The organism is Allobosea sp. P4_E12 (genome assembly GCF_056401655.1).
Genome location: NZ_JBFUIY010000012.1, coordinates 1 through 54976 on the forward strand (window position 1 = coordinate 1; position 54976 = coordinate 54976).

The following is a 54976-nucleotide window of genomic DNA, read 5'->3' on the forward strand; positions in this document are numbered from 1 at the left end:
ATCGCGCGCTCGCTCTGCATGAGCCCGAAGATCATGCTGTTCGACGAGCCGACCTCGGCGCTCGACCCCGAGATGGTCAAGGAGGTGCTCGACACCATGGTGAGCCTGGCCGAGGAGGGCATGACCATGCTCTGCGTCACCCATGAGATGGGCTTTGCGCGCCAGGTCGCCGACCGCGTCATCTTCATGGATGCCGGCCAGGTCGTTGAGATGAACGAGCCCAACGAGTTCTTCAAGAACCCGCAGCACGAACGCACCAAGCTCTTCCTCAGCCAGATCCTGCACTGAGGCCGGGCAAGACTTGAACCATGYGGCGCGCCGAACCCTCGGCGCGCCGCAACTGCGTCAAGGTTAGAGCGAGGACCGAGCGTCGTCTGCCATAGTGGACGCTGCCATGGCGATTGATCCAACAGGCATAGATAGAGATAGCCCCCCGTATCTCTCCACTATCGGCGCGATCAAATTCCGGAACAATTCGGGATGTACCCCGTTCTTGCCTGCAGAATGGAGGAACGCATCATGAGATTCATCATTCCGACGATGACTGCTGTCCTGCTTGCGACGAGCGGCGCCTATGCCCAGTCGATCAACATTGGACCGGGCGGCGTCTCGGTCGATCCACGCTCGCCGCGCGAGCGCGCCATCGACCGCGAAATCCGCCGCGAAGAGCGCATGCGCGATCGCGCCCGCTGGGAGCGCAGCAGCTGGCGCGGCGATTGCCGCACCGTGAGGACCATCGAGGAAACGCCGCGTGGCGAGATCAGGCGGACGACGCGGGTCTGCGATTGATCTCCCGCTGAAATGTGCAAGAGAAAGCCCGCCCTGGTGATCCGGGGCGGGCTGCTGATCGTTGGGGCTGGCTTATTTGGCGTCGCGGGCCTTCACGGCGGCATCGGGGAAGTCCGAGAACAGCCCGTCGATGCCGAGATCGAAGAAGGCCTTGTACTCGGCAGCGGGATCGCTCTTGAAATTCGAGGTTAGCCGCTTCGGCTCGCTGCGGAACGTCCAGGTATGGACGAAGAGTCCGGCCGCATGCGCGTCCTTGACGACATTGGTCGGCGCGATCAGCACCCGATCCTGCTCGTCGATCTTGCCGTCGCCGTTCAGATCCTTCGGCTTGCCGTCCTCGCCGATCGTCTGCTTGCCGGCGAGGATATAGGGCTTCCACGGTCCGACGCCGTCGGCATAGGTCTTGATCTCCTTCAGCCCGTCGGCCGTGACCAGGTCCTTGAAGGTGCGCTTGTCGCCGGTGACGACGAAATCGTAGGGCTTGTCGAAGGGCGCGGCCAGCACGATGCCGCCATCCTTGTCGACGTCATCGGCATCGACGAGCTGGACGAGGCGCAGTTGCGTCTTGCCGCGCAGATATTTGAGATTGGCCGTCTCGAAGCTCTGGATGATCACGGGCGAGGACTTTTCGGTCCAGCCGGCCGCCTTCAACTGATCGAGCAGGCGGTCCTCGAGCGGCAGCCCGATCGCGGCATGAAAGATCGGGTGCTTGGTCTCGGGATAGATGCCGATGGTGCGGCCGGTCCGGGTGCTTTCGGCCTTGGCGAGATCGATGATCTCCTGCAGCGTCGGGATCGGGAACTTGCCATTATGCGACTGGTCGCGATCGGGCATCGCCTGCTTGGCGCGCAGCGTCTTGATCTCCGCGAGGGTGAAATCCCCGGCGAACCAGTCATTGGTGTCGACACCGTCGACCTTCCTGACAGTCTTGCGAGCAGCGAATTCCGGTCGCTCCGAAACGTCCGTGGTGCCGCTCAGCATCGGCTCGTGCCGTGCGACGAGTACGCCGTCCTTGGTCGCGACAAGATCCGGCTCGATGAAATCGGCGCCCTGTTCGATCGCCAGCTTGTAGGATTCGAGCGTGTGCTCGGGCCTGTGGCCGCTGGCGCCGCGGTGACCGACGATGAGGGGCTTCTTCCCATCGAGGGTCGGCACGGGTTGGGCGAAGGCGGGCGATGTGGCAGCAACGCCGCCGCAGGCAAGGGCGGCCAGCAACGTGGCCGAAAGTAGCGTCTGTTTCATCGGATCTGTTCCCTGATCGCGGCAAGAGCGCGCGACCATGATCAGACGATATGACAGCTCCGTGAAGTGGTCTTGTGCCGCAAGGACAACTTTGTGGCGAGGCGCGGGGGCGCTGCCCGTCCGGTCTGTATCGTGGCGCGTCCTGACGGACGACGATCGAGAGGCCCGGCAGAAGCGTCGCCCGGCCAAGCCAGAGCGACGCTTGTGATCGGCTGCGGGCTCAGCGCTTGTTTTCGAGCGTCGTCTTGGCGTCGAGGCGCTTCTGCGGGGGCGGCGTCAGGTCTGGCGGCGGTGTTGTGGCGCAGGCCGTGAGGGCCAGGGCAAGAAGACCGGCAAGCGTGATTCGGCAAAAGCGCTGCATGGCGTGGTTTCCACTTGATCGGAGCGATCGCCCCCGGTGTGCCGCTGACGACGACGCTTCGTCAAGCAGACGGCTTCACATGGTAATACGTCGATTTTCAAGCTGGACGCAGCAAGCGCAACCAGCCTCGGTTGCCGGATCATCCTGCGATGAGGACCGTAAGCCCGGGAAGCCCGGCTCGCCATGCGGATTGCGGCATTCGGGGAGAGTGCCGCAAGATCGGCCGGAGTGGTGGCCCGGTCATGAGCGCCCGTGAGCGGCGGAGCAGAACGTCTGCTCAACCGGGACGGAATGTCCGGGACATGCCTTCGCCTCAAGTATCCGGTCGAGACGTTGTTGCCCCTGCCTCGTCTATATGACACCACAGCGCCGAGATTATGCCGCACACGCCGGCACCAGACGGAACGACGCAATGACCCCTGCCGCCCGCATCAGCGCCGCCATCGAGGTGCTGGACGATATCATACAGCGTCGCCGGCCGGCATCCGACGCCCTGAAGGATTGGGGTCTGTCGCGGCGCTTTGCCGGGTCGAAGGATCGTGCCGCAATTGCGACCCTGGTCTATGACGCGCTCCGCCGCCGCTCCTCCTCGGCCTTCGCCATGGGCGAGGAGACCTCGCGCGCGATGGTTCTCGGCATGCTCGCCGGCCTGCGCGAACTCCGGATGGAAGAGATCGCCGAACTGTGCTCGGGCGAGAACCACGCGCCCGCGCCGCTGACGCGCGAGGAGGCGACCCGGCTGATCACCTTCGATCTCGACGACGCACCGGGCTGGGTCCGCGCCGATGTGCCTGAGTGGCTTTGGCCTGCTTTCTCAGCGAGCTTTGGCGAGCAGGCCGTGTCGGAAGGCGCCGCACTGGCCGATCGTGCGCCGATCGATATCCGCGTCAATCGCCTTAAGTCGAATCAGGCCAAAGTGTTGGCGGAACTCGCTCATCTTGGAGCGGAGGCGGGGGCATGGTCCCCTGATGCGATCCGCTTCCTGCCGGGGGCGGATGGGCGCGGCCCTTCGCTGCAGAGCGAGCCGAGCTTCTTCGAGGGCGCCTTCGAGATCCAGGACGAGGGCTCGCAGCTCGTCTCGCTACTGGCCGGCGCCAAGCACGGCGAGACCGTGGTCGACCTCTGCGCCGGCGCCGGAGGCAAGACGTTGGCTCTCGCTGCCCAGATGCAGAATCAGGGTCGCCTGTTCGCGACCGATCTCGATAGCCGTCGTCTGGCGCCACTGCATGAGCGTCTGGCGCGCTCGGGCGCCAGTATCGTCCAGATCCGCGTCCCGCGCAGCCGCGGCCATGAATCCCTCAGCGAAGTCATTGGCGAGGCCGATCTCGTCCTGGTCGATGCGCCCTGCACCGGTTCCGGCACCTGGCGGCGTAATCCCGACGCAAAATGGCGCGTCAGACCGGGCGCGCTCGCCGAGCGGATCAAGGACCAGGCCGAGGTGCTGGCGCGCGCAGCCCGCCTGGTGAAACCCGGCGGTCGTATTGCCTATGTCACCTGCTCGGTGCTTCCGGATGAGAATGACGGGGCCGTTTCAGGGTTCCTGCAGCGCCACCCCGGCTTCACCCTCGTGCCGAGCCAGGAGATCCTGTCGTCGAGGGAAGGCGACTTTGCTTTGCTCGCGCGGTTCTCGACCGCGCTTGGCCTGCAATTGTCGCCGCAGCGCACCGGGACGGACGGATTCTATCTGGCTTGCGTCAGGCGCGAGGCCTGAGGCGCGCTTGCGCCGTTGCGCCTGCGCGCGTGATGGCGTAACCGGGCGCGATGACGAGCAAGCCCCACGACTCCATCCTCATCATCGATTTCGGTAGCCAGGTCACGCAGCTGATCGCGCGTCGCGTACGCGAGATCGGCGTCTATTGCGAGATCGCGCCGTTCCAGTCGGCCTCCGAGGCCTTTCAGCGGATGAAGCCGAAGGGTGTCATCTTTTCCGGCGGGCCGGCCTCGGTGCCGGATGAAAATTCGCCGCGTGCGCCCCAGGAAGTCTTCTCGGCGGGCCTGCCGCTTCTCGGCATCTGCTATGGTCAGCAGACCATGGCGCATCAGCTCGGCGGCAAGGTCGAGGGCGGGCATGCGGCCGAGTTCGGCCGCGCCGATGTCGAGATCGTCGCGCCCTCGGCACTGTTCAGGGAGGTCTGGAACCAGGGCGGCCGCTTTCCGGTGTGGATGAGCCATGGCGACCGCGTCACGCAGTTGCCGGCTGGTTTTTCGGTCAAGGCGACCTCGGAGAACGCGCCCTTTGCGGTGGCGAGCGACGAGGAGCGGCGTTTCTATTCGACCATGTTCCATCCGGAGGTGGTGCATACGCCGGACGGCGCCAAGCTGCTGCGCAACTTCGTCGTCGATATCTGCGGCTGCGTCCCGGATTGGAGCATGTCCGCCTATCGCTCCGAGACCATCGCCAAGATCCGTGCGCAGGTCGGCAAGGGCAGGGTGATCTGCGGGCTTTCCGGCGGCGTCGATTCCGCCGTTGCCGCCGTGCTGATCCACGAGGCCATCGGTGACCAGCTCACCTGCGTCTTCGTCGATCACGGCCTGATGCGGATGAACGAGGCGGAAGAGGTCGTGCGCCTGTTCCGCGACAGCTACAATATCCCGCTCGTGCATGTGGAGGCTGAGGAACTCTTCCTCGCCGAGCTCGCCAAATGCGGCTCCGATCCGGAGGCCAAGCGCAAGACCATCGGCCGCCTCTTCATCGAGGTCTTCGACGAGGAAGCGCGCAAGCTCGGCGGTGCCGATTTCCTGGCGCAGGGCACGCTCTATCCCGACGTGATCGAGAGCGTCTCCTTCTCCGGCGGGCCCTCGGTGACGATCAAGTCGCACCACAATGTCGGCGGATTGCCCGAGCGCATGAAGATGAAGCTCGTCGAGCCGCTGCGCGAGCTGTTCAAGGACGAGGTCCGCGTGCTGGGCCGGGAGCTTGGCCTGCCCGAGGCCTTCGTCGGCCGCCATCCCTTCCCGGGGCCGGGCCTCGCCATTCGCTGCCCCGGCGAGATCACCAAGGAAAAGCTCGACATCCTGCGCAAGGCCGACGCGATCTACCTCGAGGAGATCCGCAAGGCCGGTCTCTACGACGTGATCTGGCAGGCTTTTGCCGTGCTGCTGCCGGTGCGCACCGTCGGCGTGATGGGTGACCACCGAACCTACGACCATGTCTGCGCGTTGCGTGCCGTCACCTCGGTGGACGGCATGACGGCCGATTTCTATCCCTACGACATGGCCTTCCTCGGCCGCACCGCGACTCGTATCATCAACGAGGTCAAGGGCATCAACCGGGTCGTCTACGACGTGACGTCGAAGCCGCCCGGTACGATCGAGTGGGAGTGATTCAGACCCGCTCGAATGTCGCGCTGAGGGTCTTTCCCGGCCTCGAACATCACAATCTGCGCCGGCTCTTCCATGCCGGCATCTGCGTTCCGGTCAACTCCGGTGATCCAACGTATTTTAGAGGTCACGTAAGCGAAAATCTCATCCCCTCGGCCGAGGGATTGGGCCGGACCGCAGAGGAGCAATTGACCCTGGCAGACAACGGCCTCAGGGCCGCGTTCGTCGATGAGGACAGGCGTAAAACGAACCGGAAGGTCATCAAGGGCAGGAGTCCACTGGGTCTTGCAGCGGTCTCCTACAATGAGACCTGAAAATACAGATTCTCCGCTCCGCATCTGGCTTGCGGTAATCGTGCTCGGCATCGCCTCGTTCACAATGGTCACGACCGAGTTCGCGCCGATCGGGCTGCTGTCCCAGATCGCCCTGGATCTGGGGCGAGATCAGGCCTCGGTCGGGCTCACGGTGACGCTCTATGCCTGGATCGGCGCCGCGAGCGGCCTGTTGTCGGTCGTTCTGCTCCAGAAGTTTCCTCGCAAGCCATTGCTCATCGTCTTGATGCTCATTCTTTCCGCGACCAATCTTGCGGCGATGATTTCCCACAGCTTCGACGGGTTGTTGCTGGCACGCGCGGTGGGCGCTGTCGTTCACGGTTTCTTCTGGGCCATGGCTGCTGCGGTCGCGTCACAGATTGCACCGTCCCACCGTATGGGTGTTGCAACCGCAATCATATTCGGCGGGATCTCGATGGCGACCGTTGTCGGCGTGCCGCTCGCGGACCTCGTCGGTCAGGCGAGTGGATGGCGTGCAGCGTTTGGCTCAATTGGCGCAGTCGGGCTGCTTACCTCGGTCCTGATGATCGCAGTTCTTCCCAAAATGCAGCCCGGATCGCCGGCAGGATGGAGAGAGCTTGGATCGGTGTTCCGCAGACATGACCTGCTGGGGATCTATGCTGTAACGGCATTCATGGCGGCGGCGAATTTCGCAGCGTACACTTTTATCGAACCATTCCTCGGAGAAATTCCGGATCTTCCCCAGGTCATGATCGGTGTGTTGCTGTTCGGCTTTGGGGGAGCAGGATTCCTTGGGAACATCCTGACCGGCTTTCTCATCGACCGCTTCATGAAGTCCATCATCACTGCAGGGCTGTTTGCCTTGTGCCTGGCGCTTGTTGGCCTTGGATGGTTCGGTCCTCAGCTGGGAACAGGTTGGGTCTTCGTCTTGCTCGTCATCTGGGGCGCCGCCATCGCGGCGCTGTTCGCGGGCCTGCAGACCTGGATCCTGCGCGCGGCCGGTTCGACAGTCATGTCCGCTGCCGCGATACACTCGGCGGTCATCAATTCGGCCATCGGCTTCGGAGCCATCCTCGGCGCCCGGATATTGACTGTATCCGGCGTATCCGGAGTGATGCTGGCCGCCGGAATGGTCGTCATTGTCCCGCTTCTGATCATCCTGTTGCAAGCGGCTCCCCAGGCTGGCCCGAAGGAAAGGGGGAGCGTTGCTTGATGGTTGAGGCTGCAGTCAGACGCCGGCAGGCTTCTCAAGAATACTGAGACGGGTTCGGCAACGGTCCGGTGATCTTGCCTTTGAAATCAGGACCCCAACTTTTTGACAGTCCTGATGTCGGAGTTTTTGCGGTTACAGATTAGATTTGCGAGAAATGTCCATTGGTTATTCGTTGTTCAAACAATCGAGTGGAGTGAGGGCGAGCGGCGGCAGCAGGCCAGCACCCACCGCTCGCGGGTATGCGAGTATGTGCATGCGACAACGACCTTTGATCGCCGATAGCGCTCCTCAGATTGTCGAGGCCATGGCTTTGACCAACTCCTGAGGGGCTCCTTCACCGCCGGATTTGGGATCAGATTGACCGCCAGTGCGGTCCCTAAGATGTCTCTGCCGCGTGCCGGGCGACCTGATCCCGGCGGCACCTGAGAAAGACCGCGTCCGATGGACTGGACGCAAGGCCGATGGCGCGATCAAAGGCCGCAAGCGCGGCGTCGGTCGGGCCCGAGCGGGACAGCAATTCGGCACGTGCCGCATGAAACGGCTGATAGGCCGAGAGCGCTGAGGCAAGCAACTCAAGAGCGTGCAAGCCTGCTTGGAGTGCGCCAGCTTCCGCCAATGCCACGGCGCGGTTCAACCGGACGACCGGCGTCGGTTCGATCCGCAACAGGCTATCATAGAGCAGGACGATCTGCGGCCAGTCGGGCGGCTCCGCCTGGACATGCAAGGCGGCAATCGCCGCCTTGATCTGAAAGGCCCCCGGCGCGCGTCGCGCCACTGCACGATCGAGCAAGGCCAGCCCTTCGGCAATCCGGGCGCCATCCCAAAGCCTACGGTCCTGCACTGCAAGTGGGACGCTGGTTCCGCCGGCATCGAGCCGTGCCGCGCGGCGGGCTTCGGTGATCAGCATCAGCGCCAGCAGTCCCTCGATTTCGGCCTGGTCCGGACGCAGGCCATTCAACATGCGCGCAAGATAGATGGCCTCTTCACCCAAAGGACTGGCGTGAGATTCGTCCGTGCCCGAATAGGCCTGGTTGAAAATGAGATAGACGACGGTCAGGACGGATTGCAGCCGCTCTGCCCAGGCTTCCGGTCCGGGTACGGCATAGGGAATGCCGGCGGCGAGTATCTTTGCCCGTGCCCGCGAGAGGCGCTGGCCCATGGTGGTTTCGTTGTCGAGGAAAGCAGCGGCAACGTCGGCCGTGCTCAATCCGCCCAGGGTGCGAAGCGTCAGTGCGACCCGGGTCGTGGGCTCCAGCGCCGGATGGCAGCAGGTGAAGATCAGCCGCAGGCGTTCGTCGGCAATATCCTCGGTCGTCGTCTCGGCTGCTTCGGCTAGGGAAAGCCGGGCGATCTCGCCAGCCTTGCGGTCCTCACGGGCCGACTTGCGCAAGCGATCGATCGCCTTGCGCAGCGCGACCTTCAAGAGCCAGCCCTGAGGCGAGGCAGGCAGCCCCGTCCTTCCCCAATGCACCACCGCCGAGGCCAGGGCGTCCTGCAGCGCGTCCTCGGCAAGCTGAAAATTCTTCAGCTGAACAATCAGCGCAGACAGAAGCCGCCCCCGATCCATCCGCACCATATTCTCGATGGCGCAGGAAACCGATCGGGGATCGGGGGCGGCCTCCGACATCAGGCGTCGTAGTCCATCACGGGCCGCACTTCGATCGTCCCATAGGCCGCCGACGGGATCATCGCTGCGAAGTGCAGGGCGGCATCCAGGTCGGGAACCTCGAAAATATAGTACCCGCCGAGGCGTTCCTTGGTCTCGGCAAAGGGGCCATCCATCGTCTCCACCTTGCCTCCGCGAATCCTCAGACTCGTGGCGGTCTCGACATCCTTCAGGCCTTCGCCCGCCACATAAGCGCCCGCCGCCTTCAGGGTTTCGTTGAAGTCGAAATACCCCTTCATCATCACCTCGAATTCAGGCGTGCCATAGGCTGGCTCGAGGGACGGGTCACTATAGATCAGCGCCATGTACTGCATGTCAGGTCTCCGGTGTTGGGCAGGTTCGGGGAGGTGTCAGGGGCGAGAGCCAAGCGCCGCGAGGGCGAGGGCCGCGGTCAGCGTCAGTGTCGCAAGGATGCAGGCGGAGTTACCCGCGATCCGCAGGGGATGGGTGGGGGCATTGGCGCGCAGTCCGATGGGGTGCAAAATCCGCCCGATGACGACCAGCAGCCCGGCGGCATGGAGCCAGAGCGGGCCGGCGCCCTGGCCCTCGGCCAGCACCATCAGGATGAGGATCATCGGCACCCATTCGACGAAATTGCCATGCCGGCGGATGCGTTCGTGCAGATTGGCATTGCCTGCATCTCCGATGGAGACGCTCAATGCCGAGCGGGTTTTGGTGACGCCGATCCACAGGGCCAGAAAGATCACGGCCAGGGGGATCGCATAGAGCGAGGTAATCGGAAAAATCATCAGGTTGGGCCATTCAGCTTGGTTTCGATGCCCCAAGAACGCTGCCCAATCCCGGATTTCGACATCCAGGCAAAAAATTTCAAACGAGCATGCCGGGTGGCATCCGCTAGGGTAAATTGGCCGCCTGGGCCAGTGGTATGAAATTCTATGAAGAATTACTCTGATGGAAAAGGGTGAAGTCGTTCGTATGATATTACATTTCGATACTGTGCCTCACAGCGGATAAATATAGCCTGAAATTCATTCGATCGCCCAATGCGGATAGACTTCGCGGTGAAGTCCGGTCCTTGGAGGCGCCGCGCCTCCGGCGGGAGAACGCACGAGCGATCAGATCGTCACGACGATCTTGCCGAATTGTTCGTTCGACTCCAGGAACCGGTGCGCCTCGACGATCTGGTCGAACGGAAAGATCCTGGCGATGGTCGGCTGAAGCGATCCGGACGCCAGCCCGTCGAGGATGAACGCCTTGGCCGCCTCGAGCCGCGCGGGATCACTGAGGATCTCGTGTACGAGGTAGCCGCGGAGCGTCAGCGTCTTGCTGAGGACGGCGAAGAGCGGGAAGGGGGGCGGTTCAGGGCTCAAACCGCCATATTCGATGAGAATGCCACCCCGCGACATCGCGGCCGTCAGCGGGCCGAATATCGGGCCGCCGATCGGATCGAGCACGACGCGTACACCATTCCGGCCAGCGATGTCCGACAGCCGCGCTTCCAGATCTTCCTCGGCCGAAGCGACGACATGGGTCGCGCCAAAGGCGAGCAGGGCCTGCTTTTTGCCTGAGGTGCGCGTGACCGCGATCGTGGTCGCGCCCACCGTCTTGGCAATCTGGAGCGCGGCAAGTCCAACGCTGCTTGATGCAGCCGTGATGACGACAAAGTCCTCCCTGCGGAGCTTGGCGATGTCGATAAGCGCCCCATAGGCGGTGAGGTACTGCATCCAGAAGGCGGCAGCCGCTTCGAAACTGAGCGATGGCGGATGCTTCACGACGAGTTCGGCTGGAAACGTGGCAAGCTCGCCATAGGCGGGCCAGCGCACCATCGACACGGGTGGCACCACGCTGGCGGCGTCGCCAAGTACCAACCCTTCCACATCGTCGCCGACGGCTTCAATGATGCCTGCTGCCTCAAGGCCGAGACCGGACGGCAAAGTCGGTGTCTCGATATAGGTGCCGGCGCGCAGCAACGCCTCGGCGCGGTTCAGCCCGAGCGCCTTGACCCGGATCTGCACCTCGCCTCGGCCGGGAGCCGGAACCGTCACGGTCTCGATGCGCAAGACCTCCGGACCACCATGCTCATGAAAGCGAACGACGCGTGCCATTGGCTGTAACTCCAAATTATTTGAACGGAATAAGCTATGCGTTCGGGCCGTGCCGCGGATAAATGGCTGAATCGGAAGATCAGTCAAAACTATGGGTTCTGAAAGATGGATCGCCTTACGAGCATGGCCGTGTTCGTCAAAGCCGTTGACTTGGGCTCGTTCGCGGCTGCCGCCGAGGCTCTCGATCTGTCGGGGCCGATGGTCGGCAAGCATGTCCGCTTCCTGGAAGAGCGGCTGGGCGTGCGCCTCATCAACCGCACCACGCGCCGCCAGAGCCTGACGGATTTCGGGCGCACCTATTTCGATCGCTGCCGCGTCGTTCTGGCCGAAGCCGAGGCTGCAGATGCGCTCGCTGCCGACCAGCTTTCAGAACCGCGCGGAAAGCTGCGTGTCACCATGCCTGCGCTCCTCGGCCGATGCTGCGTTGCGCCCATCCTGCTGGAGCTCGCGCGGCGCCATCCCGCGCTGGAGCTTGATCTGTCGTTCAGCGACCGCATCGTCGATCTTGCCGAAGGGAACTACGATCTCGCCATCCGGACAGGCGAGCTGGCGAACAAGACAGGCGTGATCGCGCGACGCATCGCTCGTCACCGGATGCTCGTCTGCGCGTCGCCGTCCTATCTCGAGACACACGGCCGGCCCGGTCAGATCGAGGAGATCGGTCGGCATCACGCCATCATCTACAGCCGGCCGGGCTGGATTCACCCGTGGCTGTTCGCGCGCGAGGGCCAGCCACCGGTGGAGGTTGCGCCGGTCGGCCGGTTGCGGCTCGACGACCTTGATGCCGTGGCCGATGCCGCAGCTTCCGGCCTGGGCCTTGCCTGGCTGCCATCTTGGCTGATTCAGGAGCGCATTCAGGCAGGCAAGCTTGTGCCGTTGTTGCTGAATGAGCCGGGATATGTGTTCGACAACTACGCGCTATGGCTGCAGACGCCTCACCTGCCGCGCAAGGTACGTCTCGCCGTCGATGCGCTGGCATCGGCGCTGCCCAGGCTCATGGCCTGAAATGCAGGGCATAGGGCGTCGCGACGACTTCAAGGCGCTTTCGGCCGCCCATTCCATCCCCACCGGACAAGAACGGAGTGTCGTGCGTCGGCCGGCAGCGCCTCAGTGCTTGCTGAGATATTTCATACCGGTATCGCACATCACGGTGACGATGGTCGCGCCGGGGCCGAACTGCTCGGCGAGGCGTAGCGCTGCGACGACATTGGCTCCCGTCGACGTTCCCGCGAAGAGGCCTTCCTCTCGGGCGAGGCGGCGGGCCATGGTGGCAGCCTCCTCGGTCGAAACCAGATCAATCCGGTCGGCGATGTCCTTCTCCCAGAGCGGCACGACATAGCCGGCGCCGATCCCGTCGATCTTGTGGGCTCCGGTCGCGCCGCCCGACAGCACCGGGGATTCGGCGGGCTCCACGGCCGCAATTGCGATCGCGGCATTGTGCCGGCGCAGCGCCTCGCCGGTTCCGCGGAGCGAGGCGGCGGTGCCGACGCTCTGGACGAAGCCGTCGATCCTGCCCTTCGTCTGCGCCCAGACTTCGTCAGCCATCCGGTGATAGGCCGCCATCTGGTCGCGGTTCTTCATCTGGTCGGTCCAGAAACTGCCGGTCTCGGCGGCAAGGACCCGTGCGGCTTCGATCATGTCGCGGGTGAGCTTCTCGGTCATGCGGCCGCTCTCACTGGGAATGATCTGAAGCTGGGCGCCCAGCAGTTTCATATGCTCGAGCTTCTCTCGCGCGAACGCGTCCGAGGTCACGATATGCAGCGGGTAACCCTTCACGGCACAGACCAGCGAGAGGGAGACGCCCGTGCTTCCGCCGGTATATTCGACGACGGAACCTCCCGGCTTCAGGCGGCCGTCCGCTTCGGCGGCCTCGACCATCGCCAGCGCCATGCGGTCCTTCATGCTCCCCGTCGGGTTTTCGCTTTCCAGCTTCAGCAGGATCCGGGCGCCGTTTGCCGGTGCGATCCGCCGCAGCGCGAGGAGGGTGGTGTTGCCGACGAGGTCCAGGATGGTTCGGTCCGGGTGGTTCATCTCAGGCGCCCTGCTGTTCGAGCCAGATCTTGAGCGCAACCGCATTGTTCCGCTCTTCGTCACGCGCCGCGTAGAGCAGGGTCACCGGACCTTCGCGCAGATGCCGGAAAAGCTCCCTGGTGGCCGCTTGCGCCGCTTCGCTCGTCAATTCGTCCGCATAGGCCGCGCGGAACGCATCCCAATCATCCGGCTTGCCGTGAAACTGCTTCCGCAGGGCATTGCTCGGCGCGATCTCCTTGAGCCAGAGGTCGATATGCGCCTTGTCCCTGGAGATGCCGCGCGGCCAAAGCCGGTCGACCAGGATGCGCTTGCCGTCATTGGCGGCCCGGTGGTCGTAGACGCGCTTCAGGACGAATGAGGCCATTGGACGTCTGCCACGTGGGGAACGAGGCGCCCGGATCGCGCGACGCCCATTTCCATGCATCTACATGTATTGTAGATGCATATAACCATGAGAGCTGGGAAGCAATCGCAAGGCAGCCTGCGACGCGAGGCTCGCGCCCTGGTCGACGCTTGCCCGGCCTGGAATGCCCGGCTGGCGGCGCGACGCATTTCGCTGTTCATCGATCGGGACATGGCGGCCCTTGGCCTTACCGCGGCGCAAGCCGGGCTGATGGCGCAGATCGCGACCATCGGCGACGATACGCTCGGCGCACTCGCTCAGCGGACCGGGCTCGAGCAATCCACGCTGTCGCGCAATCTGCGTACGCTGGAACGCGAGGGGCTGATCGAGATCGCGGTGGTGGAGGCAGACTTGCGGCGTCGTGCAGTGTGGCTGACCGAAGCCGGCGTACGGCGGTTACAGGAGGCCCTGCCGGTCTGGCGTCAGGCCCAAGCCCGTCTCGCGCAGATCCTGAGGCCTGGACTGGCGCGCGAGCTCGCAGACCACAGCGAGGCGCTGAACGAGGCGAAGCCCGGATCACGATTGCCTTGAAAGCTCCAAAATCTCTTGGTCGAGTGCGCGCCCTGGTCCCCCTCCGGCGAGCATCGGGCGCTGAGGTCGGTCGCGCTGCGATTGGAGGGCCTGGCTAGCGGGCAGCAGGACAAGCGTATCGGATTTCGTGCTGCGGTAGCGGTCGGGCGTCTTGCCGGACAGGTCGAGAGCGAGGTGCGAGATGACACCTGTCGACGCGTGTGATCTGTCGTTTCCGGATCTCAGTCTTCCGCAGAACCTTCGCGGCCCCCCGCGGGCAGGCAATCGCGAAAGCGTCGCAATCTTCTTCGCGCTCCTGCCGGAGCCGGACACAGCGAGCTACATTTCCCATCTCGCCGGCGACCTTCGCGCCGAGTTCAAGCTGCACGGTCGGCTGCGCCCGCCGAGCCTGCTCCATGTCTCGCTCAACAAGGTCGGCAATTTCATCGAATTGCCGAGGGAAATCATCGCCGCAGCGCTGGAAGCCGGCCGAATGGTCGAGGCCCATCAGTTCGCCGTGAGCCTTGACCGGTTCCTCAGTTTCAGCGGCGGTGAACCTCACGCCCTTGTCCTGTGCTGCGGGGAGGATCTCGCCGCGCTTTCGACACTGCGCCGCAACATCGATCGAGCGCTCAAGAGGGTCGGGCTGAAACCGGGTGGTCAGGCAGGTTCGACGCCCCATGTGACCATATTATACGACCGCGAACTCGTACCTCCCATGGGGCTCGAGCGGCCGATCGGCTGGGTTGCCCGCGACTTTGTCCTGATCGAGAGTTTCCAGGGACAAGGCCGATACGAGATTCTGGGGCGCTGGCCGCTGCACCCGCTATGTTGAAGGTCGAATGCGGTAAGCGCAGCGCCGCGCGCCATGAAGGATGTGTTCCTCTCGTTCGACCGAACAGCCCGGTCCGAGCGCGTCTCTGAAGATCGCGAGTTCGGCGCGGCAAAACCCCTGGCAAATCGACGCCGCGGCGCAGATCGGACAGTGGTTCTCGATCAGAAGCCAGCCATCGTCCGATCGCTGCCATTCGGCCATATAGCCTTCGCGGCTCCGGATCTCGGTGAGCGCCGCAATGCGGGCCTCCAGCCCTTCGGCGCCCGCCATGGCTGCCTGATAGGCGGTTCGCATCTCGGTTTCGCGGGCGTTGATCAAACGGTCGAGCGCGTCTGCCCCCAGGAGTTCGCGCACGGACCGCAACAGGCTGACCGTGAGCTCCGCATGGCTGTCGGGGAAGCGCGCCTGACCCTTGTCGGTCAAACGCCAGAACTGGGTTGGGCGGCCGACACCTCGGGACACGGTCTCGGTTTCGACAAGGGCTTCGGTCGCGAGCTTCGCGAGTTGCTGCCGCGCGTTCTCGCCCGTGGTGCCAAGCGCCCTTCCCAGATCAGCCGCGGTCTGTGCGCCGCGTGTCTTCAGCAGGATCAGCAGCCGGTCAGCCGGCGGACGGGGCAGTGATGATGCATTTTCCAAGTCGTAGCTTGACATATTTCAGGAGCGCCAATATTCCAAGTCAATACTTGTTTTATAGAGCTTGCAGCAACCCGCTGCAAGCTGCGCTGGAGATGACGATGCCCTTCACGGTTCCGAGCCTGCCTTACGCCCTCGATGCGTTGGCGCCCGTCATGTCGGCAGAGACGCTGGACCTGCATCACGGCAAGCACCATCAAGCTTACGTCACCAAGCTCACCGAGCTTGTTCCGGGCTCGGCCTTCGAAGGTTTGAGCCTTGAGGAGATCATTCGCGGCTCCTTCGAAAGACCGGGCGCAGAGGCGATCTTCAACAATGCCGGCCAGCACTGGAACCACAATTTCTTCTGGCCCTCGCTAAGGCCCGATGCCGGCGGCATGCCCGGCAGGCTGGAAGCCCGGCTGAAGGGCGACTTCGGAACGATCGATGCCTTCAAGGCCGAGTTCGTGAAGCAGGGCCTTGCCCAGTTCGGTTCCGGCTGGGTCTGGCTGGTGCAGACGCGGGAAGGGCGTCTTGCCGTCACCAAATCAGCCAACGCGATCAACCCGCTGGTCCATGACCAGACGCCGCTGCTCGGCTGCGATGTCTGGGAGCATTCCTATTATGTCGACTATCGCAACCGCCGTGCCGATTACCTCCAGGCCTTCGTCGATCATCTCGTCGACTGGGATGTGGTCGCGTCGCGCTTGCCGGCCTGAGCCGATGATGGGACTCGCTGAGCGGCTCTCGGCGCGGCTCGCGGCTGGCGCCGAGAGCCACATCCTCCGCTTCGCCCTTGGCGCCGCCTGCCTGAAGAGCGGCGACGGCCCGGCCGCGATCGTACACCTCGAGCGCGCGGTCGCGCTTGATCCTGATTATTCGGCGGCATGGGCGCTGCTTGGCCGCGCCCGGTTGCTGGCGGGGCGGACGGAAGCGGCGTGCACAGCGTGGCAGCGTGGAATTTCGGCGGCCGAGCGGCGAGGCGACATTCAGTCCGCCCGGCAGATGCAGGTCCTCCTCAAACGCGCTTCAAAACCTGCCGGAGACGTGGATCGTGCCTGATCTGCCCTCAGCGATCCTGCTGTTCAAGACGATGCTGGTCTGCGGTCTTTCGCTCTGGTCGGCGATCACGGTCCTGAACAATATTGGCGACTTCCGTGGGGCGGCCGGCGCCATTGCGCGAACATTGGCGATGACGCCACTCAGGGAGGAGCCCGCGATCCCGACGCCGCTGCTCCGGCGGGCGCTGCGCTGCGATCACTGGTCTGTTCTCGCGCTTGCCGCAATCCTCGCGATGCAGGCCCTTGCGACAGCGCTGCTCGGCCTTGGTGGGTTTGAGTTGATCCGTGCCTGCCTGACTGCCGCGGCTCCGGCGCGGGGCATCTGGTTCTCGACTGCGGGGCTGGGCGTGATGGCGCTGGTCTGGCTGTCGATGATGAGCGGCGGGCTCTGGTTTGGCTACTGGATCCGTCAGGGCGAACTTCAGCTGACGCAGATCGCCCTGCTCACCATGACCGTTGTGGCTGCGCTGGCAGTCAATGCCTGACGCCGCTCGGGCGTCAGGCTGGCTTGTCCTGCTGTCTCAGACGATGGGCGGGTTGAGCCGCGCAAACCCCGCCTGACGGCGATAGGGAAAATAGGGATAAGGCGCGGTCACGCTGCTTGCTGCATCCAGCCGTGCGATCTGCTCTGCAGTCAGCGACCAGCCGACCGCTCCGAGATTCTGCCGGAGCTGCTCCTCGTTGCGGGCGCCGATGATGACGCTCGACACGGTCGGGCGCTGAAGCAGCCAGTTGATCGCGATTTGCGGTACCGATCGGCCGGTCTCCTTGGCGACCTCGTCGAGCGCATCGACCACCGCATAGAGCCTGTGATCGTCGACCGGCGGACCGAACTCGGCGGTCTGGTGCAGGCGGCTTCCCTCCGGCAGCGGCTGGCCGCGGCGCAGCCTACCGGTGAGGCGGCCCCAGCCGAGCGGGCTCCAGACCAATGCGCCCACGCCCTGGTCGCGCCCGAGCGGCATCAGTTCCCATTCGTAGTCACGCCCGACCAGCGAGTAATAGACCTGATGCGCGACATAGCGCGGGTAGCCATGCCTCTCCGCGAGTGCGAGCGACTTCATCAGCTCCCAGCCGGCAAAGTTGGAGACGCCGACATAGCGGAGCTTGCCGGCGCGCACGAGGTCACTGAGCGTCGACAGGACCTCCTCGATCGGCGTATGGGCATCGAAGGCGTGGAGCTGCAACAGGTCGATATGCTCGGTGCCGAGCCGGCGGAGCGCATCTTCGACCGCCTTGATCAGGCGCGGGCGCGACGATCCGGCATCGTTTGGTCCATCGCCCATCGGAAGGCTGGTCTTGGTCGAGATCAGCACCTCGTTGCGGCGCCCCTTGATCGCCTCGCCCAGCACCTCCTCGGACGCTCCGTTGGAATAGACATCGGCGGTGTCGAACAGGGTGAGACCGGCCTCAAGGCAGATGTCGACCAGTCGCCGGGCTTCTCTGGCGTCGGTGGTGCCCCAGGCGCCGAAGAGCGGACCCTGGCCACCGAAGGTTCCGGCGCCGAAGCTGAGGGCGGGGACCTTGAGGCCGGATGCTCCGAGATTACGATAGTCCATGATGGCTCTCCTTGGTGGTGTGATGGAGCAGATAAGTCTGGTTGGATGAAATCGCTCAGCAGCCACTCAGGGCCGGTGCCGTGACCGCGGCTTTGCGATCGAGGCGCAGGCTCCAGAGGGCGACCACGAGGCCGCCGATCGGCATCAGCGCTGCGACGAGGGGGACGGCCGTCAGGCCGGGCCCATGGTCGATCACCGCGCCGCCCGCCCAGGCGCCGAGCGCATTGCCGAGATTGAAGGCGGCGATGTTGAGGCTGGAGGCGAGGCTCTGGCCAGCCCCGGAAGCCTTCTCCAGCACCCAGATCTGAAGGGGAGGGACGGTGGCGAAGCCGGCGGCGCCGAGCAGCCCGACGAAGATGGTGGCTGCGATGCCGTCGTGAATGGCGAAGGTCATCAGCCCGAGCACCAGCGCCAGGACGAGCATGCTGCCGATCACCGTCGGGACCAGGTAACGGTCGGCCAGCCGCCCGCCGATCAGGTTGCCGATGATCAACCCACCCCCGAAGACGAGCATGACCGGTGAGACCAGGCTATCGCCGAGCCCGGTCACCTTGGTCAGGATTGGCGCGATATAGGTGAAGACCGCGAAGACGCCGGCAAAGCCGAGGACAGTCGTCAGCAGGCCGAGCAGTAAGGGGCGTTGCGCCATCGCCTTCAAATCGGTGCGCCAGTCGCTCGCCTCCGGTGCCGCCTTATCCTTCGGCACGAAGGCCGCGATGATGGCGAGCGCGACGATGCCGACGAGCGTCACAGCCCAGAAGGTGGCGCGCCAGCCGAGCTGCTGCCCGAGCCAGGTGCCGAACGGCACACCGAGGATATTGGCGATCGTCAGGCCGGTGAACATGATCGCGATGGCAGAGGCCTTGCGCTCCTGCGGCACCAGGCCGGTGGCGACGACCGAGCCGACGCCAAAGAAGGTGCCATGCGCGAAGGCGGTGAGGATGCGCGCTGCCATCAGCAGTCCGTAGTCCGGAGCCAGAGCGCAGGCGGCGTTGCCGAGCGTGAAGATGACCATGAGGGCGAGCAGCACGGTTTTGCGCGGCCAGCGCGCGGTGAAGGCTGTCATCAGCGGCGCCCCCACGACGACGCCCAGCGCATAGCCGGAGATCAGCAGGCCGGCCGAAGCGATCGAGACGCCGAGATCGGCGCTGACCTCGATCAGGAGTCCCATGATGACGAATTCGGTGACGCCGATGCCGAAGGCGCCGGCGGTGAGAGCATAGAGTGCAATGGGCATGGTGGTTGTCCGCAAGACGGGAGGATGTCTCGCGGCAAGATGGCGCGCTGCAGCATCGTGCGTTAGACTGCCGCAAGGAATATCATTTGTGAGATGAATTCATCATGGCGCGTTTGGAGATCAACCGCTCCGGCGAGATGGAGGTCTTTGCCCGGGTCGTCGAGCTCGGCGGCTTCTCGGCGGCGGCCCGTGCCTTCCGGATGACGCCTTCGGCCGTCAGCAAGCTCGTCGCCCGGCTGGAGAGCCGCCTTGGCACGAGACTGGTCAACCGCTCGACGCGCAAGCTCCAGCTCACGCCCGAAGGCGGCATCTTTTATGAGCGCAGCATCCGTGTCCTGGCCGACCTGGACGAGGCGGAGCGTAGCGCCTCCTCCAGCGAGAGCCCGGCGGGCCGCATTCGCCTCAATACCAACGCCTCCTACGGCACGCATATTCTCGCGCCGGTCGTGCCGGAATTCCTGGCGCGCTACCCGGGCGTGACGCTCAACCTCGTGCAGACCGATGCCATCATCGACCTCATGGAAGAGCGTACCGATGTCGCGGTCAGGGCCGGTCCGCTGAAGAGCTCCAATCTCATCGCCCGCAAGCTCGGCGCGACCCGCATGACGATCGTCGCGGCGCCGATCTATCTGGAGCGGTTCGGCGAGCCGAAGAGTGTCGCGGAACTCGACGGCCATAACCGTATCGGCCTCTGCTACGCCCGCACCATAGAAGGCTGGCCGCTGCTCGATGGCGGTCAAGCCGTCACCGTCCCGATCGTCGGCAGCACGCAGACCAGCGATGGCGAGGCATTGCGGCATCTGGCTGTCGCGGGGGTGGGGCTCGCGCGGCTGGCGACCTTCACCGTGCGCGAGGATATTCGGGCCGGAAGACTGCGGCCGGTTCTGGAGGAGAGCAATCCGGGCGATCTCGAGGAGGTGCACGCCGTCTATCTCGGGCAGGGCGGACCTCTGCCGGCGCGTATCCGGGCGTTGCTCGATTTTCTGGGGGAGAAGGCGCGCGTCGGTTGAGCCTGGCCCAATCCCTGCCTAGACCAAGGCGTTCAGGCAGAGGGCGACATGGCGATCACGATTTACGGCATCAAGAACTGCGACACGATGAAGAAGGCCCGAACCTGGCTGGACGAGCACGGGGTCGCCTATCGCTTCCATGACTACAAGGCCGTTGGCGTGGCGCGCGCCAGTCTCGAGGCATGGTGCGCGGAACATGGCTGGGAAACGATCCTGAACCGCGCCGGCACCACGTTTCGGGCGTTGGCCGATACCGACAAGCAGGGGCTCGACACTGGCAAGGCAATTTCCTTGATGCTGGCGCAGCCCTCCCTGGTCAAGCGGCCGGTGCTCGACCTTGGCTCGCGGACATTGGTCGGTTTCAAGCCGGCGCTCTACGAGGCGGCCTTCCCGCGCTGATCCAGGACCATGGCCATGCCGGGCTCGGCCGTGCCGTCACGGTGGGCCGGCGTGCGCTGCACTTCCGTTGTCGCTGCGGCTGCGCTACCTCGCTGCGCATGACAACCGATTTCAGCTTCCATCTGCTCGGTCGGGACGGCGCTGCCCGTACCGGCGAGATCCGCATGCCACGCGGCGTAATCCGCACCCCGGCCTTCATGCCGGTCGGCACAGCCGCGACCGTGAAGGGAATGTATCCCGAGCAGGTCAAGGCGCTCGGCGCCGATGTGGTGCTCGGCAATACCTATCACCTGATGCTGCGCCCCGGCGCGGAGCGCATCGCGGGTCTTGGCGGCCTGCACAGTTTCATGAACTGGCAGCACCCGATCCTCACCGATTCCGGCGGGTTCCAGGTGATGTCGCTCTCCCAGCTTCGGAAGCTGACCGAGGAGGGCGTGACCTTCCAGTCGCATATCGACGGCTCGCGCCACATGCTCTCGCCCGAGCGCTCGGTCGAGATCCAGAACCTGCTCGGCTCCGACATCGTCATGCAGCTCGACGAATGCGTCTCGCTGCCATGCGAGGATATCGTCGCCGAGAAGGCGATGCGCCTGTCGCTGCGCTGGGCCGAACGCTGCAAGACGGCCTTCGGCAATCCCGCGGGCAGGGCGCTCTTCGGCATCGTCCAGGGCGGTTCCGTGCCGTCCCTGCGTGTCGAGAGTGCCAGGTCGCTCGTCGACATGGACCTCAAGGGCTATGCGATCGGCGGCCTTGCGGTCGGCGAGCCGCAGGACGTGATGCTCGCGATGATCGAGACGGTAGAGCCGCATCTGCCGCAGGAGCGCCCGCGCTACCTGATGGGCGTCGGCACTCCCGACGATATCGTCGAGTCGGTGAGCCGCGGCATCGACATGTTCGACTGCGTGATGCCGACCCGTGCCGGGCGCCATGGCCAGATCTTCACCCGCTTCGGCCGGATGAACCTGCGCAATGCCAAGCACGCCGACGATCCCCGGCCGATCGACGCGCAGTCGAGCTGCCAGGCTGCCAACGGCTATGCGCGCGCCTATCTGCACCATCTCGTCAAGGCCGACGAGATGCTCGGCAAGATGCTGCTGACCTGGGTCAATCTCGCCTACTATCAGGATCTGATGGCCGGGCTGCGCGCTGCGATCGCGGCCGGAACGCTGGTCGATTTCATCGCGGAGACCAAGGAAGGCTGGGCGAAGGGCGAGCCGGCATGATCGCGATTGCGACAGCCAAGTCCCGGCTGGAGCGATGATCGACCCCTGGCTCGGCATGCTGCTGCTCAAGATGGCGACCGCGGCAGCGATCGTCGTCGGTTGCTCGCTGCTGGCCGAGCGGACCGGTCCGCTCGTTGCGGCCCTGATCGCGACGCTGCCGATTTCGGCCGGGCCGGTCTATGTCTTTCTGGCGCTCGACCACGACCCGGCCTTCATCGCCGCCGGTGCGCTCGGCAGCATGGCTGCCAATCTCTCAAATGCCGGTCTGGCGCTGGTCTATGTCCTGCTCGCCCAGCGCCTCGGCATGGTGGCGAGCCTCGTGACGGGGCTGGCGACGTGGTTCACGATTGCCATCGTGCTGCGGCAGCTCACGCCGCCGGTCATGGTTATGGCTGCACTGACTGTGGCGGTCTTTGCCGGCCTTCACATGCTCTTCAGGCCGTATCTGGCGGCGCGGCCGGCGGCGCCTCCCGGGCGGCCCTGGTACGCGATCCCGCTGCGCGCCGCTTGCGTCGCCGGGCTGGCGGGGACGGTGACGACCATCAGCGCACGCGTCGGCCCGGGTTGGTCCGGCGTGCTGGCGGCTTTTCCCATCGTTCTGTCGAGCCTCATCGCGATGCTACAGCCGCGCATTGGTGGCCCCGCGACGGCGGCCGTCATCGCCAACTGCGCGCTCGGCCTTCTCGGATTCGGCCTTGCGCTTGGCCTTGTTCACCTGACGGCGGTGCCGCTCGGCTCATGGCCGGCGCTCGGCCTCGGGCTTCTGCTTTGCGTCGGCTGGAATCTGGGCCTGATGACTATTGCCCGTCGCACGCGTCGGGCGGCGCCATGACGCGATGAATAGGCCGCCAATGATCAGGATGAAGCCCACCACCTGAAGCGGGCCCGGGATCTCGCCCAGGATCGGGATGGCGAGCAGGGTGCCCGTCACCGGGATCAAAGGGGGAAAACGCCCGACGACGGAGGCGCCGAGCACATGTGCCGCCCAGCCCCAGATCCACAGGCCGATGATGACGTTGAGCACGCCCTGGTTGAGCGCATGCGCGACGAGCACCCACCACGGCGCGACATCGAAGCCGCGGAAATAGAACAGGAAGTAGAACGGCAGATAGGCCATCGACAGGACCGAGACGATCGCCGCCGCCTTTAGCCCGTTCACCTTCCAGAGCTGGATCAGCAGCGGGTAGAAGCCCCAGAGCAGCCCGACGCCGAGAAAGCAGAGATCGCCGCGCAAGGTGCCGGCCGTCGAAGCGGTGCTGCCGGCTATGCCGAGGCAGGCCAGGCCTGCGAGAACTCCGATGACGCCGATGATCAGGTTCCGCGTCAGCATGGCGCCAAACAGCACGACACTTCCTGCGATGCCGATCAGCGTCACCGTTCCAGGGCCGATGGTGGCGCCATGAGCCGCCGGGGCTAGCGTCAGCCCGGTCAGCATCAGATAGGTCATCGGAAAGCCGCTGGTGATCGCGAGCCAGATTCCGCGCCGCCAGGTCACGCCGCCGCATGTCGCCAAGCCCCCATCCCTGAGGAAGATTGGCAACAGCAGAAGACCAGCGGTCGTGAAGCGCAGGGCTAGCAGATCGTGCTGGCTCAGTCCGTTGAGCACGGCGTGGCGGCTGATCACGAAGTTCGAGCCGAAGATCAGCACGCTGCACAGCATGCCGATGACGGCGAGACGCCAGCGCAGCCGTACTGCCTTTTGATCCATCAGCGAAGCGTCGGCGATCTTGTCCATGCTTCGATTAATCCCGCATCGCACAATCGCGATATGCCCGATGCTGCATGGCGCGCCCGCACCCGTCGCGGGATGGGAAATCTGTCGAGGGCCGCAATTGCTCCCCGGCTGCGCCATTTTGTCGCCGTGTCCGGCCTCTTCTCTCGAGGCGACCAAGGGATGAACTCATGAACGACGATACGACGAAGATGGCGATCGGCCGGGTTCTGCGCAGCTTCGGCGGCCAGGTCGCGGTTTCGGTCACGGCCTCCGTGGCTGCCGCCGGAGTTCTGGCCTTTCTTCAGATCCAGTCCGGAGCTGCCCATCGCGCGACCATGGCTGAGCAGATCGTCCGGGCGTCGCAGCCTGATGCCGAGCTTGCAAATGCCTCGGAAGCGCCCGTGAGCAAGTTCCTGGAGCGGCATCGCGATCAGATGAGCGCCGGCAATGCGGAGTCCGTCTCGCCCACCAGGGCCTTGGCTGTGCCGGCGACGTTGCTGATGCCGATGGCGACAGCCTGGGCGCTGCCAGCCGGCACGACACCCGCCTTGGCTCGCTTTGAACCGCAACGTAGCAGCGCGCCCGTCACTGCGGCGGCGCACACGGTCCCGCGCGAGCGGAGCAAGCCAAGCGTCGCGGCAGCGCAGCCTTTGCCGATTTCGCCACCGCTGCAACTGGCGGCCTCCGCGGGGGACGCCACGACGGCCGTCGCTTCAACGCGCGGGCCAAGCCTGCTGGGACTGGAACTGCCAGACGGCGTTACGCGGGCCGGCCGCGCGCTGGGCGGCCTCGCCGATCGGGTCGGTGCCGCCGGGACCTGGACGGTCTCGACGGCAAGCCAGCTCCTGCCGAGTTGGTGAGAGCAGGCGCCTTCAGCTTCAGGCCAGCGCCTTCAGCGCCGAGCGGCCGGCATAGATCGCCTGGGCGCCGAGTTCTTCCTCGATGCGCAGCAGCTGGTTGTACTTCGCGGTACGGTCGGAGCGGGCAAGCGAGCCCGTCTTGATCTGCCCGCAATTGGTGGCGACAGCGAGATCGGCGATCGTTGCGTCCTCGGTCTCGCCCGAGCGGTGCGACATCACCGCGGTGTAGCCGGCGCGCTGCGCCATCTCGACGGCGGCAAGCGTCTCGGTCAGCGAGCCGATCTGGTTGACCTTCACCAGGATCGAGTTCGCGGTCTTGCTCTTGATGCCCTGCGACAAGCGGGTGACGTTGGTGACGAAGAGATCGTCGCCCACGAGCTGGCACTTGCTGCCGACGAGATCGGTCAGAGCCTTCCAGCCCTCCCAGTCATCCTCGGCCATGCCGTCCTCGATCGAGACGATCGGGTAGTTGCCGACGAGCTTGGCGAGGTATTTGGCCTGCGCCTTCGGATCGCGGGTTTTGCGTTCGCCTTCATAGACGTAGGAGCCGTCCTTGAAGAACTCCGTCGCGGCGCAGTCGAGTGCCAGCGCGATGTCTTCGCCCGGCCGGTAGCCGGCCTTCTCGACCGCCTGCATGACGAAATCGAGCGCAGCCTCGGCCGATTTCAGGTTCGGCGCGAAGCCGCCCTCGTCGCCGACRTTGGTGTTGTGGCCGGCGTCGTGCAGAGCCTTCTTCAGCGTGTGGAAGACCTCGGCGCCCATGCGCAGGGCTTCCGCGCAGGAAGGCGCGCCGACCGGCATGATCATGAATTCCTGGAAGTCGATCGGGTTGTCGGCATGGGCGCCGCCATTGACGATGTTCATCATCGGCACGGGCAGGACGCGGGCGGAGGTGCCGCCGACATAGCGATAGAGCGGCAGGCCCGAGCATTCGGCTGCGGCCTTGGCGACGGCGAGCGAGACGCCGAGRATSGCGTTGGCGCCGAGCTTCTTCTTGTTCGGCGTTCCGTCGAGATCAATCATGGTCTGGTCGATCGCGGCCTGGTCCTCGGCATCCATGGCGACGAGGGCTTCGGCGATCGTGGTGTTGACGATTTCGACGGCCTTCAGCACGCCCTTGCCGAGATAGCGGCTCTTGTCGCCGTCACGCAGCTCTACGGCTTCATGCGCGCCCGTCGAGGCGCCGGAGGGGACCGCGGCGCGGCCCATCGAGCCATCCTCGAGCACGACGTCGACCTCGACGGTCGGATTGCCACGGCTGTCGAGGATCTGGCGGCCGATGATGTCGATGATCGCGGTCATGGGAGGCTCCGGTGCGAGGCGAAACGGAAGGATGCCGCGCTTCTAGCCAAGCGCAGGCGTAACGGAAAGAGGCGTCGCGGCGATTGGCCGGTGGCGCGGGCGCGCCCGAGGCTCTAGAAGGCCGCCTTCAAGGAGCCATGACCATGACGATCGACGCCTCGACCCTGCAACTGGGCCATGCCAGTGCACTGCCGCAATCTCCCGAGGAGGCCCGCCTCGACCGTGTGCCCAATCCGCATGCCGGCACGAATTATCTCGCGCGCTTCACATGCCCGGAATTCACCTCGATCTGCCCGGTGACCGGCCAACCCGATTTCGGCATCCTGGTCATCGATTATCTGCCCGGCCAATGGCTGGTCGAATCGAAGTCGCTGAAGCTCTATCTCGGGTCGTTCCGCAACCACGGAGCCTTCCACGAGGATTGCACCGTCAATATCGGCAAAACACTGGTCGAGCTGCTCGAGCCGGAATGGTTCCGCATCGGCGGCTATTGGTACCCGCGCGGCGGCATCCCGATCGATGTGTTCTGGCAGACCGGCGAGCCGCCGAAGGGGCTCTGGCTGCCCGATCAGGGCGTCGCTCCTTACCGCGGCCGCTGAGTTCAGGTCCGCGAGCCTGCCAGCGGCAGGATGCGCGGCGTCACGATGCCAAGCAGGCCGATCCCTGCCGCAAAGAGCAGGATCGCGCCTGTCGTGCCGAGCAGATGCAGCGCGATGCCCATGGCGACGGGGCCGATCGCATGGCCAAGGAACAGCGCGCAGGCGAAGAGCGAGACGGCCGAGCCGCGCGCTGTCGGAGCGAGCTCGGTCGCCTGAGCCTGGAAGGTGCCGTGCATCAGGAAGAAGCCGAACCCGTTCAGGGTGAACAGGCCAACCGCGCTCCACCAGGGTAAGAAGGGCAGCGAGAACAGCACATAGCCCGTCGCCATCAGGAGCCCGCCGGTGACCGTCATGCGGGCCGGTCCGAGGCGCTCGACCAGGATGCGGGTCAGGATCCCGTAGATGATGCCGCCAAGCCCGGTTCCGGCGATCACCAGCCCGGCCAGCGAGGGGCCGATCCCTGAGCGCTCCTGCAGGATCGCCGCGACATAGGGCGGCATGCCGAAGATCAGGCTGCCCTCGGTGATGACGATCGCATAGAGCAGCTTGCTGCGCGGGTTGGCGAAGACGGATCTGTAATTCGCCAGCGCGCCCGCAAAGCTGAGCGGCAGCCGTGCCGCGTCCGGGCGCGGCTTCAGCACGACGATGACCAGAAGCGCTGCAGCCGCCGCCATGGCAGCGGCCATCACGAAGACACTGCGCCAGCCGAAATGCTCCGCGATGACGCCCGAGCAGGCGGCCCCGGCCATTTGCCCGACGATCATCAGGACAAGGAAGCGTCCGAGCAGTACCTGCCGCTCGGCCATTGGCGCGCGGTCGCCGATCGCGGCCATGGCGATGGGGATGACGCCGCCGGCAACGATGCCCGTACTCGCCCGGATCACCGTCAGTACGTCGAAGGACAGGGAGAAGGCGGCAGCCATCGAGAGCAGGGCAAGCAAGCCGAGGCAGACACTGATCGTCCGCAGCTTGCCGACCGAATCCGCGATCGGGCCCAGGAAGGGCTGACCGACCGCGTAGGCAAAGGAGAACGCAGTTGCCATGGCGGCGATCTGCGCAATCGTCCGGCCGAACTCAGCTGCCAGTGTCGGCACCAGCGGATCGAGGATCCGCATGGTGAAGGTCGATGCGAAGCCGCAGGCCCCGAGGACCAGGATCAGCGGGCGCAGCGAGGCGGGCTTGGTTGCGGTAACGGGCTTGTCCATACGCGCCTTAAACCGGCGCGCGCCTCGCCTTGGCAAGCCGATCAAAGCCTTGCAGCTCTGCGATCAGCGCAGGGAAGTCCGCGAGCGGCACCATGTTGGGGCCGTCCGACGGCGCATTGTCGGGGTCGGGATGGGTCTCGATGAAGAGGCCGGCGACGCCGACCGCGACCGCGGCCCGCGACAGCACGGGCACGAATTCGCGCTGACCGCCTGTGGAGGCGCCCTTGCCGCCCGGCTGCTGGACGGAATGCGTTGCGTCGAAGATCACCGGTGCCCCGATGCCGTCGGCCATGATCGGCAGCGACCGCATGTCGGTGACAAGCGTGTTGTAGCCGAAGGACGCTCCGCGCTCGGTGACCATGACATTCGGATTGCCACTCTCGGTGATCTTGGCCGCGACGTTGACCATGTCCCAGGGGGCCAGGAACTGGCCCTTCTTGACGTTGACGACGCGCCCGGTCTGTGCGGCTGCAACCAGCAGATCGGTCTGACGGCACAGGAAGGCAGGAATCTGCAGGACGTCGACGACCTCGGCCACGGCGGCGCATTGCCCGGCCTCGTGCACATCGGTCAGGACCGGCAGGCCGGTGCGTTCGCGGATCTCGGCGAAGACGGGCAGGGCGGCCTCGAGGCCCATGCCGCGCTGCCCCTTGACGCTGGTCCGGTTCGCCTTGTCGAAGGAGGTCTTGAAGACCAGTCCGATCTCAAGTCTTGCCGCTATCTCCTTGAGCGCAAGCGCGATTTCTAGCGCGTGCTCGCGGCTTTCCATCTGACAGGGGCCGGCGATCAGGGCAAGCGGCAGGGCGTTGCCGAAGCGGACCGGCCTCGCGAGGTCGGCGCCGATCGTGACGATGGCGTTGGCGGACATGGCGGCTCCAATGCGGTTGCTGGTGGCGGGCTTAGGTCGCTCGTCCGGCTGAGGTCAAGCCGGGGCCGCAGCTCAGGTCACCTCGAACCAGGTCCAGAGACCGAGATCGAAGCGCTCCAGCACGGTCGACGAAATCAGCCAGCGGCCAGGATTGTCGGCGATGAAGGCGATGTGCAGCCGCCGCCCTTCGGGGATCTGGACGGTATCGAGGAAATAGGGCTCCCAGCCGTCGTCGAGCGGATGCAGCAGGCGAAAACTATGGCCGTGGACATGGAACGGCTGCAGGAAAGCAGTGCGATTATCGATCGCGATCACCACCGGCGCGCCGCGCCTGACGCTGAAGAGGGGCTTGGCATCAGGCGTGCCGACTGCACCGTTAATCGCCCAGGGCCGGGCGAGATCGAGGCCGGAGAGGTCCAGTTTGCTGTCGGCGGTGACCTTGGCTCCGCCGGTCACGACGACTTCGCTACGCTTGGCGTCCTGCAGTCGCACGGCGAGCGGCAAGGCCGGATTCGGCTTGAGCGCAGCGACCTCGCCTGCCGCCGCCTGCCTTGCTCCCTCCGCGACGAAGCGCAGCAGAGGAACGCCCGAGCCGGTCAGCGCCGTGACCATTGCTGTGGCCCCCGCTTCGTCCGGCATGTCGAAGACGAGATCGTAGCGCGTGCCGGGGGCGAAGGGCAGCTGAGCGCGCACGGGTTCGAAATTATCGGTCGGCTGGCTGTCGACGGCCATGACGAAGGGCTTGATGCCGTCGAAACGCAGCCGCGTGATCCGGGCATTGCAGGCATTGGCGAGGCGCAACCGAACGCGTGCCCCCGGGAGCACCGCGATGCGCTGCGGCGGCGCCTTGCCATTGACGGTGATCCAGTTACCGAGCCGGCCGGCGGCGGCTCCTTCGGGCCCCTTCGCGTCAAAGGCCTGGATCGATTGGTCGTCGCCCAGCAGCCAGTCGGTCACCACCACCGGCAGGTCGAGATCGACGCGTGGCGGCTCAGTCTCCTCAACGATGAGCAGGCCGGCCAGGCCGCGTCCTGCCGGCTCGGACGAGGCGCCGACGAGGAGAGGGCGATACAGGAAGAAGCCCGAATCGGGCGGCGTCAGCCGGTATTCGAAGCTGGCTCCCGGCGCGATCGGCTGCTGGCTGAAGCCTCCGACGCCATCCATCTCGGACGATCCGCGCAGGCCATGCCAATGCAGGCTCAGCGGTCTCGTCGTTCGGTTCTCCAGCCGGAGCCGCAGCGTCTGTCCCAGCTTGATCCGCAATACGGGCCCAGGCGTTTCACCGTCGACGGCCCAGACTTCGCTCTCCGGGGCCGGAGGCGGCCGCAGGCGTGTCTTCGCCGGGCCGGCAACGAGGTTCCGGTTCGGCAGCGCGGCTGAATCGGCGTTCTCCGTCCGGGACTTCACTGGGGTGGTGGCCGGCAAGGATTGTGCGCCCGCCTCGCCCAGGACTGCACAGGCGCCCAGTCCCGCCAGCACGATGCGCCGTGTCGGCATGGTCGCCTGGCAACTGTGAGAAGGAGGACGGCGAGCGCTTCTGTCGGTCATGGCAAGCGGCATAATCCGTGGCGCGCGATCTGGCGAGAGGCCGGTATGGCGCCCCTGATTCAACGGCTTCGCAGAACCGTCGCATTTTTTTGCTGCATGCCGCGCCTGAAATGCGTATAGCACCGCGGCCCAACGATGGCGGCGCTGCGTTTGCTCGCGCGCAGCGCATCGGGTCGGCGGGCGTGGCGGAATTGGTAGACGCACTGGATTTAGGTTCCAGCGGCGAAAGTCGTGGGGGTTCGAGTCCCTCCGCCCGCACCAGACTTGGCCGGATTTCTCAAGCGCGGCGGCGGGCAACCCGACGGCGCGCGTTTGGATTTTTGAATTAACGAGCAGTTGGCGGAACGAAACAATGAACGTGACCGAAACCCTGTCCCAGGGCCTCAAGCGCGAATTCCAGGTGGTGCTGAACGCTGCCGACCTCAAGACCAGGCTCGATGATGGCCTGCAGGGCCTGCAGGGCAAGGCGCGTATCAACGGTTTCCGCCCCGGCAAGGTACCGGTCGCGCATCTGCGCCGGCTCTATGGCCGTTCGGTCATGGCCGATGTGCTGCAGAATGCAGTCAACGAGGCCAACCAGAAGATCGTCGCGGATAACGGCCTGAAGCTCGCTTTCGAGCCGCAGATCCGGTTCCCGGAGAACAAGGACGAGATCGAGGCCGCGATGGAGGCCAAGGGCGACCTCGCCTTCACGGTCGCGCTCGAGGTCCTGCCGAAGATCGAACTCGCCGACATCTCCGACGTTTCCCTGGTCAAGCCGGTGGCGGAAGTGCCTGAGAGCGAAGTCGATGCCGCGCTCGAGCGCATGGCGTCGCAGAACCGCAGCTTCACCTCGAAGGGTGCGAAGGCCAAGGCCGAGAAGGGCGATCGCCTGATGATCTCCTTCGTCGGCACGCTCGAGGGCGAACCCTTCGACGGCGGCACCGGCGAGGGCATTCCGCTCGATCTCGGCGCGGGGCAGTTCATCCCGGGCTTCGAGGATCAGCTCGAGGGCGCCAAGACCGGCGAGAAGCGCACCGTCAAGGTGACGTTCCCGGAGAACTACACCGCGACCCACCTTGCCGGTAAGCCGGCCGAGTTCGAGGTCACCGTCGACGACGTGCAGGGTCCCGACGCCCTCAAGATCGACGACGAGCTCGCCAAGGGCTTCGGCATGGAGTCGCTCGATGCGCTCAAGAGCGCCGTTCGCGAGCAGATCGGCCGTGATTTCGGCGCCCAGTCGCGCCGCAAGATCAAGAAGAGCCTGCTCGACGCGCTTGATGGCAAGTACACGTTCGAGCTGCCGCCGACCCTGGTCGAGCAGGAGTTCGCTGCCGTCTGGAGCCAGGTCGAGGCCGACATGAAGGACGCGAAGAAGACCTTCGCGGACGAGAACACCACAGAGGACGAGGCTCGCGCCGAGTACCGCCGGATCGCCGAGCGCCGGGTGCGCCTGGGCCTCGTGCTTGCCGAAATCGGTGAGCAGGCCAAGGTTCAGATCTCGGATGACGAGGTCACCCAGGCCCTGGTCGAGCGAGTCCGTCAATTCCCCGGCCAGGAGAAGCAGGTCTGGGAGTTCTACCAGAAGAACCCGCAGGCTCTCGCGGAGATCCGCGCCCCGATCTTCGAGGAGAAGGTCGTCGACCATCTGCTCAGTCAGGTGAAGGTCGAGGACCAGACGGTCAGCCGCGAGGCGCTCTACGCCGATGAGGACGCCACCGAGGAGGCCGGTGAGGCCAAGCCGAAGAAGGCAGCCGCCAAGAAGGCCAAGAAGTCCGAGGCCAAGGCGGACGACGCTGCCAAGGCCGACGACGCTTCGGCCTGAGACTTTCGGAAACCTTGATTCAAGATTGGCGCCGCCCGGCAATGGCCAGGGCGGCGCTTCCCTTTTCAGCCACGATCTGCGTGCTTATGTGGATGGTATTCACGAAATCCGCTGATTCCCGGCGACCGCGACCCCAAGGACAGACCCATGCTGCGCGATCCGATCGAGACCTACAACAATCTCGTCCCGATGGTGGTCGAGCAGTCGAGCCGCGGTGAGCGCGCCTTCGACATCTACTCGCGCCTGCTGCGGGAACGCATCATCTTCCTGACCGGCCCGGTCGAGGATTTCTCCGCCTCGCTGATCGTGGCGCAGCTGCTGTTTCTCGAGGCCGAGAATCCGAAGAAGGAAATTTCCTTCTACATCAACTCGCCGGGCGGCGTGGTCACGTCGGGCCTGTCGATCTATGATACGATGCAATTCATCCGCTGCCCGGTCACGACATTGTGCGTCGGGCAGGCGGCCTCGATGGGCTCGCTGTTGCTGACCGCGGGCGCCAAGGACATGCGCTTCGCGCTGCCGAATGCGCGCATCATGGTGCACCAGCCCTCCGGCGGCTTTCAGGGCCAGGTCACCGATATCCTGATCCACGCGCGCGAGGTCGAGAACCTCAAGCGCCGGCTGAATGAGATCTATGTCAGGCATACCGGCCGCAACTACGACGAGGTCGAGGCTGCGCTCGAGCGCGACAACTTCATGACCGCCGAGGCGGCCCGTGATTTCGGCCTGATCGACAAGGTCATTGATCGGCGTCCGGAAGACGCCGCGGCCTGATCGGGCCGGAATGGAGAACCGGGCAGGGGCCGAAACACGCCTTGGGCGTTTCGGCCCCCGTCTGGTGTCGGCTGCGACGAGCCGCCCCGCTATCTGTGGGTTGGCTTGATCAGCCGGGCGTCCCATATTGATTTGGAAAGCGGCCCCATGCTTGCATGGGGACTCGGGTGAGCGGACAGGCGCAGCTGGTGTCCGGTTTTGGGTCAGGTTTTCAGGTCGGATGTCTCGACCTGACGCGTTAACCTAATAATCGCGAACTGAGCGGCCTATTATGACGGAGAGACGACGCCCGCATCCGCTTCGGCTGGTGTGGACCGACTCCGGAAATGGAGATGAACGATGAGTAAGGTCAGCAGCGGCGATTCGAAGAGCACGCTCTACTGCTCCTTCTGCGGCAAGAGCCAGCACGAGGTTCGCAAGCTGATTGCGGGACCGACCGTGTTCATCTGCGACGAGTGCGTCGAGCTCTGCATGGACATCATCCGCGAGGAATCCAAATCCGCGCTGGTGAAGTCGAAGGACGGCGTCCCGACCCCGCGCGAGATCCGCAAGGTGCTGGATGACTATGTCATCGGCCAGGACCACGCCAAGAAGGTGCTCTCGGTCGCGGTTCACAACCACTACAAGCGGCTTTCGCACGCGACGAAGCACAACGACGTCGAGCTGGCGAAGTCGAACATCCTGCTGATCGGGCCGACCGGTTCGGGCAAGACGCTGCTCGCGCAGACTCTCGCCCGCATCCTTGATGTGCCCTTCACGATGGCGGATGCGACGACGCTGACCGAGGCGGGCTATGTCGGCGAGGATGTCGAGAACATCATCCTGAAGCTGCTCCAGGCCTCCGACTACAATGTCGAGCGGGCACAGCGCGGCATCGTCTATATCGACGAGATCGACAAGATCAGCCGCAAGTCAGACAATCCCTCGATCACCCGCGACGTCTCGGGCGAGGGCGTCCAGCAGGCGCTGCTCAAGATCATGGAAGGCACGGTCGCCTCCGTGCCGCCGCAGGGCGGGCGCAAGCATCCCCAGCAGGAATTCCTGCAGGTCGACACCACCAACATCCTGTTCATCTGCGGCGGTGCCTTCGCCGGGCTGGACAAGATCATCTCCAGCCGTGGCAAGGGCACCTCGATCGGCTTCGGCGCGATTGTGAAGGCTCCGGACGACCGCCGTACCGGCGCGATCTTCCGTGAGGTCGAGCCCGAGGATCTGCTGAAATTTGGCCTGATCCCGGAATTCGTCGGCCGTCTGCCGGTTCTGGCGACGCTCGAGGATCTCGACGAGGCGGCGCTGAAGACGATCCTGACCGAACCGAAGAACGCGCTGGTGAAGCAGTATCAGCGCCTCTTCGAGATGGAGGATACCGAGCTCACCTTCACCGATGAGGCCGTCAGCCTGATCGCGCGCAAGGCGATCGAGCGCAAGACCGGTGCACGCGGCCTGCGTTCGATCATGGAGAGCATCCTGCTCGAGACCATGTACGAACTGCCAGGGCTGGAAGGCGTCGAGCAGGTCGTGATCGGGCCGGAGGCTGTCGAGAACAAGTCGCGTCCGCTCTTCATCTATGCGGAACGCGAGGAAGAAACGAAGTCGGCCTCGGCCTGAGCTCCGCTGAATTTGGCCATTTCGGGAACGCGCGCCTGTTGGCGCGCGTTTTGCGTTCGAGAGGCGGTTGCCTTGCCGGAACGCTCCTTGCGACAAAGCAACGTTGGAAGACGTCTTCGGCTTGCTTGAAAGCCGGCACAGAAGCCTCCACTTTAGGTGCACCTGCGAGAGTCGCGCGCCTTCTAAGGGCGGGGCCCGCGGGGGCGGTCAGGCGAATGGTCGTCTTGCCGCTTACGTCCGATCGTTCCGCCCATCAGGGGGTTCGCCGGGCGCAACTGCAAAGGATAAGTCATGACTGGCTCGGCGCCCCGCGCTCCTTTCGTTCCCGGCGAGACCGGCACCTATCCGGTTCTCCCCCTGCGCGACATCGTCGTTTTCCCGCATATGATCGTCCCGCTCTTCGTCGGGCGCGAGAAGTCCATTCGCGCCCTTGAGGAAGTGGTCAAGACCGACGGCCTGATCCTGCTTGCGACGCAGAAGAACGCCGGCGATGACGATCCGGCGACCAAGGACATTTATGAGATCGGCACGCTTGCCCGCGTGCTTCAGTTGCTGAAGCTGCCCGACTCCACCGTCAAGGTGTTGGTCGAGGGCGTCGGCCGCGCCAAGGCGACGTCCTATGTCGCCGAGGAAGCCTTCTATCAGGCTGATGCGATCGGGCTCTCCGAGGAAGAAGGCAAGAAGGTCGAGGTCGAGGCGCTCGGCCGCTCTGTCGTCAGCGAGTTCGAGAGCTATGTGAAGCTCAACAAGAAGATCTCGCCCGAGATCGTCGCCGCCGTCTCGCAGATCGACGAGCCCTCCAAGCTTGCCGACACGGTTGCCTCGCACCTGGCCGTCAAGATCGCCGACCGTCAGGCCGTGCTCGAGATCGTCAATGTTGCGCACCGGCTGGAGAAGGTGCTCTCGCTGATGGAAAGCGAGATGTCGGTTCTGCAGGTCGAGAAGCGCATCCGCTCGCGCGTCAAGCGCCAGATGGAGAAGACCCAGCGCGAGTACTATCTCAACGAGCAGATGAAGGCGATCCAGAAGGAGCTTGGCGACGGCGAGGAAGGCCGCGACGAGCTGGCCGAACTGGAAGAGCGCATCGTCAACACCAAGCTCTCCAAGGAAGCCCGCGACAAGGCGATGGCGGAGATGAAGAAGCTTCGCCAGATGTCGCCGATGTCGGCCGAGGCGACGGTGGTCCGCAACTATCTCGACTGGATGCTCGGCATTCCGTGGGGCAAGAAGTCGAAGATCAAGAAGGACCTCGCCGTCGCCCAGCAGGTGCTCGACGACGATCACTACGGTCTCGACAAGGTCAAGGACCGCATCGTCGAATATCTCGCCGTGCAGCAGCGCGCCAACCGGCTCGCCGGCCCGATCCTGTGCCTCGTCGGCCCTCCGGGTGTCGGCAAGACCTCGCTCGGCAAGTCGATCGCCAAGGCGACCGGCCGCGAGTTCGTGCGCATGTCGCTCGGCGGCGTGCGTGACGAGGCCGAGATCCGTGGCCACCGGCGCACCTATATCGGTTCGATGCCCGGCAAGATCATCCAGTCGATGAAGAAGGCGAAGACCGCCAATCCGCTCATCCTGCTCGATGAGATCGACAAGATGGGTCAGGACTTCCGTGGCGATCCCTCGGCGGCCCTGCTCGAGGTGCTTGATCCCGAGCAGAACGCCGCCTTCAACGACCACTATCTGGAGGTCGACTACGACCTCTCGAACGTCATGTTTGTGACCACGGCCAACACGCTGAACATTCCGCCGGCCCTTCTGGACCGCATGGAGGTGATCCGCATCGCTGGCTACACCGAGGAAGAAAAGGTCGAGATCTCTCGTCGTCACCTGATCCCGGAGACGATCAAGAAGCACGGCCTTGAATCCAAGGAATGGTCGATCGATGACGAGGCCCTGATGACGCTGATCCGGCGCTATACGCGCGAGGCCGGCGTCCGCAACCTCGAGCGCGAGCTTTCCAACACCGTGCGCAAGGCGGTGAAGGACATCATCCTGACCAAGAAGAAGAAGGTCGCGATCACCCCGACCGTGCTCGAGGACTATCTCGGCCCGCCGCGTTACCGCTATGGCGAAGCCGAGACCGAGGATCAGGTTGGTGTCGTCACGGGTCTTGCCTGGACGGAGGTCGGCGGCGAACTGCTGACGATCGAAGGCGTCATGATGCCCGGTCGGGGCAAGATGACCGTCACAGGCAATCTGCGGGACGTGATGAAGGAATCGATCTCGGCAGCGGCATCCTATGTCCGCTCGCGCGCCATCGATTTCGGTATCGAGCCGCCACTCTTCGAGCGGCGCGACATCCACGTCCACGTTCCCGAGGGGGCGACCCCGAAGGACGGTCCGTCGGCCGGTATCGCCATGGCGACTGCGATCGTCTCGGTGCTGACCGGCATTCCGACCCGTCGTGATCTTGCCATGACCGGCGAAGTCACGCTGCGGGGCAGGGTGCTGCCGATCGGCGGCCTCAAGGAGAAGCTCCTGGCTGCGCTGAGAGGCGGCATCAAGAAGGTGCTGATCCCCGAGGACAACGCCAAGGATCTGATCGACCTGCCGAAGTCGGTGAAGAGCGGCCTGGAGATCGTGCCGGTCGCACGCATGGAGCAGGTGCTCCAGCACGCGCTGATTCGCCAGCCGGTGCCGATCGTCTGGGAGGAGGACCTCTCGGCGGTTCGCCCCAAGGCGGCCGAGGATGACGCTTCGGGCGGACTCGTCGCCCACTGACGCGGTCATCCCGCACGACACACGAGTGACCAGAAGGCCGGCAGCATCGCTGCCGGCCTTTCTCGTTTCCGGATGGCTATCGTGATTGCGCTGGGCTCCGCTCGACCACCGTTCGCCGAAGAAGGCGCTTGAGCCGGTCCCTGGGTCATAGCTTACGCCGGGGGCGAGGAGCAGAGATGAGCAACCGATCCGACAGAAACAACCTGCTGGCCGCCCAGGAATGCGCCGAGCGCATTGGCCTGACGGCGCGTGCGCTACGCCTCTACGAGAAGCGCGGCCTGATCAAGCCGCGCCGCAGCGAGAAGGGGTGGCGGCTCTACGGCGCCGACGAGATCGCCCGCCTGCATGAAGTCCTTGCGCTGAAGCAGCTCGGGCTCAGCCTGGCACGCATCACCGCGCTGCTGCAGGGCAAGGCGGTCGATCTCGATCGCATCCTGACGCTGCAGCAAGCCGCCCTGCGGGAGCAGCACAGCCGTACCGAGCGTGGGCTGTCCCTGGTCGGGGCGGCGCGGGCGAAGCTGTCGACCGGCGGCTCATTGTCGACCGACGAACTGATCAAGCTGGCGAAGGAGGCCACGATGAGTGAAACGCAGACCGACGAAGCCGCCTGGCGGCGCTATGAGCAAGCGCGGCCGCGCTCCGCTATCACGATCGATCCGGCCCTGCTCGACGGCTATGTCGGGGACTACCGGCTCACCTCCGGGCTGATCCTGTCGATCAGCCGTAGAGGCGATGCGCTTCTTCTGGAATCGTCGGGGCAGATGCCCGTGGAACTCTTTGCCGAGAGCGCCACGAAGTTCTTTCTGAAGTTTCCAGCAGCGCAGGTCAGCTTTGTTCCCGGTCCTGGCGGGCGCGCCGAGGCCCTGGTCCTCCATCAGGATGGCCACGAATCGATGGCCGAGCGCATTAGCGCGGACGAGGCCCGGAGGATCGCAGAGGCGCTGGGCCGCAGGGTCCAGTCCAACCTCCCGCATCCCGACAGCGAGACGACACTGCGCCGCGTCATCGAGGAGCATCAGGCTGGACATCGCTATGTCGAGAAGATGAGCCCGGAGCTGGCTGTGGCCGTCGAGGAGCAGTTCTCCCTGGTGAGCGCTGCGTTGCTGGCCAAGGGGGCTCTGGAGGCGCTGCGCTTCAACGGCGTCGGACAGAGTGGGGTCGATGTCTATGAGGCGCGCTTCGCCGCGCCCGGCGTGCTGGAATGCGGAATCGGCTGGACTGACGACGGCGTGATTCACACCCTGTGGCTGCGACCAGTGCCATAGGCGCGAGAGCGTCTTCCGATTCGAAGCGAGAATCGACGGCGCGTGCTGACGGCGAATCTGCAGCGCCTGCGGCGGTCACTTCGACGCATCAAGCAGGTCGTGACGGGCCGCTCGAAACCGTGCTTGGACCACACCGAAAACAATGAGAGGCAAAGGCGGGAGGAGCAGTCATCCCGGGGCCCAACATCATCCAAAAACCGCTTGTAACGGTGGATGCGAATTTTCATCTATCTGCTTGAGATAAATGGCGCGGGCGACGGGGCTCGAACCCGCGACCTCCGGCGTGACAGGCCGGCACTCTAACCAACTGAGCTACGCCCGCGCTGGGCGGCTAAGGCGTCTTGGCCTCAGCGAGGTTGGGATTAGGGTGCCGGGCCGGCGGTGTCAAGCGCGAGGTGCCGGCAAAATTCATCTTCCCCAAATTCCAAACCGTCGGGTGCGCCGGCAGGCGCAAGCCGCTGACTTTTGCAGTGCAAAACGAGACACAAGTCGCCTCAAACTCGATTTCATCGGCACTTTCGGCTGCTCGCATGATCCGTCGCGCGCCGTGAAAGCTCGAACCGGGCAGAGGCCCAGAACCCCTAAAAAGGGCCGGGGACCGGTCCAAAGATGGATTCGGCGGGCTCCTCAGCCGAAGCACCTCAGCCGAGTTATCAACAGGCCGGTTCGGCCGACAACTTTCGAACACGCTCGCAACGGCCACCCCCATTGGAGAGGGCGGCTTCATGGCATCGCGGAGCGGCGAGCCGGCTCCATTGCCGGCTTTTTGTTCGCACATGAATCCGCTTGCCGGCCGAAATCTGCTCATGCTTACCTGTGGTTAACCAACAGTCCCGGGCGGGGGCGAAACGATGACGGACGCGACGCGCATTCGACAATTGCGAGCGGAACTCTGCCTCCGGCTTGAGGCGCATGGCGTCGCAGATCCGCGGGCAGCGCAGATGATCGACCCGATCGGGATGGTAACCAGCTGGCCGCCGGGTGAGCCTGTGGAGCAGGCTGGCGACCACCCGGCGCTGCTCCGTTCAGAGGCTCGCGACGCTCACATACTGGGCTGTCTCGATGGCGCGATCCGTCAGATCTCCCGGCGATGATCGGTGCGGGGCGACACGATCGGAAAACTGCTCGAACAGCTGAGCGAAACGACGGGGCACGGTCCAGGGGAGGCGCCAGCAGCTCTCATCTCCCCGGCCCTGGACTGGTCGGATTGTGCGGATGGCAGCGAGCGTGGCTGTTGATCCTCGTCTTGCTGCTGCTGTGGGTGGCTCCCTGGATCATCGTGCACGTCACGAGAACGGCGTCCCTGTGAACGGCTCGGCGACCTCTGCGGCGTTATCCGCGCGCACAGGATGACGACACTTCACGGCCGGTGCCTTGCAAAAGGGTCAAAGGGCCGTCGCATGTACGGTGCAATCAACCACCCAGCCGATCGAGCGTGCAGAACAGGGCTATGGGCAGGATCGACACCCGTTGCCGCGACAGCCTGAACGAATTCCTGGGGGCGGCAATCGCGGACGGAATGGGGCTAGATGAGCACACCGGCCGCGCGCTCTGCCGGAAGCAGGGCGGGAACTGGCCTGAATTCATGGTGCTGGGCGCTGGTGGGCGGTGACGGGCTCGAACCGCCGACCCTCTCGGTGTAAACGAGATGCTCTACCAACTGAGCTAACCGCCCCTCCGAGTTGCGGTTTAAGGCTTCATCGCCGCGCCTTCAAGCCTTGAGAGCGGGGGAAGCCAGGATAAGGCCTCACCAGTCTCACCAGGGCCGGCGTGGTCCGGTGTCGATGTGGATAAGTCCGTTCCAATAGACCTTGTGGCCGCCGACCTCCGGCAGCGAGCGGGCATAGTCGAGCACGACGCGCGGCCGCACGCCGGGTACGCGGAAATCCATGGCCTCACAGCGCTTATGATAGGAGCCGCGCCGGGCGCGCCAGGGCGGCCGCCAGGTCGAGGTCACCTTCACGGCTCCGTACTTGTCGGCAATCTTGCCGAGAATCGATTTGAGCAATTGCGGCAGGCAGGCGGTCGAGGTGCCGGGGTCAGTCGAGATGCCCGGCCGGTCCGGTTTTTCGTCCGGATCGAAGGCCGGCTCCGCTCCGGCCTTCTGGCCGGGTGTCAGCTTCGGCCATTCCGGGCCTTCATCTTCATCGGGCTCCGTGACGGCAGGCGAATTCGGGGCCGGCGGAGAATCGGCCTGCTCGGCGACTGGCACGGGAGTAAGAACCGGGGCGGCCGGGGGAGGGACCACGATGGCAGGCATCGCCGCCTTTGCCGGCAGGTCCAGATCGAAGGGCCGTCCGGGCGGGAGCGGCGCCAGCATCATCTGGCCGTCCTCTGCGCCGGCGTGAGATGCCGACAAGGCGAAGACGATCGCGAGCAGCGGCAACGGGAACCTGAGCGGCAGAGGCGATCCGATATTTCCTGTAGGCAAGGGCTTAGGCAAAGGCATCTCAGGGGGTGGGCGCTGGCAGGAAGACGGCGCGTGTCTCGGCGCCGAGGAGCGGAAGCTGCGGCGTCTTTGCGCAGAGCGAGAGAAGTTCGGCAGGCGCCGCGGTGACCTTCTCGACGTCGAGCAACGGACGCTGCGCACCGCCGGCATAATAGCCGGCGAGCCACAGCACGAGCTGACTCTGGTCGTTGCTGATCATGGCGCTGAACTCGGCGCAGGTCGCGCGGGCGAGATCGATACTCTCGGCATGTGTTGCGCCGGCGGGGGCGAGCAAGCTCCCGGCCAGAGTCGCGAGCGCCGCGATACGGTGGAGTGGTCGGACCATGCGTCTCGCTCCTGGGGCGGCTGATTCCCGCAATAAAGCCGATTCGTAACCATCTTGTCGCGGCGTGCGCCTGCTACTTGGTGCGAGCTATCGGTTTTGCGGTAAAAATTGCGTGCAATGCGTCTGGTTCATTGCCGTGGCGCGGTTGTGCGACGCGGCGAACCCTTGCGTGATTCTAGAGTAGGGGCTAATCGACTGCCGATGCGTGTGCCGCGGGTCTGGGCCCGCGAAGCGAGGTTGTCCATGCAAGCATTACCTGTACCGTCCTTGCTGAGCGACTACCTGCCGCTGGCCATCTTCATCGGCGTTTCCATGGTCATCGGTCTTGCGCTGCTGATCGCACCGTTCGCCGTCGCGTATTCAAAACCGGACGCTGAAAAGCTCTCCGCCTATGAGTGCGGTTTCAACGCGTTCGATGACGCGCGCATGAAGTTCGATGTCCGCTTCTATCTGGTCTCGATCCTGTTCATCATCTTCGATCTCGAGGTCGCCTTCCTGTTTCCCTGGGCGGTCGCGTTCGGCGATCTCGGCTGGTATGGTTTTTGGTCAATGATGATCTTTTTGGGCGTCCTGACCGTCGGATTCGTCTACGAATGGCGCAAGGGCGCGTTGGAGTGGGACTAACCGCCGGCTCGCGAGGCGCCGCCTCGGTGTTGATCTGACGGTAACGGGTTCACAAGGGTAGTTTCATGGCAATCACAGCGATCGACCGCGGCGATCCGCTCGTCGCGCCCGCGCCCCGGGGGCTGCTCGGCCCGGACGGGAAGCCGGTGGGTGCGCGCGATCCCTTCTTCGTCGAGATCAACAACGAACTCGCGGACAAGGGTTTCCTCGTCACGGCGACCGACGACCTGATCAACTGGTCGCGTACCGGATCGCTGATGTGGATGACCTTCGGCCTCGCCTGTTGCGCCGTCGAGATGATGCAGCTGTCGATGCCGCGCTATGACGTCGAGCGCTTCGGCTTCGCGCCACGCGCGTCCCCGCGCCAGTCCGACGTGATGATCGTTGCCGGAACGCTGACCAACAAGATGGCTCCGGCGCTGCGCAAGGTCTATGACCAGATGCCCGAGCCGCGCTACGTCATCTCGATGGGCTCCTGCGCCAATGGCGGCGGCTATTACCACTATAGCTACTCGGTGGTGCGCGGCTGCGACCGCATCGTGCCGATCGACATCTATGTGCCCGGCTGCCCCCCGACTGCGGAAGCGCTGCTCTATGGCGTGCTGCTACTGCAGAAGAAGATTCGGCGTACCGGCACGATCGAACGCTAACGCCCCCGCACCCTGGCGGGGATTGCTCCGGTCGTGACGATGCGAGCGGCGAAAAGGTTGAGGTTGAGATGAGCGAAGAGCTCGTGACACTCGGTGAAGAGATCAAGGCTGCGCTGCCCGGCGCGGTCGTGAACGCTGTCGTCGCCTTCGATGAGCTGACGGTCGAGGCCGAGGCTGCGTCGATCGTCCAGGTCATGGCGACGCTTCGCGACGATCCGCGCTTTCGCTTCGTGAACTTCACCGATATCGCCGGCGCCGATTATCCCGCACGCGAGAAGCGCTTCGACGTCGTCTATCATCTGCTGTCGCCGCGCCATAACCGGCGTATCCGCGTCAAGGTGCAGACCGACGAGGCGATCCCGGTTCCGTCGATCATCGATGTCTTCCCGGCCGCGAACTGGTACGAGCGCGAGGCCTATGACTTCTATGGAATCCTGTTCTCGGGGCACCCGGATCTGCGTCGAATCCTCACCGATTACGGGTTCGAGGGCTATCCGCTGCGCAAGGACTTCCCGCTGACCGGCTTCGTCGAGGTTCGCTATGACGACGAGCAGAAGCGGGTCGTCTACGAACCCGTGAAGCTCAGCCAGGAATTCAGGAATTTCGACTTTTTGAGTCCCTGGGAAGGCACGGATTACGTGCTGCCAGGTGACGAGAAGGCGAAGGGAGCCTGAACGCGATGGCTGCTGCCGACAAATCCCTGTCCGGAGGCTGTCTCTGCGGTGCGGTCCGCTTTGCGGCCGTGCCGGAGAAGCTGGAAATGGATGTCTGCCATTGCGGCATGTGCCGGAAATGGAGCGGCGGCACCTTCATGGCCGTGCCATGCACCGGGGTCACGGTAGACGATGACGCGTCGCTCAGCGTGTATCCGTCGTCCGACTGGGGCGAGCGCGTGTTCTGCAGGACCTGCGGCTCCAGCCTGTTCTGGCGGCTGCGCGGCGGAGAGGGGCATGTCGCCGTCTCCTTGCAGAGCTTCGACGACCTTTCGCCCTTTGCCTTCACCGAAGAAATCTTCATCGACGAGAAGCCAGCGCTCTATGCCTTTGCAGGAGAGCGGCCGCGCAAGACCGGCGCGCAGGTCGTCGCCGAATTCGCCGCGAAACAGGCGGGCTGAGAATGACCGAGCACAACATCCGCAATTTCTCGATCAATTTCGGGCCGCAGCACCCGGCGGCACACGGCGTGCTGCGCCTCGTGTTGGAGCTCGACGGTGAGATCGTCGAGCGCGTCGATCCGCATATCGGCTTGCTGCATCGCGGCACCGAGAAGCTGATCGAAGCCAAGACCTATCTGCAGGCGCTGCCCTATTTCGACCGGCTCGACTATGTCGCGCCGATGAACCAGGAGCATGCCTATTCGCTCGCGGTCGAGAAGCTGATGGGGGTGACCGTGCCGCGGCGCGGCCAGCTCATCCGCGTGCTCTATTCCGAGATCGGCCGCATCCTCTCGCATATCCTCAACGTCACCACGCAGGCGATGGACGTCGGTGCGCTGACGCCGCCGCTCTGGGGCTTCGAGGAACGCGAGAAGCTGATGATCTTCTATGAGCGGGCCTGTGGCGCGCGCATGCATGCGGCCTATGTCCGGCCGGGCGGCGTTCACCAGGACCTGCCGCCCTCGCTGATCCACGATATCGCCGAATGGTGCGACCCCTTCCTCAAGGTCTGCGACGACCTCGAAGGACTGCTCACCGACAATCGCATCTTCAAGCAGCGCAATGTCGATATCGGCGTCGTCGATCTCGACACCTGCTGGAAATGGGGCTTCTCGGGCGTGATGGTGCGCGGCTCCGGCGCCGCCTGGGACCTGCGCAAGAGCCAGCCTTACGAATGCTATGAGGAGATGGAATTCGACATCCCCATCGGCAAGAACGGCGACTGCTACGACCGCTACTGCATCCGCATGGAAGAGATGCGCCAATCCGTGCGCATCATGAAGCAGTGCTGCGAGAAGCTGCTGGCTGCCGATGGTGGCGGCCCGGTCTCCTCGCTGGACGGCAAGATGGTGCCGCCGAAGCGCGGCGAGATGAAGCGCTCGATGGAAGCGCTCATCCATCATTTCAAGCTCTACACCGAGGGCTACAAGGTCCCCGAAGGCGAGGTCTATGCCGCCGTCGAAGCGCCAAAGGGCGAGTTCGGCGTCTATCTCGTCTCCGACGGAACCAACAAGCCCTATCGCTGCAAGATCAAGGCTCCGGGCTTCGCCCATCTCCAGGCCATGGATTTCATGTGCCGCAAGCACATGCTGGCGGACGTCTCCGCAATCCTCGGCTCTCTCGACATCGTTTTTGGTGAGGTGGACCGCTAATGTCCGTCCGTCGTCTCGCGCCCGATCACGTTCAACCCGCGTCCTTCGCCTTCACTGCGGCGAACGAGAACTGGGCTGATCAGCAGATCGCCAAATATCCGGAAGGCCGGCAGGCTTCCGCCGTGATTCCGCTGTTGTGGAAGGCCCAGGAACAGCATCACGGCTGGGTTCCGCGCGCCGCGATCGAGGCCGTGGCGAAGAAGCTCGCGATGGCACCGATGCGCGTGCTGGAGATCGCGACCTTCTACACCATGTTCAATCTGCAGCCGGTCGGAGCCCATTTCATCCAGCTCTGCGGCACGACCCCTTGCGCGCTGCGCGGAGCCGAGGCGCTGAAGAAGGTCTGCGAGGACGTCATCGGCCCGCAATCGACCGTATCTGCCGATGGCAAGCTGTCCTGGCTCGAGGTCGAATGCCTCGGCGCCTGCTGCAACGCCCCGATGGCGCAGGTCAATTTCGACTATTACGAAGACCTGACGCCCGAGAATTTCCGCGCGCTCCTCGACGATCTGCGACATGATCGGCCGACGAAGCCCGGCCCGCAGATCGACCGCTCCTGCTCGGAACCGGTCGGCGGTGGCGAAACGCTGAAGGATCCGGGCCTTTATGACGGCTCCGTGATCKGGGCCGGCAACTGGCAGGCTCGCGTCACCGAACAGCGCAAGGCAGCGGCCGAGGCTGCAGCTGCCACGGCTGCGGCGGAGGCAGCGGCCAAGGCGGCTGAGGCGACGCCGGCAGCGGTTGCGACCAAGCTTGCTACCGAGACGGCGGCTCCCGCCCGTCCGAAGCCTTCTTCCCCGGCCCAGCCTGCGGGCTCCGCGCAGGACACACCGGCAGCCGGCGGCAAGGTCGACAAGGACGCCGTTGCTGAATCTGCGAAGCCGGCCGATGCGCCGGCGCGCCGTACGCGCGCTGCCAAGCCCAGCGACAAGCCGAAAGAGTGAGGCGAGACATGCTCGCAGATCGCGACCGCATCTTTACGAACCTCTACGGCCGGCACGACCTGTCGCTGAAGGGCGCCATGGCGCGTGGCGCCTGGGACGGCACCAAGTTCCTGCTCGAGCAGGGGCGCGACTGGATCATCGACGAGATGAAGCGCTCGGGCCTGCGCGGGCGCGGCGGCGCCGGCTTCCCGACCGGACTCAAGTGGTCGTTCATGCCGAAGCAGAACGACGGGCGTCCGCATTACCTCGTCGTCAATGCCGACGAATCGGAGCCCGGCACCTGCAAGGACCGCGAGATCATGCGCAACGACCCGCATACGCTGGTCGAAGGCTGCCTGATCGCTTCCTTCGCGATGGGCGCGCATGCGGCCTACATCTATATTCGCGGTGAGTATGTCCGTGAGCGCGAGGCGTTGCAGCGCGCCGTCGACGAGGCCTATGCGGCAAACCTCATCGGCAAGAACAACAAGCACGGCTATCCATTTGATCTCTATGTGCATCACGGCGCCGGCGCCTATATCTGCGGCGAAGAGACGGCGCTGCTGGAGAGTCTCGAAGGCAAGAAGGGCATGCCGCGGCTGAAGCCGCCATTCCCGGCCAATGTCGGCCTCTATGGCTGCCCGACCACCGTCAACAACGTCGAGTCGATTGCGGTGGCGCCGACCATCCTGCGCCGCGGCGCGAGCTGGTTCTCCTCGCTCGGCAATCCAAACAATGTCGGCACCAAGCTGTTCTGCGTCTCGGGCCATGTGAACAAGCCCTGCAACGTCGAAGAGGTGATGGGCATCCCGTTCCGCGAGCTGATCGACCGCCATTGCGGCGGCATCCGCGGCGGCTGGGACAATCTGCTCGCTGTCATCCCCGGCGGCTCTTCCGTGCGCATGGTGCCCGCCGAGCAGATCATCGACACGCCGATGGATTTCGATTCGCTCTCGAAGCTGCGCTCGGGCCTTGGCACCGCCGCGGTGATCGTCATGGACAAGTCGACCGATATCGTCCGCGCCATTGCCCGCATCAGCTATTTCTACAAGCATGAGAGCTGCGGCCAGTGCACGCCGTGCCGCGAGGGCACGGGCTGGATGTGGCGCGTGCTCAACCGCATGGCCGAGGGCAGGGCGCAGAAACGCGAGATCGACATGCTGCTGGACGTCACCAAGCAGGTCGAAGGCCACACGATCTGCGCGCTCGGCGATGCCGCGGCCTGGCCGATCCAGGGGCTGATCGCGCATTTCCGTCACGAGATCGAAAAGCGCATCGACGATTATGCCGCCAATCCGCATTCCGAGCCGGCGCGGCTGATGGCGGCGGAGTAAGACCATGACCAAACTCGTCATCGACGGCATCGAGGTCGACGTCCCGGCCGATTACACCGTGCTCCAGGCCTGCGAGGCTGCCGGCGCCGAGGTGCCGCGCTTCTGCTTCCATGAGCGCCTCTCGATCGCCGGCAATTGCCGCATGTGCCTCGTCGAGGTGAAGGGCGGGCCGCCGAAGCCCCAGGCCTCCTGCGCCATCGGCGTGCGGGACCTGCGCCCCGGCCCGAATGGCGAGCCGCCGGTCGTCTCGACCAAGTCGCCGATGGTCAAGAAGGCGCGCGAAGGGGTGATGGAGTTCCTGCTCATCAACCACCCGCTCGACTGCCCGATCTGCGACCAGGGCGGCGAATGCGACCTGCAGGACCAGGCGATGGCCTATGGCGTGGACAATTCCCGCTATGCCGAGAACAAGCGTGCGGTCGAGGACAAGTATATCGGCCCGTTGGTGAAGACGACGATGACGCGCTGCATCCACTGCACGCGCTGTGTCCGCTTTACCACCGAAGTCGCCGGCGGCACCGATCTCGGCGCCATTGGCCGCGGCGAGGACATGGAGATCACGACCTATCTCGAACAGGCGATGGGTTCGGAACTCCAGGGCAACATCGTCGATCTTTGCCCGGTCGGCGCGCTGACCTCGCGGCCCTACCAGAACAAGGCCCGACCCTGGGAGCTGACCAAGACCGAATCCGTCGACGTGATGGATGCGGTCGGCTCGGCCATCCGGGTCGATTCCCGCGGCCGCGAGGTGATGCGCATCCTGCCGCGCGTCAACGAGGCGGTGAACGAGGAGTGGATTTCCGACAAGACCCGCCATGTCGTCGACGGCCTGCGCACGCAGCGTCTCGACCGGCCCTATATCCGGCAGAACGGCGCGCTGAAGCCTGCAAGCTGGAACGAGGCCTTTGCGCTGATCGCGGACCGGCTGAACGCGACCGGGCCTGAGCGCGTTGGCGCGATCGTCGGCGACCTTGCCGCGGTCGAGGAGGTTTTCGCGCTGAAGAGCCTGATGGTCGCGCTTGGCGTCGGCAATATCGACAGCCGCCAGGATGGGACGAAGCTGCATCCCAAGCATGGTCGCGCCAGCTACCTCCTCAATGCCGGCATCGCCGGGATCGAGGATGCAACCTCGCTGCTGATCATCGGCGCCAATCCGCGCAGGGAAGCGCCGATCCTCAACGCCCGCATCCGCAAGCGCTGGCTGCGCGGTGACTTCAAGGTCTCGCTGATCGGCGAACAGGCCGATCTGACCTACGCCCATGACTATCTCGGCGCTGGTCCCGAGACCCTCGCCGATCTCGTCAAGCGCGCTCCGGCTGCCGGCGACAAGCCGATGGTTCTGGTCGGGCAGGGCGCTCTCGCCCGCGCGGACGGCGACGCGATCCTCTCGCTCGCCGCCAAGGCGGCACAGGTGCTGGGCGCGGTCAAGGACGGCTGGAACGGCTTCGGCGTGCTGCACACCGCAGCCGCCCGCGTCGGTGCGCTCGATCTCGGCTTCGTGCCGGGCGAGGGTGCACTCGATGTCGCCGGCATGGTTTCGCCCGGCGCACTCGATGTGCTGTTCCTGCTCGGCGCCGACGAGGTCGAAGTCCCGGCCGGGGCTTTCGTGATCTATCAGGGTACCCATGGCGACCGTGGCGCGCATCGCGCTGATGTCATCCTCCCGGGCGCCACCTATACCGAGAAGTCCGGCACCTATGCCAACACCGAGGGCAGGGTGCAGATGACCGATCGTGCCACTTTCCCGCCGGGCGATGCCCGCGAGGATTGGGCGATCCTGCGGGCGCTCTCCGGTGTGCTCGGCAAGACCTTGCCCTTCGACTCGCTCGCGGCGCTGCGCCAGGCACTCTACGCTGCCCATCCCCATTTCGCCGGGCTCGATACGCTTCCGGCGGCTGACGCCTCTTCGCTTGGCGCCCTTGCGGGACTTGGCGGCAAGACCGACAAGGCTGGCTTCGCCTCGCCGGTCGCTGATTTCTACCAGACCAACCCTATCGCGCGTGCCTCGGCCGTGATGGCGGAATGCTCGGCGCTGGCCTCCGGCCGGATGCGGCAGGCGGCGGAGTAAGGCCAGATGAACTGGGATATCGTCCTCGATCTCGCGATCATTCTCGGCAAGAGCCTGCTGCTGCTGGTTTGCCTGCTCGTCTTCATCGCCTTCATCCTGCTGGCGGACCGCAAGATCTGGGCGGCGGTGCAGCTTCGGCGCGGCCCGAACGTGGTCGGGCCGTTCGGCCTGTTCCAGAGTTTCGCCGACCTGCTGAAATTCGTCTTCAAGGAGCCGATCGTCCCGTCGAGCTCCAACAAGGGCGTCTTCCTGCTCGCCCCGCTGGTCTCCTGCGTGCTCTCGCTCGCGGCCTGGGCGGTCATCCCGGTCGCGGATGGCTGGGCGATCGCCGACATCAATGTCGGCATCCTCTACATCTTCGCGATCTCGTCGCTCGGCGTCTATGGCGTGATCATGGGCGGCTGGGCCTCGAACTCGAAATACCCGTTCCTCGGCGCCCTGCGCTCAGCGGCCCAGATGGTCTCCTACGAAGTCTCGATCGGCTTCGTCATCATCACCGTCCTGCTCTGCGTCGGCTCGCTGAACCTGTCAGCCATCGTGGAGGCGCAGAACACGAGCTGGGGCATGCTGCGCTGGTTCTTCCTGCCGCTGTTCCCGATGTTCGTGGTCTTCTTCATCTCGGCCCTGGCCGAGACGAACCGGCCGCCCTTCGATCTGCCGGAAGCGGAGTCCGAGCTCGTCGCCGGCTTCATGGTCGAGTACTCCTCGACGCCGTATCTGCTGTTCATGCTCGGCGAATACGTGGCGATCATGACCATGTGCTCGCTGACCACGATCCTGTTCCTCGGGGGGTGGCTGCCGCCGTTCCCGATCGCGCCCTTCACCTGGCTGCCCGGCATGTTCTGGTTCGCGCTCAAAATCTGCCTGGTGTTCTTCATGTTCGCCATGGTGAAGGCCTTCGTGCCGCGCTACCGCTATGACCAGCTGATGCGCCTCGGTTGGAAGGTGTTCCTGCCGATCTCCCTGGTCTCGGTGGTGGTCGTGGCGGCAGTGCTGCAGATCACTGGCTGGGGGCCGGTGCGCTGATGGAATTATCCGCTGCGGGGCTGATCGGCGCTGCCGTCGGTCTGGTCCTGGGGTGGGTGGACTACAAGGTCGTCGGAGATCTCGTCGAGCGCGCGCTGCGCCGGACGGACACCTCGACGACACGCGAGGAGAAGGACGATTACGAACGGCGCATCAGGCTGTTCAGGATCGTCTTTCTGATCGGCACCATGGGGTTCTTCCCCATTCTGGGTTACCTGCTCGGCCGTCTGCTGTTCGGTTGAGTTTGTGAAGAGGATGAGAGCGATGTCACTCGCGCAAGCCGCCAAAGGGCTGCTTCTCAAGGAGTTCGTTTCGGCGTTCTTCCTGTCGATGCGCTATTTCTTCAAGCCGAAGGCGACGCTCAACTATCCCTTCGAGAAGGGCGTGCTTTCGCCGCGCTTCCGCGGCGAGCATGCGTTGCGCCGTTATCCCAATGGCGAGGAGCGCTGCATTGCCTGCAAGCTCTGCGAGGCGATCTGCCCGGCCCAGGCCATCACGATCGAGGCCGGTCCGCGACGCAATGACGGCACGCGTCGCACCACGCGCTACGACATCGACATGACGAAGTGCATCTATTGCGGCTTCTGTCAGGAAGCCTGCCCGGTGGACGCCATCGTCGAGGGGCCGAACTTCGAATTCGCGACCGAAACCCGCGAAGAACTGTTCTACGACAAGGCAAAACTGCTGGCGAACGGTGATCGCTGGGAGCGCGAGATCGCGCGCAACATCGCGATGGATGCGCCGTATCGCTGAGGCGGTGAAGACCTCCGCGGCTCCGGGCATCCGGGGCAGCGGGCAGGGATGACGAGGGATGGGGAGCGTCGCGCGGTTGTCGCGTCCGGCGGGCCTCTCTATAGACGCTCAAAACTGTGCCTGACTCGCTCGGGCACGCTTGAAACGAGGGCCGCCCGCAAGGGCGGAAGGGCTGACCGAGATGAACGCCGCAGCGGCATTCTTCTATCTGTTCTCTGGCATCACCGTCGCTTCGGCGTTCATGGTGGTGTCGTCGCGCAACCCCGTTCATTCGGTGCTGTTCCTGATCCTGGCCTTCGTCAATGCGGCTGGCCTGTTCCTGCTGCTCGGGGCCGAGTTCCTCGCGATGCTGCTSGTCGTCGTCTAYGTCGGCGCGGTSGCGGTGCTSTTCCTSTTCGTSGTSATGATGCTCGACGTCGACTTCGCCGAGTTCCGCCAGGGCTTCCTGAACTACCTGCCGGTCGGGGCGCTGGTCGGGCTGATCTTCCTGGTCGAACTGCTGCTGGTGGTTGGCGCCTGGGTGATCGATCCGAAGATCGTCAGCACGCCCGTCGCCGCGATCCCGGCCAATATCAGCAACACCGAGGCGCTCGGCCAGGTGCTTTACACCCAGTATGTCTATTACTTCCAGGCGGCCGGTCTGGTGCTGCTCGTCGCCATGATCGGCGCGATCGTCCTGACGCTGCGCGACCGTCCCGGCGTCAAGCGCCAGAATGTCGTCGCCCAGAACGCCCGCACCAAGGAAACCGCGATGGAAGTGCGCAAGGTGCCCTCGCGCGCCGGCCTGCCTGAGGAGACCGTCTGATGATCGGCCTGGGACATTATCTCGCGGTCGGCGCGATCCTGTTCACGCTTGGCGTGCTCGGTATCTTCATCAACCGCAAGAACGTCATCGTCATCCTGATGTCGATCGAGCTCATCCTGCTCGCGGTCAACATCAACTTCGTGGCCTTCTCGTCGTTCATGAACGATCTCGTCGGCCAGGTCTTTGCGCTCCTGGTGTTGACTGTCGCGGCGGCGGAAGCCGCGATCGGCCTCGCCATTCTTGTCGTCTACTTCCGAAATCGCGGCACGATCGCGGTGGAAGACATCAACATGATGAAAGGCTGAGCGCGCCTGCGCGCCCTGCTAGCTGCCATGTATCACGCGATCGTCTTCCTCCCGCTCCTCGGCTTCCTGATCGCCGGCCTCTTCGGCCGGCTGATCGGATCACGCGCCTCGGAGATCGTCACCACCTCGCTGCTGATGGTCTCGGCCGTCCTGTCCTGGATCGCCTTCTTCAATGTCGGCTTCGGCGCGGGCACCACGCGCATCCAGGTGGCGACCTGGCTCGCATCCGCCGATCTGCGCGTCGACTGGGCTTTCCGCGTCGACACGCTGACAGCGGTCATGCTGGTCGTCGTCAACACCGTCTCCTCGCTCGTGCACCTCTACTCGATCGGCTACATGCACGAGGATCCGCACCGGCCGCGCTTCTTCGCCTATCTCTCGCTCTTCACCTTCGCCATGCTGATGCTGGTGACGGCGGACAACCTGGTCCAGATGTTCTTCGGTTGGGAAGGCGTCGGTCTCGCCTCCTATCTGCTGATCGGCTTCTGGTACCAGAAGCCCTCGGCGAACGCGGCTGCGATCAAGGCTTTCGTCGTCAACCGCGTCGGCGATTTCGGTTTCCTCCTCGGCCTCGCCCTGGTCTTCGTGCTGTTCGGCTCGGTCACCTTCGACAGCATCTTCCCGAAGGCGGGCGAACTGACCGGCCAGACCTTCCGGTTCCTCGGCTATGAGTGGAACGCGCTGACCCTGACCTGCCTGCTGCTGTTCATGGGCGCGATGGGCAAGTCGGCGCAGTTCCTGCTCCACACCTGGCTGCCTGACGCCATGGAAGGCCCGACTCCGGTCTCGGCACTGATTCATGCCGCGACCATGGTCACCGCCGGCGTCTTCATGGTGGCGCGCCTGTCGCCGATCTTCGAATATGCGCCGGTCGCAATGACCGTCGTCGTCGTCATCGGCGCAACCACCGCCTTTTTCGCGGCGACCGTCGGTCTGGTGCAGAACGACATCAAGCGCGTGATCGCCTATTCGACCTGCTCGCAGCTCGGCTACATGTTTGTCGCGCTGGGCGTCGGAGCGTATTCCGCCGGTATCTTCCACCTCTTCACCCACGCCTTCTTCAAGGCGCTGCTGTTCCTCGGGGCCGGCTCGGTCATCCACGCGATGCACCATGAGCAGGACATGCGCCGCATGGGTGGGCTGCGGAAATACATTCCCTTCACCGCGGCCGCGATGACGATCGGCACGCTGGCGCTGACCGGTTTCGGCATTCCCGGCACCATGTTCGGCTTCGCGGGCTTCTTCTCGAAGGACGCGATCATCGAGAGCGCCTTTGCGGCCAAGCATGGCTTCGCCACCGACTACGCCTTCGTGCTGCTGGTCGTGGCTGCCTGCTTCACCTCGTTCTACTCCTGGCGCCTGTATTTCATGACCTTCGAGGGGCGTCCACGCTGGGCCGACCACGGCCATGACGCGCATGGTCATGACGATCACGCTCATGCCGCGCACGCGCATGGTCACGATGACCATGCCCATGTCGGACATGGCCATGACGGTCACGGCGATCACGCGCACCAGCCGCATGAGAGCCCGCTCAGCATGCTCGTGCCGCTTGCGGTGCTCGCGCTCGGTGCCGTTGCCGCGGGCTTCGTCTTCAAGGAAGCCTTCATCGGCCACGACTACGAGCATTTCTGGAAGGCCTCGCTGTTCACCGGCAAGGACAACCACATCCTGCATGCGATGCACGAGGTTCCCGGCTGGGTCGTGGCCTCGCCCTTTATAGCGATGGTGCTCGGCTTCGTCGGCGCGCTCTACTGCTACGTGCTGCGCCCGGACGTGCCAGGCAAGCTCGCGAAGGCGAACCCTGTCCTGTACCGCTTCCTGCTCAACAAGTGGTATTTCGACGAGATCTACGACTTCCTGTTCGTTCGCCCGGCGAAATGGCTCGGCCGCTTCCTCTGGAAGAAGGGCGACGGCTTCATCATCGACGGTTTCGGCCCCGATGGCGTCTCGGCTCGGGTGGTCGATGTCACGAACCGCGTCGTCCGGCTGCAGACCGGTTTTGTCTATCACTATGCCTTCGCCATGCTGATCGGCGTCGCGGGCCTGGTGACCTGGTATTTGCTGACTCGCGGGTGAGATGATGTTCGGTTTCGGTATCCTCACCGGTCTACTCCTCCTGCCGCTGGTTGGCGCCGCCTTCATCCTGGCGCAGCGCGGCGACGAGGCTTCGGTCAGCTCCAACGCTCGCTATGTCGCGTTGGCGACGACGATCGCGACCTTCTTCCTGGCTTGCGTCGCCTGGGGCCGGTTCGACTCGGCCAATCCGGCCTTCCAGCTGGTGGAGACCCATGGCTGGGTCTCGGATGCGATCAGGTTCAAGCTCGGCGTCGACGGTTTCTCATTCCCGTTCGTGGTGCTGACCGCCTTCCTGATGCCGTTCTGCATCCTCGCGTCCTGGACGTCGGTCGAGAAGCGGGTTCGCGAATACATGGTCGCGTTCCTGATCCTCGAGACGCTGATGATCGGTGTCTTCGTCGCGCTCGACCTCGTGCTGTTCTACGTCTTCTTCGAAGCCGGCCTGATCCCGATGTTCCTGATCATCGGCATCTGGGGCGGCAAGCGCCGCGTCTACGCGTCCTACAAGTTCTTCCTCTACACGCTGCTCGGCTCGGTGCTGATGCTGCTCGCGCTGATGGCGATGTACTGGAATGCCGGTACCACCGACATCCCGACGCTGCTTGCGCATAAGTTCCCGGTCTCGATGCAGCCCTGGCTCTGGCTCGCCTTCTTCGCATCCTTCGCCGTGAAGATGCCGATGTGGCCGGTCCATACTTGGCTGCCTGACGCCCACGTGGAAGCACCGACCGCGGGCTCCGTCATCCTGGCGGCGATCCTGCTGAAGATGGGCGGCTACGGCTTCATCCGTTTCTCGATCCCGATGTTCCCAGAAGCCTCAGCGATGTTTGCGCCGCTGGTCTTCGCGCTCTCCGTCATCGCCATCATCTACACCTCGCTGGTGGCGCTGATGCAGGAGGACATCAAGAAGCTGATCGCCTACTCGTCCGTCGCCCATATGGGTTTCGTCACCATGGGCCTCTTCACCCTGACGCCGCAGGGCATTCAGGGTGCGATGTTCCAGATGGTCAGCCACGGGCTGGTCTCCGGCGCACTCTTCCTTTGCGTCGGCGTGATCTATGATCGCATGCATACCCGCGAGATCGCCGCCTATGGCGGGCTGGTCAACCGGATGCCGCGTTACGCCGTCGCCTTCATGGTCTTCACCATGGCCAATGTCGGGCTGCCCGGCACGGCCGGCTTCGTCGGTGAGTTCCTGACCATCTTGGGGGCCTTCAAGGCCAATCCCTGGG

The 54976-nt window shown here is 64.6% G+C and carries 56 protein-coding genes and 3 tRNA genes (1 of these 59 cut by a window edge); 39 read left to right on the top strand and 20 right to left on the bottom strand.

The features are described from left to right. A partial coding sequence (locus AC1DW9_RS16645; protein ID WP_476855133.1) for an AAA family ATPase occupies window positions 1–288 on the top strand: 288 nt, incomplete at its 5' end. A 231-nt stretch (window positions 289–519) separates the two neighbouring features. Next, window positions 520–789, top strand: a complete 270-nt coding sequence (locus AC1DW9_RS16650) for a hypothetical protein (protein WP_162768527.1) — start codon at window positions 520–522, stop codon at window positions 787–789. A 72-nt stretch (window positions 790–861) separates the two neighbouring features. Here AC1DW9_RS16650 and AC1DW9_RS16655 read toward each other — a convergent pair whose 3' ends face one another. Continuing rightward, window positions 862–2031: a glycerophosphodiester phosphodiesterase gene (locus AC1DW9_RS16655; protein ID WP_441505482.1), complete on the bottom strand. Its 1170-nt coding sequence runs from the start codon at window positions 2029–2031 to the stop codon at window positions 862–864. A gap of 220 nt (window positions 2032–2251) precedes the next feature. Further along, window positions 2252–2392, bottom strand: a complete 141-nt coding sequence (locus tag AC1DW9_RS16660) for a hypothetical protein (protein WP_476769507.1) — start codon at window positions 2390–2392, stop codon at window positions 2252–2254. A gap of 412 nt (window positions 2393–2804) precedes the next feature. On the opposite strand from AC1DW9_RS16660, the gene AC1DW9_RS16665 reads away from it, so the two are divergent. Genes AC1DW9_RS16665 through AC1DW9_RS16680 form a run of 4 tightly spaced genes read left to right on the top strand, consistent with a single transcriptional unit; the run spans window position 2805 to window position 7219 of the window. Continuing rightward, window positions 2805–4103, top strand: a complete 1299-nt coding sequence (locus AC1DW9_RS16665; RefSeq protein ID WP_441505484.1) for an RsmB/NOP family class I SAM-dependent RNA methyltransferase — start codon at window positions 2805–2807, stop codon at window positions 4101–4103. Window positions 4104–4153: 50 nt separating this feature from the next. Further along, window positions 4154–5716, top strand: coding sequence for a glutamine-hydrolyzing GMP synthase (gene guaA / locus AC1DW9_RS16670; protein WP_441491912.1), 1563 nt, complete (start codon window positions 4154–4156; stop codon window positions 5714–5716). Continuing rightward, window positions 5713–6027, top strand: coding sequence for a hypothetical protein (locus tag AC1DW9_RS16675; protein ID WP_441505485.1), 315 nt, complete (start codon window positions 5713–5715; stop codon window positions 6025–6027). The genes guaA and AC1DW9_RS16675 overlap by 4 nt, the downstream gene beginning before the upstream one ends. Window positions 6028–6067: 40 nt before the next feature. Beyond that, a complete protein-coding gene (locus AC1DW9_RS16680) occupies window positions 6068–7219 on the top strand; it encodes an MFS transporter (RefSeq protein WP_441505486.1) in 1152 nt (383 codons plus the stop codon). Between the two features lie 376 nt (window positions 7220–7595). On the opposite strand, the gene AC1DW9_RS16685 is transcribed toward AC1DW9_RS16680, so the two are convergent. The 4 genes from AC1DW9_RS16685 to AC1DW9_RS16700 all read right to left on the bottom strand — a co-directional run bounded on the left by AC1DW9_RS16685 (window position 7596) and on the right by AC1DW9_RS16700 (window position 10951). Next, window positions 7596–8846 (bottom strand): RNA polymerase sigma factor, encoded by a 1251-nt coding sequence (locus tag AC1DW9_RS16685; RefSeq protein WP_476775426.1) that lies wholly within the window; start codon window positions 8844–8846, stop codon window positions 7596–7598. After that, window positions 8846–9199, bottom strand: a complete 354-nt coding sequence (locus AC1DW9_RS16690) for a YciI family protein (RefSeq protein ID WP_476769066.1) — start codon at window positions 9197–9199, stop codon at window positions 8846–8848. Before AC1DW9_RS16690 ends, AC1DW9_RS16685 begins: the two co-directional genes overlap by 1 nt. A 36-nt stretch (window positions 9200–9235) precedes the next feature. Further along, on the bottom strand, window positions 9236–9634 hold the full coding sequence (locus AC1DW9_RS16695) for an MAPEG family protein (protein ID WP_441491904.1): 399 nt from the start codon (window positions 9632–9634) through the stop codon (window positions 9236–9238). 327 nt (window positions 9635–9961) lie between these two features. After that, a complete protein-coding gene (locus AC1DW9_RS16700; protein ID WP_476775425.1) occupies window positions 9962–10951 on the bottom strand; it encodes a zinc-dependent alcohol dehydrogenase family protein in 990 nt (329 codons plus the stop codon). Between the two features lie 105 nt (window positions 10952–11056). Here AC1DW9_RS16700 and AC1DW9_RS16705 point away from each other — a divergent pair, with 105 nt between their 5' ends. After that, window positions 11057–11956, top strand: coding sequence for a LysR family transcriptional regulator (locus AC1DW9_RS16705; RefSeq protein ID WP_441491902.1), 900 nt, complete (start codon window positions 11057–11059; stop codon window positions 11954–11956). A 102-nt stretch (window positions 11957–12058) separates the two neighbouring features. On the opposite strand, the gene AC1DW9_RS16710 is transcribed toward AC1DW9_RS16705, so the two are convergent. After that, the gene (locus tag AC1DW9_RS16710; RefSeq protein ID WP_476775424.1) at window positions 12059–12982 is read right to left on the bottom strand and encodes a PLP-dependent cysteine synthase family protein; all 924 of its coding nucleotides are present in this window, start codon (window positions 12980–12982) and stop codon (window positions 12059–12061) included. Window position 12983: 1 nt separating this feature from the next. Next, window positions 12984–13346 (bottom strand): DUF488 domain-containing protein, encoded by a 363-nt coding sequence (locus AC1DW9_RS16715; RefSeq protein ID WP_441491900.1) that lies wholly within the window; start codon window positions 13344–13346, stop codon window positions 12984–12986. Window positions 13347–13433: 87 nt separating this feature from the next. On the opposite strand from AC1DW9_RS16715, the gene AC1DW9_RS16720 reads away from it, so the two are divergent. Together AC1DW9_RS16720 and AC1DW9_RS16725 are read left to right on the top strand one after the other, a co-directional pair. Then, entirely contained in the window at window positions 13434–13916 is a 483-nt protein-coding gene (locus AC1DW9_RS16720; protein ID WP_441491899.1) for a MarR family winged helix-turn-helix transcriptional regulator, read from the top strand. A gap of 181 nt (window positions 13917–14097) precedes the next feature. Beyond that, window positions 14098–14730 carry a 2'-5' RNA ligase family protein gene (locus AC1DW9_RS16725; RefSeq protein ID WP_441491898.1) on the top strand — a complete coding sequence of 211 codons (633 nt, stop codon included), beginning with the start codon at window positions 14098–14100 and terminating at the stop codon, window positions 14728–14730. On the opposite strand, the gene AC1DW9_RS16730 is transcribed toward AC1DW9_RS16725, so the two are convergent. Next, entirely contained in the window at window positions 14722–15381 is a 660-nt protein-coding gene (locus tag AC1DW9_RS16730; protein WP_476775423.1) for a helix-turn-helix transcriptional regulator, read from the bottom strand. The two genes, AC1DW9_RS16725 and AC1DW9_RS16730, sit on opposite strands and share 9 nt — an antisense overlap. Window positions 15382–15464: 83 nt before the next feature. Between AC1DW9_RS16730 and AC1DW9_RS16735 the strand changes: the two genes are divergently transcribed. The 3 genes from AC1DW9_RS16735 to AC1DW9_RS16745 are packed head-to-tail and all read left to right on the top strand — an operon-like array spanning window position 15465 to window position 16888. Then, a complete protein-coding gene (locus tag AC1DW9_RS16735) occupies window positions 15465–16061 on the top strand; it encodes a superoxide dismutase (RefSeq protein WP_441505488.1) in 597 nt (198 codons plus the stop codon). Between the two features lie 7 nt (window positions 16062–16068). Continuing rightward, window positions 16069–16404, top strand: coding sequence for a tetratricopeptide repeat protein (locus AC1DW9_RS16740; RefSeq protein ID WP_441491895.1), 336 nt, complete (start codon window positions 16069–16071; stop codon window positions 16402–16404). Further along, on the top strand, window positions 16397–16888 hold the full coding sequence (locus tag AC1DW9_RS16745) for a DUF2165 family protein (protein WP_441491894.1): 492 nt from the start codon (window positions 16397–16399) through the stop codon (window positions 16886–16888). Before AC1DW9_RS16740 ends, AC1DW9_RS16745 begins: the two co-directional genes overlap by 8 nt. A 36-nt stretch (window positions 16889–16924) precedes the next feature. Here the strand turns inward: AC1DW9_RS16745 and AC1DW9_RS16750 are convergent, their stop codons facing one another. Together AC1DW9_RS16750 and AC1DW9_RS16755 are read right to left on the bottom strand one after the other, a co-directional pair. Beyond that, window positions 16925–17959 carry an aldo/keto reductase gene (locus AC1DW9_RS16750; protein ID WP_441491893.1) on the bottom strand — a complete coding sequence of 345 codons (1035 nt, stop codon included), beginning with the start codon at window positions 17957–17959 and terminating at the stop codon, window positions 16925–16927. Between the two features lie 55 nt (window positions 17960–18014). Next, window positions 18015–19196, bottom strand: coding sequence for an MFS transporter (locus AC1DW9_RS16755; RefSeq protein ID WP_441505489.1), 1182 nt, complete (start codon window positions 19194–19196; stop codon window positions 18015–18017). A 104-nt stretch (window positions 19197–19300) separates the two neighbouring features. On the opposite strand from AC1DW9_RS16755, the gene AC1DW9_RS16760 reads away from it, so the two are divergent. The 4 genes from AC1DW9_RS16760 to AC1DW9_RS16775 all read left to right on the top strand — a co-directional run bounded on the left by AC1DW9_RS16760 (window position 19301) and on the right by AC1DW9_RS16775 (window position 22660). Continuing rightward, window positions 19301–20206 (top strand): LysR family transcriptional regulator, encoded by a 906-nt coding sequence (locus tag AC1DW9_RS16760; protein ID WP_441505490.1) that lies wholly within the window; start codon window positions 19301–19303, stop codon window positions 20204–20206. A gap of 48 nt (window positions 20207–20254) precedes the next feature. Further along, window positions 20255–20605 (top strand): ArsC family reductase, encoded by a 351-nt coding sequence (locus AC1DW9_RS16765; protein WP_441505491.1) that lies wholly within the window; start codon window positions 20255–20257, stop codon window positions 20603–20605. Between the two features lie 98 nt (window positions 20606–20703). After that, window positions 20704–21828 carry a tRNA guanosine(34) transglycosylase Tgt gene (tgt, locus tag AC1DW9_RS16770; RefSeq protein WP_441505492.1) on the top strand — a complete coding sequence of 375 codons (1125 nt, stop codon included), beginning with the start codon at window positions 20704–20706 and terminating at the stop codon, window positions 21826–21828. 34 nt (window positions 21829–21862) lie between these two features. Beyond that, complete coding sequence (locus AC1DW9_RS16775) at window positions 21863–22660, top strand: hypothetical protein (RefSeq protein ID WP_441505493.1); 798 nt, start codon at window positions 21863–21865, stop codon at window positions 22658–22660. Here the strand turns inward: AC1DW9_RS16775 and AC1DW9_RS16780 are convergent. Continuing rightward, window positions 22565–23563, bottom strand: a complete 999-nt coding sequence (locus tag AC1DW9_RS16780) for a DMT family transporter (protein ID WP_441505494.1) — start codon at window positions 23561–23563, stop codon at window positions 22565–22567. The two genes, AC1DW9_RS16775 and AC1DW9_RS16780, sit on opposite strands and share 96 nt — an antisense overlap. 167 nt (window positions 23564–23730) lie before the next feature. Between AC1DW9_RS16780 and AC1DW9_RS16785 the strand changes: the two genes are divergently transcribed. After that, window positions 23731–24402, top strand: a complete 672-nt coding sequence (locus AC1DW9_RS16785) for a hypothetical protein (protein WP_441505495.1) — start codon at window positions 23731–23733, stop codon at window positions 24400–24402. An 18-nt stretch (window positions 24403–24420) separates the two neighbouring features. On the opposite strand, the gene eno is transcribed toward AC1DW9_RS16785, so the two are convergent. Further along, window positions 24421–25704, bottom strand: coding sequence for a phosphopyruvate hydratase (eno, locus tag AC1DW9_RS16790; RefSeq protein WP_476775422.1), 1284 nt, complete (start codon window positions 25702–25704; stop codon window positions 24421–24423). 143 nt (window positions 25705–25847) lie between these two features. Here eno and queF point away from each other — a divergent pair, with 143 nt between their 5' ends. Beyond that, a complete protein-coding gene (gene queF, locus AC1DW9_RS16795) occupies window positions 25848–26303 on the top strand; it encodes a preQ(1) synthase (protein WP_441505496.1) in 456 nt (151 codons plus the stop codon). Between the two features lie 2 nt (window positions 26304–26305). Here queF and AC1DW9_RS16800 read toward each other — a convergent pair whose 3' ends face one another. From AC1DW9_RS16800 to AC1DW9_RS16810, 3 genes are all read right to left on the bottom strand, one after another. Next, window positions 26306–27508 carry an MFS transporter gene (locus tag AC1DW9_RS16800; protein WP_441505497.1) on the bottom strand — a complete coding sequence of 401 codons (1203 nt, stop codon included), beginning with the start codon at window positions 27506–27508 and terminating at the stop codon, window positions 26306–26308. 7 nt (window positions 27509–27515) lie between these two features. After that, complete coding sequence (gene kdsA / locus AC1DW9_RS16805; RefSeq protein WP_441505498.1) at window positions 27516–28376, bottom strand: 3-deoxy-8-phosphooctulonate synthase; 861 nt, start codon at window positions 28374–28376, stop codon at window positions 27516–27518. A gap of 72 nt (window positions 28377–28448) precedes the next feature. Further along, window positions 28449–29873, bottom strand: a complete 1425-nt coding sequence (locus AC1DW9_RS16810) for a multicopper oxidase family protein (protein WP_441505499.1) — start codon at window positions 29871–29873, stop codon at window positions 28449–28451. Window positions 29874–30100: 227 nt separating this feature from the next. Here AC1DW9_RS16810 and AC1DW9_RS16815 point away from each other — a divergent pair. From AC1DW9_RS16815 to AC1DW9_RS16840, 6 genes are all read left to right on the top strand, one after another. Beyond that, window positions 30101–30185: transfer RNA gene (locus AC1DW9_RS16815), tRNA-Leu, on the top strand. 91 nt (window positions 30186–30276) lie between these two features. After that, window positions 30277–31728: a trigger factor gene (gene tig / locus AC1DW9_RS16820; RefSeq protein ID WP_441491881.1), complete on the top strand. Its 1452-nt coding sequence runs from the start codon at window positions 30277–30279 to the stop codon at window positions 31726–31728. A 147-nt stretch (window positions 31729–31875) separates the two neighbouring features. Then, window positions 31876–32502 carry an ATP-dependent Clp protease proteolytic subunit gene (locus AC1DW9_RS16825; protein WP_441480223.1) on the top strand — a complete coding sequence of 209 codons (627 nt, stop codon included), beginning with the start codon at window positions 31876–31878 and terminating at the stop codon, window positions 32500–32502. Between the two features lie 339 nt (window positions 32503–32841). Further along, the gene (gene clpX / locus AC1DW9_RS16830; protein ID WP_441491880.1) at window positions 32842–34110 is read left to right on the top strand and encodes an ATP-dependent Clp protease ATP-binding subunit ClpX; all 1269 of its coding nucleotides are present in this window, start codon (window positions 32842–32844) and stop codon (window positions 34108–34110) included. A 291-nt stretch (window positions 34111–34401) separates the two neighbouring features. Then, window positions 34402–36831, top strand: a complete 2430-nt coding sequence (gene lon, locus AC1DW9_RS16835) for an endopeptidase La (protein WP_069880649.1) — start codon at window positions 34402–34404, stop codon at window positions 36829–36831. Window positions 36832–37007: 176 nt separating this feature from the next. Next, on the top strand, window positions 37008–38096 hold the full coding sequence (locus tag AC1DW9_RS16840) for a MerR family transcriptional regulator (protein ID WP_476775421.1): 1089 nt from the start codon (window positions 37008–37010) through the stop codon (window positions 38094–38096). 245 nt (window positions 38097–38341) lie between these two features. Here AC1DW9_RS16840 and AC1DW9_RS16845 read toward each other — a convergent pair. The 4 genes from AC1DW9_RS16845 to AC1DW9_RS16860 form a co-directional block, all read right to left on the bottom strand. Then, window positions 38342–38418 (bottom strand) — tRNA-Asp (locus AC1DW9_RS16845). Between the two features lie 1277 nt (window positions 38419–39695). Continuing rightward, window positions 39696–39771: transfer RNA gene (locus tag AC1DW9_RS16850), tRNA-Val, on the bottom strand. A gap of 81 nt (window positions 39772–39852) precedes the next feature. Continuing rightward, window positions 39853–40419 carry a YcbK family protein gene (locus tag AC1DW9_RS16855; protein WP_476855134.1) on the bottom strand — a complete coding sequence of 189 codons (567 nt, stop codon included), beginning with the start codon at window positions 40417–40419 and terminating at the stop codon, window positions 39853–39855. A gap of 127 nt (window positions 40420–40546) precedes the next feature. Beyond that, entirely contained in the window at window positions 40547–40870 is a 324-nt protein-coding gene (locus tag AC1DW9_RS16860) for an HdeA/HdeB family chaperone (protein WP_441505502.1), read from the bottom strand. Window positions 40871–41113: 243 nt separating this feature from the next. Between AC1DW9_RS16860 and AC1DW9_RS16865 the strand changes: the two genes are divergently transcribed. The 15 genes from AC1DW9_RS16865 to AC1DW9_RS16935 all read left to right on the top strand — a co-directional run. After that, window positions 41114–41494: an NADH-quinone oxidoreductase subunit A gene (locus AC1DW9_RS16865; RefSeq protein ID WP_069882720.1), complete on the top strand. Its 381-nt coding sequence runs from the start codon at window positions 41114–41116 to the stop codon at window positions 41492–41494. A 65-nt stretch (window positions 41495–41559) separates the two neighbouring features. After that, window positions 41560–42144, top strand: coding sequence for a NuoB/complex I 20 kDa subunit family protein (locus tag AC1DW9_RS16870; protein WP_069880655.1), 585 nt, complete (start codon window positions 41560–41562; stop codon window positions 42142–42144). 68 nt (window positions 42145–42212) lie between these two features. Beyond that, the gene (locus AC1DW9_RS16875) at window positions 42213–42818 is read left to right on the top strand and encodes an NADH-quinone oxidoreductase subunit C (protein WP_441505503.1); all 606 of its coding nucleotides are present in this window, start codon (window positions 42213–42215) and stop codon (window positions 42816–42818) included. Window positions 42819–42823: 5 nt separating this feature from the next. Then, window positions 42824–43258 (top strand): GFA family protein, encoded by a 435-nt coding sequence (locus AC1DW9_RS16880; RefSeq protein WP_441491875.1) that lies wholly within the window; start codon window positions 42824–42826, stop codon window positions 43256–43258. 2 nt (window positions 43259–43260) lie between these two features. Then, window positions 43261–44451 (top strand): NADH-quinone oxidoreductase subunit D, encoded by a 1191-nt coding sequence (locus AC1DW9_RS16885; protein ID WP_069880658.1) that lies wholly within the window; start codon window positions 43261–43263, stop codon window positions 44449–44451. After that, window positions 44451–45395: an NADH-quinone oxidoreductase subunit NuoE gene (gene nuoE / locus AC1DW9_RS16890; RefSeq protein ID WP_476855135.1), complete on the top strand. Its 945-nt coding sequence runs from the start codon at window positions 44451–44453 to the stop codon at window positions 45393–45395. The genes AC1DW9_RS16885 and nuoE overlap by 1 nt, the downstream gene beginning before the upstream one ends. Window positions 45396–45403: 8 nt before the next feature. Next, window positions 45404–46708 (top strand): NADH-quinone oxidoreductase subunit NuoF, encoded by a 1305-nt coding sequence (gene nuoF / locus AC1DW9_RS16895; RefSeq protein ID WP_113518448.1) that lies wholly within the window; start codon window positions 45404–45406, stop codon window positions 46706–46708. 4 nt (window positions 46709–46712) lie between these two features. Continuing rightward, window positions 46713–48776, top strand: coding sequence for an NADH-quinone oxidoreductase subunit NuoG (nuoG, locus tag AC1DW9_RS16900; protein WP_441505505.1), 2064 nt, complete (start codon window positions 46713–46715; stop codon window positions 48774–48776). Window positions 48777–48782: 6 nt separating this feature from the next. After that, window positions 48783–49802, top strand: coding sequence for an NADH-quinone oxidoreductase subunit NuoH (gene nuoH, locus AC1DW9_RS16905; RefSeq protein ID WP_476775420.1), 1020 nt, complete (start codon window positions 48783–48785; stop codon window positions 49800–49802). After that, a complete protein-coding gene (locus AC1DW9_RS16910; RefSeq protein WP_441505506.1) occupies window positions 49802–50044 on the top strand; it encodes a hypothetical protein in 243 nt (80 codons plus the stop codon). The genes nuoH and AC1DW9_RS16910 overlap by 1 nt, the downstream gene beginning before the upstream one ends. 22 nt (window positions 50045–50066) lie before the next feature. Further along, a complete protein-coding gene (gene nuoI / locus AC1DW9_RS16915) occupies window positions 50067–50555 on the top strand; it encodes an NADH-quinone oxidoreductase subunit NuoI (protein WP_043236790.1) in 489 nt (162 codons plus the stop codon). Between the two features lie 181 nt (window positions 50556–50736). After that, window positions 50737–51360, top strand: a complete 624-nt coding sequence (locus AC1DW9_RS16920; protein ID WP_113518452.1) for an NADH-quinone oxidoreductase subunit J — start codon at window positions 50737–50739, stop codon at window positions 51358–51360. Continuing rightward, complete coding sequence (nuoK, locus tag AC1DW9_RS16925) at window positions 51357–51665, top strand: NADH-quinone oxidoreductase subunit NuoK (RefSeq protein WP_043236787.1); 309 nt, start codon at window positions 51357–51359, stop codon at window positions 51663–51665. The genes AC1DW9_RS16920 and nuoK overlap by 4 nt, the downstream gene beginning before the upstream one ends. 27 nt (window positions 51666–51692) lie before the next feature. Beyond that, entirely contained in the window at window positions 51693–53744 is a 2052-nt protein-coding gene (gene nuoL / locus AC1DW9_RS16930) for an NADH-quinone oxidoreductase subunit L (RefSeq protein ID WP_441505507.1), read from the top strand. 4 nt (window positions 53745–53748) lie between these two features. Then, on the top strand, window positions 53749–54976 hold the 5' portion of the coding sequence (locus AC1DW9_RS16935; RefSeq protein WP_441505508.1) for an NADH-quinone oxidoreductase subunit M. The gene runs 284 nt beyond the window's last position; only the first 1228 of its 1512 coding nucleotides appear in the window; it begins with the start codon at window positions 53749–53751; its stop codon lies off the right edge, out of view.

Bases quoted from the DNA above. Each gene is read 5' to 3' on its own strand.
- AC1DW9_RS16650 (WP_162768527.1), top strand. From the start codon at position 520: ATGAGATTCATCATTCCGACGATGACTGCTGTCCTGCTTGCGACGAGC.
- AC1DW9_RS16655 (WP_441505482.1), bottom strand. From the start codon at position 2,031: ATGAAACAGACGCTACTTTCGGCCACGTTGCTGGCCGCCCTTGCCTGC.
- AC1DW9_RS16660 (WP_476769507.1), bottom strand. From the start codon at position 2,392: ATGCAGCGCTTTTGCCGAATCACGCTTGCCGGTCTTCTTGCCCTGGCC.
- AC1DW9_RS16665 (WP_441505484.1), top strand. From the start codon at position 2,805: ATGACCCCTGCCGCCCGCATCAGCGCCGCCATCGAGGTGCTGGACGAT.
- guaA (WP_441491912.1), top strand. From the start codon at position 4,154: ATGACGAGCAAGCCCCACGACTCCATCCTCATCATCGATTTCGGTAGC.
- AC1DW9_RS16685 (WP_476775426.1), bottom strand. From the start codon at position 8,846: ATGTCGGAGGCCGCCCCCGATCCCCGATCGGTTTCCTGCGCCATCGAG.
- AC1DW9_RS16690 (WP_476769066.1), bottom strand. From the start codon at position 9,199: ATGCAGTACATGGCGCTGATCTATAGTGACCCGTCCCTCGAGCCAGCC.
- AC1DW9_RS16695 (WP_441491904.1), bottom strand. From the start codon at position 9,634: ATGATTTTTCCGATTACCTCGCTCTATGCGATCCCCCTGGCCGTGATC.
- AC1DW9_RS16700 (WP_476775425.1), bottom strand. From the start codon at position 10,951: ATGGCACGCGTCGTTCGCTTTCATGAGCATGGTGGTCCGGAGGTCTTG.
- AC1DW9_RS16705 (WP_441491902.1), top strand. From the start codon at position 11,057: ATGGATCGCCTTACGAGCATGGCCGTGTTCGTCAAAGCCGTTGACTTG.
- AC1DW9_RS16710 (WP_476775424.1), bottom strand. From the start codon at position 12,982: ATGAACCACCCGGACCGAACCATCCTGGACCTCGTCGGCAACACCACC.
- AC1DW9_RS16715 (WP_441491900.1), bottom strand. From the start codon at position 13,346: ATGGCCTCATTCGTCCTGAAGCGCGTCTACGACCACCGGGCCGCCAAT.
- AC1DW9_RS16720 (WP_441491899.1), top strand. From the start codon at position 13,434: ATGAGAGCTGGGAAGCAATCGCAAGGCAGCCTGCGACGCGAGGCTCGC.
- AC1DW9_RS16725 (WP_441491898.1), top strand. From the start codon at position 14,098: ATGACACCTGTCGACGCGTGTGATCTGTCGTTTCCGGATCTCAGTCTT.
- AC1DW9_RS16730 (WP_476775423.1), bottom strand. From the start codon at position 15,381: ATGTCAAGCTACGACTTGGAAAATGCATCATCACTGCCCCGTCCGCCG.
- AC1DW9_RS16735 (WP_441505488.1), top strand. From the start codon at position 15,465: ATGCCCTTCACGGTTCCGAGCCTGCCTTACGCCCTCGATGCGTTGGCG.
- AC1DW9_RS16740 (WP_441491895.1), top strand. From the start codon at position 16,069: ATGGGACTCGCTGAGCGGCTCTCGGCGCGGCTCGCGGCTGGCGCCGAG.
- AC1DW9_RS16750 (WP_441491893.1), bottom strand. From the start codon at position 17,959: ATGGACTATCGTAATCTCGGAGCATCCGGCCTCAAGGTCCCCGCCCTC.
- AC1DW9_RS16755 (WP_441505489.1), bottom strand. From the start codon at position 19,196: ATGCCCATTGCACTCTATGCTCTCACCGCCGGCGCCTTCGGCATCGGC.
- AC1DW9_RS16760 (WP_441505490.1), top strand. From the start codon at position 19,301: ATGGCGCGTTTGGAGATCAACCGCTCCGGCGAGATGGAGGTCTTTGCC.
- AC1DW9_RS16765 (WP_441505491.1), top strand. From the start codon at position 20,255: ATGGCGATCACGATTTACGGCATCAAGAACTGCGACACGATGAAGAAG.
- tgt (WP_441505492.1), top strand. From the start codon at position 20,704: ATGACAACCGATTTCAGCTTCCATCTGCTCGGTCGGGACGGCGCTGCC.
- AC1DW9_RS16775 (WP_441505493.1), top strand. From the start codon at position 21,863: ATGATCGACCCCTGGCTCGGCATGCTGCTGCTCAAGATGGCGACCGCG.
- AC1DW9_RS16780 (WP_441505494.1), bottom strand. From the start codon at position 23,563: ATGGACAAGATCGCCGACGCTTCGCTGATGGATCAAAAGGCAGTACGG.
- AC1DW9_RS16785 (WP_441505495.1), top strand. From the start codon at position 23,731: ATGAACGACGATACGACGAAGATGGCGATCGGCCGGGTTCTGCGCAGC.
- queF (WP_441505496.1), top strand. From the start codon at position 25,848: ATGACGATCGACGCCTCGACCCTGCAACTGGGCCATGCCAGTGCACTG.
- AC1DW9_RS16800 (WP_441505497.1), bottom strand. From the start codon at position 27,508: ATGGACAAGCCCGTTACCGCAACCAAGCCCGCCTCGCTGCGCCCGCTG.
- kdsA (WP_441505498.1), bottom strand. From the start codon at position 28,376: ATGTCCGCCAACGCCATCGTCACGATCGGCGCCGACCTCGCGAGGCCG.
- AC1DW9_RS16810 (WP_441505499.1), bottom strand. From the start codon at position 29,873: ATGCCGACACGGCGCATCGTGCTGGCGGGACTGGGCGCCTGTGCAGTC.
- tig (WP_441491881.1), top strand. From the start codon at position 30,277: ATGAACGTGACCGAAACCCTGTCCCAGGGCCTCAAGCGCGAATTCCAG.
- AC1DW9_RS16825 (WP_441480223.1), top strand. From the start codon at position 31,876: ATGCTGCGCGATCCGATCGAGACCTACAACAATCTCGTCCCGATGGTG.
- clpX (WP_441491880.1), top strand. From the start codon at position 32,842: ATGAGTAAGGTCAGCAGCGGCGATTCGAAGAGCACGCTCTACTGCTCC.
- lon (WP_069880649.1), top strand. From the start codon at position 34,402: ATGACTGGCTCGGCGCCCCGCGCTCCTTTCGTTCCCGGCGAGACCGGC.
- AC1DW9_RS16840 (WP_476775421.1), top strand. From the start codon at position 37,008: ATGAGCAACCGATCCGACAGAAACAACCTGCTGGCCGCCCAGGAATGC.
- AC1DW9_RS16855 (WP_476855134.1), bottom strand. From the start codon at position 40,419: ATGATGCTGGCGCCGCTCCCGCCCGGACGGCCCTTCGATCTGGACCTG.
- AC1DW9_RS16860 (WP_441505502.1), bottom strand. From the start codon at position 40,870: ATGGTCCGACCACTCCACCGTATCGCGGCGCTCGCGACTCTGGCCGGG.
- AC1DW9_RS16865 (WP_069882720.1), top strand. From the start codon at position 41,114: ATGCAAGCATTACCTGTACCGTCCTTGCTGAGCGACTACCTGCCGCTG.
- AC1DW9_RS16870 (WP_069880655.1), top strand. From the start codon at position 41,560: ATGGCAATCACAGCGATCGACCGCGGCGATCCGCTCGTCGCGCCCGCG.
- AC1DW9_RS16875 (WP_441505503.1), top strand. From the start codon at position 42,213: ATGAGCGAAGAGCTCGTGACACTCGGTGAAGAGATCAAGGCTGCGCTG.
- AC1DW9_RS16880 (WP_441491875.1), top strand. From the start codon at position 42,824: ATGGCTGCTGCCGACAAATCCCTGTCCGGAGGCTGTCTCTGCGGTGCG.
- AC1DW9_RS16885 (WP_069880658.1), top strand. From the start codon at position 43,261: ATGACCGAGCACAACATCCGCAATTTCTCGATCAATTTCGGGCCGCAG.
- nuoF (WP_113518448.1), top strand. From the start codon at position 45,404: ATGCTCGCAGATCGCGACCGCATCTTTACGAACCTCTACGGCCGGCAC.
- nuoG (WP_441505505.1), top strand. From the start codon at position 46,713: ATGACCAAACTCGTCATCGACGGCATCGAGGTCGACGTCCCGGCCGAT.
- nuoH (WP_476775420.1), top strand. From the start codon at position 48,783: ATGAACTGGGATATCGTCCTCGATCTCGCGATCATTCTCGGCAAGAGC.
- AC1DW9_RS16910 (WP_441505506.1), top strand. From the start codon at position 49,802: ATGGAATTATCCGCTGCGGGGCTGATCGGCGCTGCCGTCGGTCTGGTC.
- nuoI (WP_043236790.1), top strand. From the start codon at position 50,067: ATGTCACTCGCGCAAGCCGCCAAAGGGCTGCTTCTCAAGGAGTTCGTT.
- nuoL (WP_441505507.1), top strand. From the start codon at position 51,693: ATGTATCACGCGATCGTCTTCCTCCCGCTCCTCGGCTTCCTGATCGCC.